Raw genomic sequence first — 57671 nt, forward strand, 5'->3', positions numbered from 1 at the left:
AGGCTTAGCTTCCGCATTTGAATTAGATGCTCCATTTATGGATAAGGTAGAGGCCATGGATGCTGTTTTTGATGACAATCAACGTTTTGAAGAACTGCGCGAATATAGTTTTGACCTGTTGATGATCAACTTCTTTGCAGAGGATGTCCAGAAATTGGAAGAGGACTATCTCGATTCAGAGGAATGGGAAGCGATCGAGGAGGAAACTCTTGATCGTGGCTCAGAACTGTTGAATATTCTATTATACCTGAAAGAATGTGAAGATGACGAAGTTGAGCCTTCGTTGGATGATTTCTTGAAAGAGTTCCTTTTGGTGGAAGAAGATGAATTCCAGGATGAATACAGGATTTACGAAAAGGTCATTGCCAATCAGATCTTGATCGACAGCGACTATAATGAAATCGCAAAAGTGGCCAAAGGGCTTTCTGAGGATGATGAATTGGTTGATCTTTTCTATCCTTTGATTTCTTTCTTCAATGAACAGAAACCAAATGCAGGACAGTTGGAGGAATATGCGCAGGCAGCTCCGAACAAGGCATTAGACCAAGCTCTTCTGCAATTAATCATAAACTACAACTCATAAATTATGGATTCAATCAACGCTACAAATAATGTAAGGAAACAAGCCGTGATCAATGGCGTCATCTTAGGAGTGATATCCTTTGTTCTTTCCATTATTTCCCTTTATTTTTCGAAATCAGCTACATCGATCGTTACTTCTTCGGTCATCAATATTTTCGTTAGTTATGCGGTTTTCCTTGCGATTGCAGTATTCTTTATCCTGAAATTGAGAAAAGCTAACGGTGGGTATTGGGATTTTTCTACGGCCCTGAAGAATATCTTTATTATGTTGGCCATTACGGCTGCCATAGGTCTTATCGGAATCAATATATTCAATATGGTTTATCCAAGCTTACAGGTTGAAGCTATTGAAAACACGCAGAACCTGACCATTGAGATGATGGAAGCCAATAATATGCCTGATGAGCAGATTGATGCTACCTTGGAGATGTTGGATCAGCAGAAGGAAGCCTTAGGTTCCTTGTCGATCGGTCAGATCCTGAAGGGATTGGCGGTTTCCTTATTGCTTTACTTTGTATTGGCCTTGATCTTTGCGGCAATCTTCAAAAAAGAGAAGCCCATGTTCAAACCTGCAAGCAGTTCGGATGAAGCACATCCTTGGCAAAACACAGATAACAACGATAATAACGCTTAACAAACGCTAACGTTTATATGATAAAGGTATCATCCAAAAATGATACCTTTGTTCTTTATTCATTATGGACATTTCAGTAGTAATACCTTTATACAACGAGGAAGAATCACTTCCTGAATTGACGGCTTGGATTAAGCGCGTTATGGATGCCAATAATTTCACTTACGAAATCGTTATGGTCGACGATGGCAGTAAGGATAGTTCTTGGAAGGTGATCAAGAACCTGAAGAAGGAGAATGAGAATGTTATCGGTATACGTTTCAGGAGGAACTATGGGAAATCGGCGGCCCTTAACGTTGGTTTTGCGGCGGCGGAAGGCGATGTGGTCATTACGATGGACGCAGACCTTCAAGATAGTCCTGATGAGATTCCAGAGCTTTATGACCGGATCATGAACCAAGATGCTGACCTGGTTTCAGGTTGGAAGAAAAAGCGTTATGATCCATTGACAAAGACCATTCCTACCAAATTGTTCAACTCTGCTACGCGCAGCATGTCAGGTATTGACAACCTGCATGACTTCAACTGTGGCCTGAAAGCCTATAAGAAGGATGTGGTAAAGAGCATAGAGGTTTACGGTGAGATGCACCGCTATATTCCTGTACTGGCCAAATGGGCTGGTTTTAGCAATATACAGGAGCAGGTCGTTCAGCACTATCCCCGAAAATATGGTACGACCAAATTTGGTCCGGGACGCTTTGTAAAGGGGTTCCTGGATTTGATGTCCATATTCTTTGTAGGAAAGTTCGCCAAGAGGCCCATGCACTTCTTTGGCCCCTTAGGCGTTATCAGTTTCTTGCTGGGATTCTTCATTACCATCTGGTTGATCTGCGAAAAGCTGATGAGCATAGCCAATGGTACTGTTTATAGAAATGTGACCGACCAGCCATTGTTCTTTTTGGCATTGGTAGCCATCATCATTGGATCACAGTTATTCCTGACAGGATTTGTTGCCGAGCTGGTGTCGCGCAATGGTTCCGATAGGAATAAATATCATGTAGACGAAGTCATTTAATATGTTTTTTTCCATCATCGTTCCTCTCTATAACAGACCGGTTGAGATCAAGGAAATGCTCAGTTCTTTGTTGGACCAAACCTACAAGGAATTTGAAGTGATCATTGTGGAGGATGGATCCAAAAATAAAGCAGAACATATTGTAGATAAGTTCAAAAACAGACTGGATATACAGTATTTCTTTAAGGAAAATGAAGGTCAGGGATTTGCTCGGAACTATGGTTTTGAAAGGGCAAAAGGAGATTTCTTCATTGTTTTTGATTCTGATATCATAGTTCCAGAAGACTATCTGATCAAGGTAATCGAAGGGATTGAAAAAGATAAACTGGATGCATTTGGAGGTCCAGATGCCGCACATTCCTCTTTTACGGCCATACAGAAAGCGATCAGCTATTCGATGACCAGTCCGTTTACCACAGGCGGTATCCGTGGCAATAAAAAGCATGTCGGACAGTTTCATCCCAGAAGTTTCAACCTAGGCATCAGCCGTGCCGTTTGGGAGAAAACTGGGGGATTTAAGCTTTCCCGTCGTTCAGAGGATATCGAATTCAGTATCCGGATGATCAATGCCGGCTTTAAGGTTGGTTTGATTCCAGATGCTTTTGTATACCATAAACGAAGGACGAGCTTTGCTCAGTTCTATAAGCAGACCTATAATTTTGGAAAGGGAAGGATCGATATATACTGTCTTTACCCGAAGGAATTAAAGCCTGTTCATGCCCTGCCTGCCGTATTTGTGTTGGGCTTGGCTTTCTTGCTCATGATCGATGTCATCAACCTGTTGACCATGGACGAGATCTATTTTTTACATATCCTGGGCCTGATAGGCAATTCTTTTCTAGCGATCTATACCATATTGCTGTTCCTACATGCCTTGGTCAGTACCAAGAGCCTGAAGGTTGCCTTCTTGTCGGTGATTGCAGCTTATACGCAATTGATAGCGTATGGGTCTGGATTCCTGAGCCAATATGCCCAAAAATTTATTACGAATAAAAAGGCTTCAAAGAATTGATAAATTCCTGATGCTTTATTAAATTGTGATGAGGAGATACTATGATTTCATTAACTCAAGGAAGTTTAGATAAATTAGAAAACCTGTTCAGTGACCTTGGCTATAAACTGCGCTATGAGAAGGGATCGTTCCGGACCGGTGCATGTGTTCTGCAGAACGCCAGGGTGGTCGTGGTAAACAAGTTCTCGACCGTGGACATGAAAGTGGTTTCCCTATTGCAAATCTTGGAAACCATGGAAGTGGATGAGAGCTTGATCCAAGAAAAATTAAAGACTTTTTATCAGCAAATAAAAAAGACAAAAATTACGGTTTGAGAGTAACATTTTTAGGTACAGGAACCTCGCAGGGAGTTCCGGTTATTGCATGTCCATGTGAAGTCTGCCATTCGGAGGATAAGCGAGATAATCGCCTACGTTCTTCGATATTGCTGGAATACAATGGCTATTCGGTCATTGTGGATACAGGACCTGACTTTAGGTACCAGATGTTACGCCAGGAAGTCAAGCGCCTGGATGCGGTATTAATGACGCATTCCCATAAAGACCATATTGCAGGTTTGGATGATGTCCGTGCATATAATTACCAACAGCAGCAATCCATTCCGATCTATTCCAATAAGGCGACCCACGATGCATTAAGGAAGGAGTTCTACTATGCCTTCAGTGATTATAAATACCCGGGAGTGCCTCAGCTGGAGCTGGAGGAAATCTTTGCCGGACAGGCTTTTGAGCTATACGGAAAATCAATCCTGCCGGTGGAGGTGATGCACTATAAGATGCCGGTTCTAGGATTTAGGGTCGATAATTTTGCCTATATCACCGATGCCAAGACTATATCTGAAGAATCCTTTAAATTATTGGAAGGAGTGGAGATTTTGGTGATCAATGCATTACAGCGAGAACCTCATATTTCACATTTGACTTTGGAGGAAGCTATCGAAGTTTCCAATCGGATAAACCCCAAAAAAACCTACCTTACCCATATTTCACATCGTTTTGGAAAGCACATGGAGATAGAAACCATGTTACCAGACGGAATTTATGTGTCTTACGATCAGTTAGTTATTGATTTATTGTAAAAAAACATGTCTGTTTAAAACAATTTGTTTGAATGACTTGTTTATCCTAATGAAAATTGAATCATTGAATAAACTATTTTACAAAACACAAATTTTAACTACTATGGGAAATATTTTGTATTTAATCGCGGTTATTCTCGTCATTATTTGGGCAATTAGCTTCTTTGGAGGTTATGCTACTGGCGGTATTATTCACATTTTATTGGTTATTGCCATTATTGTGATCTTATTGAGAATAATCAGAGGTAACGCTTAAATTTTATTAAATAACAGTTGAGCAATGGCTATGTCTTCTTCAAAGGTAATCTTCAGGTTCTGTTGATCGCCGGGGAGTAGGTATAAGTTATTGCTCAACTTTTCTACAACAGATGCGTCATCTGTAAAAAAGCTTTCCTCAGGCTGTTCATAGGCTTCGATCAGGAGTTTGCCCATAAACAGTTGTGGCGTCTGTACCAACCAGACGGTCTGCCTATCCACGGCATGGCTTTGTTCCTGGCCACCCATCCTAACAGAATTTGTACTCTGTACAGCAGGGATTACCGCAGGTCTTTCCAGGTTACAGGTCGTATATAACTCATCGATTAATTTGCCGCTCAACAATGGTCTAGCGCCATCGTGAACTCCAATTTTAGATTCTGGTCCCAATTGGGTACTTCCCTTAATAAATTCAATACCGTTCTTTACGCTCTGGAACCTCGTGTTTCCACCTTGAGTCACCTGATGCGGGATGGTGAAATCATATTCTCTGCAGAGTTCATCCCAAAGATCAAACATCTGTTCGGAAAGAACGAGGATAATTTCGGGCTTGGTCTGTGAAGCGGCGAATTTCTCCAGGGTATGCATGAGGATGGGTTTTCCATCCAATAGAAGAAATTGCTTTGGGAGATTTCCTCCAAGCCTAGAGCCTGTTCCGGCAGCAACGATGATGACAAAATGGGTAGACATAGCTTCGATATAGCGTTTAATAGAACAAAGTAAATAAAAAGGAATAAAAAACGCAGGTCGTTGACCTGCGTTTTTCTTATTTAAGGAGTAAATTATTAAATAATCAACATTGCGTCTCCATAGCTATAGAAACGGTATTTCTCTTTTACGGCCACTTCGTATGCATTCATTACATTTTCATATCCTGCAAAAGCTGCAATCATAACCAAAAGGGTAGATTGTGGAGTATGGAAATTTGTGATCATCGAGTTGGCGATGCTGAAATCATAAGGAGGATAGATGAACTTGGAAGTCCAATCATTTGCTGCTTTCAAATGTTTGTCGGCAGAAACTGAAGATTCGATAGCACGCATGGATGTTGTACCTACTGCACAGATCTTACGTTTGTTATCGATACCTTTATTAACGATACGAGCAGCTTCTTCAGATATGATATACTGTTCGGAATCCATTTTATGTTTAGTTAAATCTTCTACTTCAACTGTACGGAAAGTACCAAGACCTACGTGAAGGGTTACTTCAGCGAAATCCACCCCTTTAAGTTCAAGGCGTTTCATTAATTCGCGGGAGAAGTGCAACCCAGCGGTTGGCGCTGCAACGGCACCTTCATTTTTAGCGTAGATAGTTTGGTAGCGGAATTTATCTTCAGGGGTAGCTTTTCTTTTGATGTATTTAGGAAGAGGAGTTTCACCTAAGATCTCGATGTTCTTACGGAACTCTTCGTCCGTACCATCAAAAAGGAAACGGATAGTACGGCCACGGGAAGTGGTATTGTCTACTACTTCGGCAACCAAAAGATCGTCATCTCCGAAATACAATTTGTTACCAACACGGATTTTACGAGCAGGATCAACCAAAACGTCCCAAAGGCGTAATTCTTTGTTCAGTTCCCTCAACAAGAATACTTCGATAGTCGCTCCAGTCTTTTCTTTATTACCATACATACGAGCAGGGAAAACCTTTGTGTTGTTCAAGATCATGACATCTTTATCATCAAAATAATCCAGAACATCTTTGAAGATCTTGTGTTCGATTTTTCCACTATCGCGGTGTAAAACCATTAAACGAGATTCATCTCTTTGTTCTGAAGGCTCAGATGCTAGCAATGACTCTGGAAGATTAAAGTTGAATTGAGATAATTTCATGTTATTCTACTGATGTATTATGCCCTCTAGCCTTACTGGGGCTAGATTTTAAAAAGGCTTACAAAATTACGAAATTAAAAGCTAATTATACCCTTTTTCTTGTATTACAACAATTTAATGATAATATCAGGTAAAACCATGTAGCTATGACTGTACATTTTAGTACATGTTCAATCGAATTTATTTAATAACATTGATTTCTATAAAATATATTGTAATTTAAAACTGACATTTACACTGTCTATTACCTATTTAGATTAATTTTTTATGACAGATACAACAAAGAAGGGCGATTTTGCAAATGATTTAATACCTAACCCTGACGCACTAGATGATGGAATCCATCACGTTAATAATCCAGTTCTCGACCTTCCTAATATAGAAAAGCTTTATTTAACTGCTGTTAAAGGCTATACGCAAGACCGAAACGCGTTTTATTTTTCGGATGGACGCTCGAAAGTGGAAGTGAAAGTTTTTTCAGAGGATATCATCCGCGTGCGATTGGCACCTGAAGGTTCTTTTTTGGTAGATTTCTCTTATGCCATCAGTTTCAAGGAAGATAACTACGTGAGTTATGAACTTTTGGAAGATGCCGAGTATTACAAAGTAAAAACGAACTCAACCATATGCTTGATCCGTAAATCGGATTTTACCATTTCCTTTGCTGATACGAACGAGAAGGTCTTAAACAAAGACCATTCTCCAATGCACTGGGAAGAGAATGTAGATTTTGGTGGTTATTATGTCTATTGTTCTAAAGAAGCTGCTGCTGATGAAGCTTTCTTTGGACTGGGCGATAAAGCTACCAACCTGAACCTGAGAGGGAGAAGGGTGAAGAACTGGAATTCGGATACCTATTCCTACGCCTTCAATCAGGATCCACTCTATAAGACGATTCCATTCTACATGGGGGTAACTGAAGGTCAGGCCTATGGTATTTTCTTCGACAATACCTTCAAGACTTATTTTGACTTCGCTGCTGAACACCAGGACCAAACCAGTTTTTGGTCTGAAGGTGGAGAACTGCTATACTATTATATCCAAGGTCCAAAAATGATGGACGTGGTAAAACGCTATCATAAACTCACTGGTACCCATTATATGCCTCCAATGTGGGGATTGGGCTACCATCAGTGTAGGTGGAGCTATTACCCAGAGAATAAGGTTCGCGAAGTTGCCTACGAGTTCAGAAAGCGTGAAATTCCTTGTGACGCTATCTATTTGGATATCGACTATATGGATGGATACCGGTGTTTTACTTGGAACAAGCGATATTTTCCAGATCCCAAAAAGATGATTTCGGACCTCAATGCCAATGGCTTTAAAACGGTGGTGATGATCGATCCGGGCATCAAGGTGGATGACAGTTATTGGGTTTTCAAGCAAGGCCAAGAGAACAACTATTTCTGCCGCCGGGGGGATGATTATTTCATGGAAGGGTTTGTATGGCCAGGAAGGTGTCAATTCCCTGATTTCACAAATCCGGAGGTACGGACATGGTGGGGCACACTATACAAAGGTTTGGTCGATGATGGCGTTGCAGGTTTCTGGAACGACATGAATGAGCCCGCTGTATTTGGTAGAGGGACTTTCCCGAATGATGTAAGGCACCAATTTGAAGGACATCGTGGTTCGCACCGTAAAGCGCATAACGTTTATGGAATGCAGATGGTCCGGGCGACTTACGACGGCCTGAAGAAATTATATAAAAACAAACGTCCGTTTACCATTACCCGTGCGGCCTATGCCGGTACACAACGGTACTCATCGGTATGGACGGGTGACAATATCGCTACTTGGGAGCATTTGCGCATCGGAACCTTACAGTTACAGCGCCTTTCGGTTTCTGGACTATCTTTCTGTGGAACCGATATCGGTGGATTTACAGGTGAGCCTGATGGTGAACTGTACACACGTTGGATGCAGTTTGGGGTGTTCTCTCCATTTATGCGCGTCCATTCGGCAGGTGATACTCGGGATCGTGAGCCTTGGAGCTTCGGACCGGAATGGGAAGCGATCTGTAAGAAGTTTATTGAATTGAGATACAAGTTGTTGCCATATATCTATTCAACTTTTTGGTTGCAACATAAATATGGTGAACCTATCTTAAGACCGGTTGCCTTGATGGAACAGGAAAAGGCCAAAAATATGGTCCGTGAGGAGGAGTTTGGTTTTGGAAATCAATTGTTGGTTTCGCCTGTCCTTCATCCTGGTCAACAGAACAAAATAGTTTATTTACCTGAAGGAACCTGGTATTATTATTTCGATAACAGTTTTTATGAAGGTGGTCAGGAATATACCATTGATACGCCATTGGATGAGATGCCATTCTTTGTCCGCGGTGGATCGATTATCCCTGAATATCCTGTGATGCAGTTTACAGGAGAGCGCCGGGTGGAGTCTTTGCGCTTGAACCTGTACTATTCTGAAGGTGAACATGCTTCCTACCTATATTCCGATCATGGCGAAACCTTTGCCTATGAACAAGGGGTCTATGTGGAGAAGAATTTTATTGCAAGTTGTGATGCCAAGCAGGTCAGCGTGATTCAAGGTGAGGAAGGGTTGTACACTCCATATTACAGCGATTTCCATCTTTACCTGATCGGTTTGCCATTTGAGCCTAAACAGATCACGGTAGACGGGATCAAAACCACTTTGCAGAAAGATGAGCAAGGAAACAGTTTTATTAAATTAGAGCGAGATTTTAAAAAAGTAAATATTCAATAACTAGCTAAAACCTACTTAATTATGCCTCAACCAGTTGAAGTACACTCCTTATTGTCCGAATTTGATGTTTTTTTATTCAAGGCAGGACGGCATTATAAGCTTTATGAGAAATTTGGTTCTCATGAACTTCTAATTAATGGGGTAAAGGGAGTATATTTTGCGGTATGGGCACCCAACGCCCAAACAGTATCGGTAGTCGGAAACTTTAATGGATGGAATCCACATTCGCATCAATTACAGGTTCGATGGGACAGTTCCGGCATTTGGGAAGGTTTTATACCTGGATTGGAGAATGGAGAGGTCTATAAATACCATATCCATTCCAATACTGGGGAGCATCTGGAGAAGTCTGATCCATTTGCCCTGCATACCGAGATTCCACCCAAGACAGCATCCATTGTTGCTACGACCTATTTTGATTGGAATGATTCGGAATGGATGTTCAGTCGGAGGGAGCATAATGCACTGGATAGGCCCATGTCGGTCTATGAAATGCATTTAGGTTCTTGGCTTCGTGATCCTAAAGATCCAGAACGTTTCTTAAGCTATTTAGAAATTGCAGAACAGCTGATACCTTATATACAGGAAACGGGATTTACCCATGTGGAATTTATGCCTATCATGGAACATCCATATTATCCTTCCTGGGGATATCAGATTACCGGTTATTATGCGGCGAGCTCCAGGTTTGGAGGTCCGCAGGACTTGATGAAGTTGATCGAGCTATTGCATGAAAGCCATATTGGCGTGATCCTGGACTGGGTGCCTTCGCATTTTCCGGGAGATGCCCATGGGCTCTATAATTTTGATGGAACCCACCTCTATGAACATGCAGATCCAAGAAAGGGTTTCCACCCCGATTGGCAATCCTATATATTCAATTATGGAAGGAATGAGGTTAAATCGTTCTTGATCAGTAATGCCTTTTTCTGGCTGGATCGGTACCATATCGATGGACTGCGGGTGGATGCCGTTGCCTCCATGCTCTATCTGGATTATTCAAGGAAAGCTGGTGAATGGGAACCTAATGAGTTGGGCGGAAATGAGAACCTTGAGGCGGTGGCCTTCTTGAAGGAATTCAATGAGGCAGTTTCCAAATATTACCCCAATGTGCAGACCATTGCCGAAGAGTCTACCTCTTGGACCGGAGTGAGCCGTGCCACCTTTAATGGTGGACTGGGATTTGGAATGAAATGGATGATGGGCTGGATGCACGATACATTAGCCTATTTCAAGGAAGATCCTATCAATAGGTCCTACCATCATGATAAGCTGACCTTTGCTACCGTATATGGATTTACGGAAAACTTTATGCTGCCTTTATCGCATGATGAAGTGGTATATGGCAAGCGTTCCTTGGTCTATAAAATGCCTGGCGATGAATGGCAAAAGTTTGCCAACCTCAGGGCATTATACCTATACATGTTTACTTTCATAGGAACGAAATTGCTCTTCATGGGTGGGGAATTTGGTCAGACTGCAGAGTGGAATGTCAACCAATCCTTGGATTGGCACCTGCTGCAGTATAAGCCGCATTCAAGCCTGAAGAGTTTTGTTGCGAAGTTAAATGAGATCTATAGAAATTACCCAGCGCTTTATGAAAAAGCCTTCAGTCCTGAAGGTTTTTTCTGGATAGAATTAGGGGACAGGGATCAAAGCGTATTTGCGTATTGTAGACGTGGGCATGATATGGTGAACGACTTAGTGGTGGTCCTCAATCTTACTCCTGTTGTCCGGAGGAAATTTAAGTTAGGTGTACCGCATCCGGGAAAATGGGAGCTGATCCTGAACTCAGACGATCAGGCCTATAATGGCAGTGGCGTATCGGTTAAGAAAGAATTGGTTACAGAAAATGAACCTTGGATGGGGCAGGAGCAAGCTATTGTCGTAGACCTGCCACCATTGAGCGGTTTAGTAATTAAAAGAAAATTCGGAAAATGAAAGTCATACATTTAAGTGTAGAATGTTTTCCTGTCGCCAAAGTCGGCGGATTGGCTGATGTGGTCGGTGCCTTGCCTAAATACCAAAGGGAATTAGGTATTGATGCATCGGTCATCATGCCGTATTTCAACAGGAAGTTTGTACAAGATCATGAATTTGATGTGGTTGCCCGTGGAGAATTCCAACAGGGTTCCAGTGTATTGACCTATGAAATATTAAAAGAGAAAAAAGATGAATTGGGGTTTCCGTTGTTCTTGGTGAAGATCCCCAATCTTTTGGATCGTGAAGAGATTTATTGTTATCAAGATGAGGCAGACCAATGGATTGCCTTTCAACATGCGGTTCTCCATTACCTGAAATACAATGATATGCATCCGGATGTGCTGCACTGCCATGATCATCATGTTGGATTGGTTCCGTTCTTGACCAAGTGGAGCAATGAATTCAATGTCTTCAAGGGTGTGAAAACGGTAGTGACGGTCCATAACGGTCAGTATCAAGGTTGGATGTCCTGGAGCAAAGGGATTATCCTACCATCATTTGATACCTGGAAATGGGGTTTGTTGGATTGGGATGGTCTGATCAATCCGTTGGCCACCGCCATAAAATGCTGTGATGCCTATACCACCGTTTCTGAAGGTTATCTAAAGGAACTGTTCGTGGATGCGAATGGATTGCAGGATCTGTTTTCAGATGAACGCTCCAAGGCCGTGGGAATTGTCAATGGTATTGACACCTCCTTTTGGGATCCTGAGATCGATGCCTTAATCGATCATCAATATTCCATGGTAACCGTGAACCAGGGGAAGGCTGAGAACAAAATGACCTTTTGCAAGGAATTTGGTCTAGATCCAAGCAAGCCTCTGTTAAGCTATATCGGTCGATTTGCCACGGAAAAAGGAGCAGATATTTTGCCTGAATTAATTGAGAATCTTTTGAAGAAAAACTCAGGGAAATTAAGTATATTTATACTAGGCTCTGGAGATGCGGGCATCCAACAATCTATAGAGGCTATCGCTCCTAACTATAAAAATGATCTAGCAGTATTCTTTGGGTATAATGAGCAATTGGCTCACCGGGTTTATGCGGCCTCAGACCTGCTGATTATGCCTTCGCGTGTGGAGCCCTGTGGATTGAACCAACTGTATGCATTAAAATATGGGACCATTCCTGTCGTTCGCAAGATAGGGGGTCTAAGAGATACCGTAAAGGATGTAGAAGAGGGAGGCTATGGCTTTCTTTTCAATGATGTAGAGGCTGATGAAGCTGCTGAGACTGTGAAAAGAGCAATCAAATATTTGAGTTATGCTGATAACTTGACGAAAACAAGGGATGCTGCGATGGTATTGGATTATTCTTGGAACAAATCGGCAAAGAAATATATAGAGTTATATAACCAATTACTTAAATGATATGTCGCATAAAGTTGTTTCTATAGTACTAGGTGGGGGTCGAGGAACCCGCTTATTTCCGTTGACAGACCAACGTTCGAAACCAGCAGTTCCAATTGCAGGAAAGTATAGATTGGTTGATATCCCAATTTCCAATTGTCTTAATTCTGGCTACAATAAGATATATGTACTGACGCAATACAACTCGGCTTCATTAAACAAGCATATCAAGAACTCCTACAACTTCAGTATTTTCAGTAAGGGTTTTGTGGATATATTGGCTGCAGAGCAGACCAATGAGGGGGATCGCTGGTTTGAAGGTACCGCCGATGCGGTTAGAAGGACCCAGAAGAACTTGGTGAATGTGGACTATGATTACGTGCTGATCCTTTCGGGTGATCAACTCTATCAAATGGATTATTCGGCCATGGTAGACTTCCATGTTAAAAACGGAGGGGAAATCACCATTGGAACCATTCCAGTAACGGCCAAGGAAGCTTCGGGTTTTGGAATCCTTAAATCGGATGAAAACAATAAGGTCATCTCCTTTATTGAAAAACCGACAAAGGACCTTTTGGAAGATTGGACCTCGGAGGTACCTGAAGAATTGGAAAAACAAGGTAGAAACTATTTGGCTTCCATGGGTATCTATGTGTTCTCGAAAGGTGTGATGTCAAGGATGTTGGCAGAAAATAACGGAATGGATTTTGGAAAAGAGATTATTCCAGATGCAATCGAAAGTTCAAATGTATTGAGCTATCCTTTTGACAGCTATTGGACGGATATCGGTACGATTCCTTCATTCTTTGAAGCGAACATTGGATTGACAGATGATATCCCGGAATTCAACCTTTTTGGCGAAACGGTATATACCCGGGCGCGTATGTTGCCACCATCAAAAGTGTCAGGTACTACCCTGAACAATGCGATCATAGCTGATGGATGTATTATCTTGGCTGAAAAGATCCAACGCTCTGTGATTGGGATCCGTTCTAGGATAGGGGAAGGCACCGTGGTCAAGATGACCTATATGATGGGTTCGGATTATTATGAAGAATTAAATGAGGTTGTACAATTAACTTCATCCCAAACTCCGCCACCAATTGGAGTAGGTGAGCGCTGTTATATCGAAAATGCCATCTTGGACAAGAACTGTAGGATTGGAAATGATGTAAGGATTAAAGGTGGGAAGCAATTAAAGGATGGGGATTTTCCTGAGTACACAATTTGTGAAGGTATTATCGTCATCAAGAAAAATGCTGTGATTGAACATGGCAGAACCATCGGGTTCTAGAACAATAAGATTTTATAAGGAAAGGCTATCCCACTCGGATAGCCTTTCCTTTTTATGTTTTTATTATTGGCCTTTTAATACCAATTCATAGATAAAGTAGATGATCGCCAAAACAATGATTGCAATAATGATTGTTCTCTTGAGATTGTTAGCTGCTGGCTGATCATCTTTCTCTTTAACGACCGTTTCTGGAACCTTTGTAGGGTCTACTTCTTCGGCATTATTGATTTTGTTTCCTTGTTCATCTTCTTTTTCTTGCATCTTTATTCTCCATTAGTTTACAATTCTTAAACAAATAAAGATGAAAATAGTTTGAGAGGGCTTGTTAGTCAACAGATTCGCGGATTAAGCCATAATCTAGGGCCATTTTTATGGCTGAGCTCAAGTTGCTCGTCTTGAATTTTTCGATCAGGTTTTTCCGATGGCTCTCCACGGTGTGGTGGCTAATAAAGAGCTTTTCAGCAATTTGGGTCGTCGTCAGACCCTGTGCCGCTTCAGCCAGGATTTCCTTTTCCCGGCGTGTCAATTTTGGGACACTCTTCAGTTCCGTGCTGTTTTTCTTATCAATGATCAGTTTGGTCTGTTTGCATAGAAATTTCTTTCCAAATAGGATTTCCTGAATGCCAAGCTTGATCTCGTCAATGGAAGCATTCTTTTGGATATAGCCATGCGCACCTTCCTGGAAAGCGCTGTTGATCACAGCAAATTCATTGTGGACACTGAGCATGATGATCTTAAGATCCTTATGTTTCTTGATCAATGGACTGATCAATTCCAATCCATTTGCATCAGAAAGGTTGATGTCCAAAAGCAAGACATCAATCGGGGTTTCTTCCAAAGCCTTTATCAAGACCTGCGCATTAGGATAACAACCAATGATATTTAAATCTGGCTCTTGGGCAAGGATGTTCTTCAAGCCTTCGGATAGTAAAGGATGGTCGTCGGTGATGGCGATATTTATCATGTTTGTTTGTTTTTTGGGATATTGATTTCAAAGCTACTACCTTGACCGATATCAGATTGTACATTCAGATTACCCTTCAAGAACTCTACTCTTGATCGTATGTTCTGCAAGCCTGCAGATTTGTTGCTGTGGTTGTTGCTGTCAAATCCTTTTCCGTCATCCTCAACCGTGATATGGTATTCGGAGTCTTCCTCAACCAGCTGGATAAGGATTTGGCTAGGTTCGGCATGTTTAATGGCATTGTTGACCAGTTCTTGGATAATTCTATAGATGACCAGTTGCTGGTCTAGATTCATGTTGTTGCTAAAATGCAGGAATTGGACGTCGATCTCCAGGTTGTCATTGCACATGCGCGAGGCATAGTCATTCAGGGCCTCCTGTAAACCAAACTTCTGCAATAGGTCTGGTGTCAGGTTGTGGGCTACTCGACGGAGTTCATCAACGGCCATATCCAATTGGGTGATTCCCTTTTGCATCTTCTCCTGGATCTCAAATGATGTTTGGTCATTCAGATGGGATAATTGCAGTTTGGTTCCTGAAAGGAGTCCACCTAAGCCGTCATGTAGATCGCGTGCAATCCTTGCCCTTTCTTGTTCTTGCCCATCCAGGAGGGCAGTAAGCATGGATATTTTCGCATTTTGCCTTTCTTGTTCGATGGCAAGGTTGTGAAAGTTCTCCCTTTGTTTCATATGCTTCAAGCGCTGCGTATAGGCATAGAATAGGACCGCCAATAAGGTTAGGGCCCCGATCATCAAGGCAATGTAGTACGTATTGATCTTATCCTTTAAGCTGATTTCCTGTTGATAGTTGCTGATTTCTTGAGCTCTGTTCTTGGCTTCCAGTTTAGACATCTGAATTTCCTGAAACTGCTTCTCAGCAGTCAGTTTGGAGACCTCCAATTCTTTGGACTGATTGTCTTGGATAAGGCGCATGTTTTCCAGTTCCTGCTTCTGCTGAATTCCCAAAGCCGCCATCAATTGGATCTGCTGTTCCTTCTTTTCAGCTTCTACTTGTAAGAGGGCCAGTTCTTGATCCTGCTTCCCCTTTTCGTACTGCGCTTCAAGACGCTTGCCTATACTTAGCTTCTCCTGGTCATAGACATTAGTAAATAACTTTATGTATTCTTTATAATAATTGATTGCCTCCTGATAATTTCCCTCTTGCTCACTGATATGTGAAAGGGTGTTATAGATGCTCATCAAGATCTGTTGATCCTGTACCTGGGATTTGTTGATCTCTATCAGTGAAGACAACAAATGTTCTTTTGCTTTTTTGGAGTTCCCGTTAAGAAGTTCCAGTTCTGACAAAATCCCATAAGCAGAGGCAACTAAATTGTACTGTTTGGATTCCAGTCCTTTTGTTTTTGCCAGTTCAGCATATTGAGTTGCTTTATCCCTATATTCCTTAGGATAGAACTTAAAATAGAGATGCGAAAGGTTGTTGGCTACAAAAGCTAAGTTTGAAGGGATAGGTATCTCATTCTGTTTTTCCAGATAGGTATTCAAGGCTTTTAGGTAGTATTCTTCCGCTGAGTTCCTAAATTCTACATGTTGCTGGTCTTCTAGATATTTCTGTTCATACATATAGCCCAATGACATGTAGGTATCAAAGATGGTCAGTGGATCTTTCTGCTTCAGTGCAATATTCAGTGCTAGTTTGCTGTATTTTTCCTGCAGGTCAAACTCATTCCAGTTTGCGTAAATAGACGTCAGCTCTTTATAGACATTTGCTTTTCTGTTGAAAAGCGTATTGGATTGCTTGGCCTGGTCGTAATAACTCAACGCGATCATAAACTGCTTGACCGCTTCTGCCTCCTGTTGCTGCCTAGCCAGTATCCAACCATAGCCGTAATACACATATCCTTTGGTTTCGATGTCCTTGCTGCGGTCTACCAATGACTTCGCCTTCAAGATGCTTTGCCTTGAACTTGTCGTTTCTTCCATAATCAATTGATTGATGGCAAGGATGGTATAGAGATAGGCAGAATATCGGCTGTCATTTAACTTGCTGGCAACGGCGATATCTTTTTTAAGTAGTTTGAAGGCTTCATCTTCCTTTTGATTGAAAAAGAGCGCTTGCGCCAGCTTTCCGGTACTGAAGAATTTTTCAGGGTCATCGGCGTGGTATTGATTATATTCTTTTTGCAGTTTGTCCAGGATATCCTGAGCATTTGCCGAATGGGGAAGGAGGGCAAGAATGTTGAATAGAAAAACATAAAATATAGATAATAAGACTTTTCCTATGTTAGTGTTCATTCCTGCTTTCTGTTTGTGTATTGACAAAAGTACATAAACAGAGCATAATAAAGGACTCTGTTTATGCTTTCGTTCGATTAGTTGATGTTTACTTTTTCACCTTTGATATTGATATAATATACATCACCGTCATCCGAATCCATAACTGATGCAATTCCATCTTCGAAAGAGGAAACACTGCTAAACTTCATAGGGATGACTAACTTTCCTTGATTATTGATATATCCGAATTTTTCACCCTTTTGAACAATATGCAATGGGTCTTTTTCAGAAAGAGAGATCATATCATAGCCTTCTGCAAGTTTTTTGTTCTGTTTGATGTTGTACATTACGTAATGATCATTTTCAACCGAAACAAAAACTTCAGCATTGAATTCCAGGATGAGAGGATAAGAAATCGGAACGATAACCTTTCCTGTTTTGTCCAAAATTCCAGTTTTATCACCAACGGTAGCCGATAAGTATCCGTGGCTCATATGGCTCACCATATCATATTGAGCCTTGATAATAGGCTGGTCATTGGCACCTAGGATCCCAAACTTGTCGTTTTCGGAATAGATGTATTGTTGGTATTCTGCGTCATACACTAGAAAATCGTACTTGAAAGGGATCTTGATGTTACCATCTTTATCCATTGAACCATATTTGCTGTCCAAATTGATTACCGTGGTTATTCCTCCACTGAATTGATCAAAATAGGTATATTCAGCTTCCGTGATTGGATTTCCATTTTCATCCATTAAACCTAATAGCTCGGTGTTTTCATCTTGGTATAAGTAACGATCTTCATCAACTTGCGGGACTTCTGAAAGACTATCTGCCGCATCTAGATGCTCACCCTCTTCCTCGTCAACAACCAATGCAGCATAGAAAGTGGGAATCTCAAATTCGGTATTGCTCAGACTTTCTTCGGTAATATTAATTGCAGTAAATCCAGTTTCGCCAATGGTAAGTTCCATTACCGCTCCAGGTAGATCTTTAAGGAACATGAATTGATCCCAATATAGGTTTGGAAATTTATCGGAGTACCAGACTTCCATCTTGGTATAGTTATCACCCGAAAGGTCAAAATCTCCATTCACAATGGCCAACTTACAAGGAATACCTACTATGGTCTTTGTTTTGCCAGGGACGAATTCAAATTCTACATCTAATTCCATATATAACCTTCCAGCTTCACCATCATTACCTTCATTGTAAATATAATACTGTTCGGATTCTGGAAACAACAAGAAAGAGCGATCTGTCTTTTTGTTGATAATCTGCAACCGACTAGGTTGTTCGTTGACCGATGTCTTAATAAAAGTATCATTGAACCAAGCCCTCAATGAATAATTATCTGAAGTGCTTACTTGATCCTTTTGTTCTCCAGTTAAAATAGGGCGATAGTCGATTCTGTGAAGCTTTTGTTCCTGTGCTAGCAAAGTTAGATTCCAAAAGCTGATAAGTAAAAATGAGAAAAATAGTTTTTTCATTAAATATGATGTTATTCCACAAAAATGAGCAGAATAGGCCAGAAAAACCATCCCTGATAACAGCTAATTTTGTTGGGATTCTGAATTAATAGGTCGTTTTTTTATACAGTATTACTGTTGTTCAAGAGCATAATTTTAGGAGTTGCTCATGATCAATGGCTTTTGGGATATATTTCAAAACCAGTCCTTTAAAAATATGTGGCATCCTACCTTATTGACTGACAAGAATCTTTTAAGGGGATCCAACTTGTTAAGGTTATTAAACAAAAAAACATGCTTAAAATAATGTTTGTTAAGCAGTGGGAATATTCTATGTTACAACATTTTATTTATTTTTTCTTGAAAGCGGCTTTCTATTAAGAAATGGTTATAAAATTAACTAATGCTTGATTATTAAGCTTTAATTATATTGATTTTTTAGATGAAGTAGCGAAACCTTTTTGTTATTTTTGAATTAACTAATTGCACTTAGTAATAAATCTTTAACATCTTAACCTACTAATAACAAATACTTAATAATAAACCAATATTGTAAAACCTTTCTTTGCTCGCAAAGAAATTGTACTTAAACCATGAAAAAGAACTACACCTACCTACCCATTCTTGTGGGCTTATCGCTTCTTTCTTGGTCTGCTGCACATGCTACCTATAAGCATGTCCCAATAGAGCGGACTTATGAAATCAGTCAGAACATTATTCGAGGTAAAGTAGTCGCAGAAACAGGTGAGGCTGTTGTCGGCGCATCAGTAAGTAATGTCACGATTGGGTCTAGTACCCAAACTGACGAAAATGGAAATTTTGAACTCTCTGGTTCAGTGGGGAACGAACTGAGAATTTCCATGGTCGGTTATTCTGCTAAAACTGTTACTGTTACTGGACCTCAAGTAAATGTTACTATTGTTGCTACCGATCAAAACCTAGATGAGGTCGTGGTCGTGGGCTATGGAAAGCAGAAGAAAGTGAATTTAACAGGGGCTGTCGCACAGATCGATTCCAAAGTATTGCAAGATCGTCCTGTAGCAAATGCAACCCAAGCTCTTCAAGGGGCTGTGCCTAACTTGAACATTAATTTTACCAACGGACGCCCAGGAGGTGAAGGAAAGGTAAATATCCGTGGTTTTGCGTCTATTAACTCCGCCAATGCTGCTCCTCTTGTCTTAATTGACGGCGTTCCGGGGAATATCAATACCATCAACCCTAAAGACATTGAATCGATATCGGTATTGAAGGATGCTTCCGCAGCTGCCATCTATGGTGCTCGAGGTGCATTCGGGGTCATGCTTGTCACAACCAAAAAGGGACAGGCCGGAAAGATGACCATTGGCTATAGCAATAATTTTGGAACTTCTGACCTTACAGTCAATACAGATTTCATCACCAATGGCTATGATGCTGCCGTATTGAATGACGAAGCGTTTTTACGTGCTACTGGAAACCGATATACAGGTTATACCGATGAGGATTATGCCGAATTACTAAAGCGAAAAAATGACCCATCTCTACCTTCAGTCGTAATCCAAAATAGAAATGGAAAGGACCAATACGTGTATTATGCCAATACGGATTGGTGGAATACATTCTATAGGGACAAGATGAACTCAATGGAACATGCCCTGACTTTTTCTGGTGGATCTGAAAAAATGGACTATTATATCTCCGGAAGAATGTACCAGAAAGGCGGTCTTATGAAAGTTCAACAAGATAAGTTTGAAGGATACAACCTAAGAGCTAGATTGAATGGGCAAGTAACGGATTGGTTAAAGGTGAGCAATAATAGCCAAATTAACTATCAAAACTATACTTTCCCAGGATGGAACAGTAGTGTAGATGCCAACAATAACTTTATCTCCACAACTGTGCATGCTTTACCTTCCTATGTTCCTCAAAACCCAGATGGTACGGCTACATACAGAACCGAATTAAACAATTATAATATCGGTGATGGTATCATGGCAGATTTGCTTTACGGTAAATCAAAAGGAGGGGAGAAGGAATATGAATTTATCAACCTTTTTGAGGCTGTCGCTCAAATTATGCCGGGCTTGACAGTTACTGGAAACTACACATTTACCTACAATCCGATTGATAAATTTAATCGTCGGGTTCAGGCTCCATGGTCTGTATATCCTGGCGTGATCAATTATTTGGGAAATGATCAGCTGGTTCAAAACTTAGAGAATTACAAGAAACATTCCCTTAATATTTTTGCCAATTTCAATAAAAAGTTTGGTGATCATAATCTAGGAGCCACAGCAGGTTACAACCAAGAACTGAGTACCTGGCGAAATGTGGGTGGAACCCAAACCAACCTATTATCGGAAGACCTTAATGACTTTAACCTCGGAACGGGCGTGCCATTATTACGTGGCGGTGAAGAATCTTGGGCATTACAAGGGTTTTTCGGAAGGATAAATTATGATTATAAAGGAAGATATCTTTTGGAAGTAAATGGTCGTTATGATGGGACTTCCAAATTCCCTTCTGGCCAACAGTTTGGTTTCTTTCCATCCTTTTCGGCAGGATGGCGTATTATGGAAGAACCTTTCCTAGAGTCTGTGAAGCCTTATATCAACGAAGCTAAATTAAGAGTATCCTACGGTTCTCTAGGTAATGCTCAGGAGGCCTCGCCTTATGGTTATATCCCGTTATTAGGCGCTGGAAACTCAGCCTACATCACCAATGGTGGAAGAACCCAATTCTTAAGTTCACCGTCTCCAATCTCTGGGGATTTAACCTGGGAAAGAACCAGTACCTTAAACTTTGGTGCTGACTTTGAATTTGCTCAAAGTAGATTGACAGCATCCTTTGATTACTTTATCCGCGAAACTTTGGACATGTTAATCCCTGGAAAAACACTGCCAGCAGTATTCGGTGCTAGTTCTCCGAAAACGAATGCAGGCGATTTAAGAAACGTAGGATGGGAGCTGTCATTAGCGTGGAGAGATCAATTTGAAGTTGCCGATAAACCATTTGGTTACAGTTTCGGTCTAGGCCTGTCGGATTCCAAAGCGAAGATTACCAGATTTGACAATAGGGAAATGTTGTTGAACAACTATTATGTTGGTCAGACATTAGGAGAGATTTGGGGCTATAAGATCGATGGTTTGTTCCAAACCAACGAAGAGGCTGCAAATTGGGATGTAAACCAAGATCGTATTGATGCTCGTCGTCTTTCAGCTCCTGGAGATTGGTCTAAGCTGCAAGCTGGAGATCCAAGATTTGTGGATATCAATGGGGATAAAGAAGTAAACCAAGGGAAAAATACCCTTAGTGATCCTGGAGACCAGGTTATCATCGGTAATAGCAGAGCGAGATATAATTTCGGCTTAAACTTAGGTGCCAACTGGCAAGGTTTTGATGTTTCGGCATTCTTCCAAGGTATCGGAAAACAGAACTGGTGGCCTGGTTCCAATGCGGATAAGTTCTGGGGGCCTTATTCCAGACCTTACTATTCATTCGTTCCTAAAGATTTTGTAGAAGATGTATGGACTCCTGAAAATCCAGATGCTTATTTCCCTCTACTGCGTGGTTATATCGCTTTGGATGGTAACAGCTCCCTGAATGTCAAATCAGACCGTTATCTGCAAGATTTAGCTTATATCCGTTTGAAAAACTTAACCATTGGTTATACCCTTCCAAACGCAATCATGAGCAAGTTGAAACTGAGCAATGCAAGGATCTATCTATCTGGAGAAAACCTGTGGACAGCGACTAAATTAAGGTCAAAATATATTGACCCAGAACAAGCAGCTCAAGAATCAAACGGTAGAGCTTACCCTTATTCTAGAACATTTTCTTTTGGACTTGACTTTACTTTCTAAACCCATGAAAAACTCATTTATATTATATATTCTACTTGCTGTTCTAGTTACAGGATGTAGTAAGGATTATTTAGATAGACAGCCGGAGGCTAATATCTCTCCCGATGTCTCTTTCAAAAGTGTCAAAGATCTTGAATTGTTCAGCAATTCATTTTATGACGGTGCCCTTCCATCTGCTGAAGGAATTTATAACGAAGCAATTGATAATATCGTCAAAACCACGCTGCAAGATGAATTAACGGGAAAAAGAATTGTCCCTGTAAGTGGCGGTGGCTGGTCTTGGACGCAACTAAGGAACATTAATTTCTTCCTTGAAAACTGCTATAATCATCTTTCGGTACAGGATGCTGCGCCTTATGCAGGTGTAGCCAAATTCTTCAGGGCGTATTTCTATTATGATAAGGTTAGACGTTTCGGAGATGTGCCTTGGTACGGAAAGGTCCTTGATGTCAATGATGAAGAGGAATTATCGAAAAAACGTGATTCTAGATCGCTCATTGTTGATTCCATCATGGCAGATTTGGATTTCGCCATCAAGAATATGTCAGACGCAAAGTCCGATGAAAAAGCAACAAAATGGACCGCCTTGGCACTTAAATCAAGAGTGGCCTTGTTTGAAGGTACTTTCAGGAAATATCATACAGAATTGAACCTGCCAAATGCAAATAAATACCTTGAAATGGCAGTAGCAGCTTCTAAAGAATTAATGGATGCTGGTCAGTATAGTCTTTATACAGGCGCTGGAGTTGATTCTTATGGCAAACTTTTTAGCTCTGTCAATAGCGTATCCCAAGAAGTTATTTTGGCTCGTAAGTTTTCTGATGCCCTACAGATTTGGCACAATGTAAATTATTATACCATTACAGCTTCATACGGTAAGCCTGGCCTGGAGAAAAACTTGGTCAATTCCTATTTAATGAAAGACGGAACACGCTTCACGGACAAACCTAACTATGATAAAATGACCTTCTTGGAAGAGGTAAAAGATAGGGATCCAAGGTTACATCAAACCATAAGGACCCCTGGGTATACCAGAATAGGAGGGGCAGCACCAATTGCACCTAATTTTGGAAATTCCGTAACGGGCTATCAGTTAATCAAATTCGTTGGTGATGTGAAATATGATAACTATAATCGTTCTGAAAATGATATGCCTATTTTCCGCTATGCTGAAGTTCTGTTGAACTATGCTGAAGCAAAAGCTGAATTGGGAACTTTGACCCAGGCGGATCTTGATCTATCCATTAACTTAATCCGTGCAAGAGCAGAAATGCCAAACTTGGTATTAGCGACGGCAAACAGCAATGCAGATCCGTATCTGGCAAAAGATTACCCAGCAGTAGCTGGAGCCATGAAAGGTACCATTTTAGAAATCCGTAGGGAAAGAAGGATTGAATTGGTTATGGAGTCTTACCGTTGGGATGATATTTTGAGATGGAAAAGCGGTCAATTGATCACTCGTCAATTTAAAGGAATGTATTTCCCTAACATTGGTAAGTTTGACCTCGATGGTGATGGTAAAGAAGACGTTTGGATTTACGAAGGAACAAAACCAACAGCTCCTGGCGTGCAATTGTTAAAATTAGGATCAGAGATCTTATTGGAAAACGGAAAAAGCGGAAACGTGATTATCAATGCCCATATCAAAAAAGTATTTGATGAAGCTAAAGATTATTTCTATCCGCTTCCGATCCAGGAATTGGAACTCAATAAGAATTTAACTCAAAATCCAGGCTGGAAATAATGTTAATATTAAATAAATGAATAAAGCCGCATCTTTTTGATGCGGCTTTTTCTTATGCAATATCTTCTGCTTTAGGGTTGTTTAGCTTGGAATGCTTATAACCGTAAAAGAAATAAACCACTAATCCTATAGCCAACCAGATCAAAAAGATTACCCAGTTGCTCGTACCTAGCTCGGTCATCAAATAGAGATTGATAAGGATCCCAATCACAGGTAGCAAGGAGAAATTGTATTTAAAAGCCATAATAGCAAGTACAACCCACACAGCCCAAAAGATCAAAATCAACGATTTATGCTCCAGGATATACAAGAAATCCAAGTGTTGCCATTCATGGATGGCTTCTTGGTTAAATTTCCAGATCAAAACCCAAGCAATCACAAAACCTAATCCGATCAGATATTTACCGTTGATATAAGGAACTCTAAATTTAGACTGCTTGGATAAGCCGGAATAATCCATGTAGAGTACACCCGCACAGACTAAAATAAAGGCAAAGAAGGTACCTACGGAGGTTAGATCCACAAAGAAATCCATCTTGAAGAACATGGAAGGTATAGCAACCACAAAACCTGTCACGATCGTCGCAAAGGAAGGTGTTTTATATTTTGGATGAATGGTAGCAAACTTCTTCCAGAGCAAGCCGTCCCGACTCATGGTCATCCAGATCCTTGGTTGAGCCAATTGATAGACCAAAAGTGCGCTGGTAATCGCAATAACTGAGGTAACTGAGATTATCCCAGCTAAATAATCAACACCTATGTATTTAAAAACAAATGCTAAGGGATCTTTTACGTTCAGTTCAGTGTAATTTACCATCCCTGTCAACACCAAAGTTATCCCTACATAAAGAACAGTACAGATCAGTAAGGTGATGATCATCGCCTTTGGAAGGTCCCGCTGGGGGTTCTTGCATTCTTCTGCAGTGGTCGAGATAGAATCAAATCCAATAAAAGCAAAGAATACGGCTGCAACTGATCCTAATACCCCTTGAAGACCATTTGGAGCAAAGGGTACCCAGTTTTCAGGATTGACGAAAAAGGCACCACCAAAAATGATAGCCAAGATCACACCGATCTTTACCATCACCATGATGTTGCTAGCCCTTCTAGACTCTTTAATCCCTCGGTATACCAACCAAGTGATCAAGCTGATGATAACCCCAGAAGGAAGATCAAAAATAATAGGTACCTCGCCAATCCGAGGGGCAGATTCATAGGCCCTCAGGCCCAACTTATCTGCAACCGTCAAAGCTTCCGGTCCTAACTCAACTAACTTCTGATGAGCTTCCAAGGCATATTGGGGCGCCATAGAAAGCCATGCAGGGATATGAATCCCAAATCCTTCCAGCATGGTAACGAAATATTGCGACCATGATATGGAAACCACAATATTGGAAACAGCATATTCTAAAACCAATGCCCAACCAATAATCCAAGCGAATAGTTCCCCAAATGCGACATAAGCATAGGTATAGGCACTACCCGAAACCGGAATGGTACTGGCAAATTGTGCATAGGAAAGAGCCGTAAATACGCAGGCAAAAGCAACAAACACAAAAAGTAGAGAAATGGCAGGGCCACCCTCAAAACTAGCCAATCCGATGGTACTGAAAATTCCGGCACCTACGATGGCAGCAATTCCTAAGGAAACTAAGTCTCGAACTCCAAGGACCTTGTTCATACTTTCGGACTGACCCTTTTCCTTGATGATCAGTTCTAGACTCTTCCTTTTGAAAAGCTTATTTCTCATTAGCGATTAATTATTTGGTGAAGTCAACAAAAGTAGATATAAAAATGAAACCCTAGAATGATATTTATAAGAAAATCATACTAGGGTTTCTGAAAATTTATTGAATAAAATATTTCATTTATGTTGTGGCCGAGTAATTATCTAGCATTTCCTGCGTAGGTACAAAGAAAAGTGTACCTGTTTCCGCAGTGCTGAAATCCAATATCCGATCATAATTGCCTATAGGGTCTCCCAAGAACATATTCTCCAACATCTTTTTGGTTGTCGAGAATTTACTGGCGTAGGAAATAAAATAAGTGCCGAATTCACCTTTTGAAGGATTTGAAAACGGAAGGTTGTCCCGCACAATCTTTAGGTCTTTCCCATTCTCATCTGTAATACTGGTCAATGCACTATGGGCATTCTTTGGTTTTACCTCATCCGTCATCTCCACATCCGATAATTTGTACCGACCAAATACCTTCTCTTGCTCGGTAGTTGGCAGTTCTTCCCATGCCTTCAGATTGTGGATGTATTTCTGCACAAACTGATAACTTCCACCTTGATATTGAGGGTCTTCTTCACCAACCAATGCAAATTGAGCTCGTTCATCACCAATTGGATTTTCTGTTCCATCGACAAAGCCAAGGATGGAACGGCCGTCCCAAAACCTAAAGCCATGTACTTCAACCAAATTATCGGCAACTGGATTGATGATATCGTAGATATCCTTCGCCATTTCATAACAGATGCCAGCATTTTCAGCGCGAAGGTGAAAATGTAAATCTCCCTCCGTGGATACAGCAGTATGTTTTCCTCCAACTATCTTTTCAAAAGTTTCCAGTTCCTTAGGAAGGGGAGTAGGCATACCTAATTTATTCCAAGCCTCATAACCGATCCCCATAATACAACTGGTCCTGCCATTTGGCGTACGAACCACAAATGAATGGTTCAGATTAGAAACCAGTCCACAAAGCCTTTCAAAAACAGCTTTATAGTCTGTTCCATCCTTGAATTTCCAAACTGAAAAATTGGTGTTGTTATTGGGGTAATCCGTAATGTTTTGAGATATTGATGCCATAGGTGAATTTAATAGTAGTGTTAACCTAATTTAAGCATTCTTAATAACAGATAAAAGTTAGCCCGTAAATTAATTTATTGAAAGAAAAAAGTACTGCGTATTAGGGCAGTACTTAATGCATTGTGATGAAAAAAGCAGAGAAATAAATCCCTGCTTTCTCAATTAGTAATTTATAACCTTATCTAATTCTTTTTCATCGATGGTTACTTCATTTAGATAACGCTCTAAGCTATCATCCAATTCTTTCATCCAAGGGGTATGGTGAGGTTCAGCGCTTGTACCATCCATGACCGACTTGTAAACCTGATCCCTATAGTTCAGGATATTGACTTCCTTGTCGTTTAACCAGCTTTTAAACATCTCCGCCACACGGTCTAAATCGAATGCAGGATAATCCGTGTAACTGATCAAGTTCTTGATGTAATCTGTCTGGAAATCTACATGCTCAGGACCAGTTACGGTTTTAGCCTCGTAATCCATCCACTGTTTAATATCGGCATCTCTTTCCTCTTTAGATGGGAAATCAACTCTTCCCAACATATAGTCCCTCGCAAACCAAGCCTGAGTATCAAACATATTGAATGTATAGTATTGGTCTTGCATTCCTAAGAATATAAGTCGCTCATTTTCATTGAATACTACGCCTTTATATAAATTGTCTGGATACAGACAGTTCTTCGTCTTTAAACGTAATTCATCCGGTAGGAAAGGGAACTTGTGCTGATATCCTGTACAAAGGATCACAGCGTCATAATCTTCTGTCGTACCATCCTTAAAATAAGCAGTGTTGCCATCAAAGTGAGTTACCAACGGTTTTTCCTTGATTCCTTCTGGCCATTTCGTGCCAATTGGATTGGTCCTATAGGAAATGGTCACCGAGTCACTGCCATGTTTGAAACATTGAACCGCAATATCCTCAGCTGAATAACTACTTCCGATCAACAATAGCTTTTGTCCAATGAATTGATCCGCACCACGGAAGTCATGCGCATGCATCACTGCACCTGGGAAGTTGTCAATACCTTTGAAATAAGGCATGTTAGGCGTTGAGAAATGCCCCGTACCTACTACAAGATAATCGAAGTACTCCTCGAATGTCTCATTCTTTTGTAGGTCATCAAATACGACCCTAAATTGTTTTTTATCTTCGATATAGTCGACCCAGCGAGCTACCGTATTGAATTTGATATAATCTCTTGCGTTACTTTTCTTAATTCGGCCTTGAATGTAGTCAAACAGTACTTCACGCGGAGGATAGGACGAAATAGGTTGTCCAAAATGCTCCGTAAAAGTATAGTCTGCAAATTCCAGACATTCTTTTGGCCCGTTGGACCATAAGTATTTATACATGCTTCCATGTAATGGTTCGCCAAATTTCCCTACACCCGTTCGCCAGGTATAGTTCCACATGCCGCCCCAATTATCTTGTTTTTCATAACATTTAATTTCTGGGATGGGATTACCTTTTTTCTGTTCTGATTCAAATGCTCTTAACATAGCTAAACCACTAGGGCCAGCTCCAATAATTCCAACTTTAAAATCTGTCATATTTTATTCTTTTTATAAATTTTTTAAATTTTTCAATGAGCCATTATCTGTAGATAGATGCAATAAGGCTGTAATGATTCCCATTTTGGGATATAGAAGGCGCGTTGATTTCTTTGGCTGATAATTACCAAATATTCTTGACGCTAAAATTAAAGGAAGTAATAATTAGGTGATGCTGAATGATCATTATACACAAATGTGTTTTTTTCCTTCACTGTTGCAAAGATACGAATAATATTCATTAATTAAAAATATTAACGAAATAATATTCGGATTAACCAATGGTTTTATCGGAAAACCAATGATTAATATTTAGTTCTGTTAGGAATAGTTTAGCAGTTTTGATGGCCTAAAAATTAAGTCCAATTGCCTGCATCCCTGTTGTTTTGGTATATGATTTGCTTTTATCGGGTAAGATTTTCCAAATTATTTTTAGCCGCTTTTTCAATTAAATTAAGGGATTGCGTGATTTTGAGCAAAATCTGTTTATTTTAGGAGTAAATTAAAAAAATCATATATGGCATCAGGAATATTCGCGGTTTTGGATGATATCGCCGCTCTTATGGACGACGTAGCAGTTGCAAGTAAAATCGCAACGCGGAAAACCGCAGGTATTTTAGGAGATGATTTGGCCGTGAATGCCGAAAAAGCAACCGGATTTTTAGCTTCTAGAGAAATTCCAGTGCTCTGGGCAATTACGAAAGGGTCCTTTGTCAATAAGCTGATTATCGTGCCTGTCGCCTTGTTGCTCAATGCTTTCCTGCCCGTAGTGATTAAATATATTTTATTGATTGGTGGTGCTTATTTAGCTTACGAAGGAGCTGAAAAAGTTATTCATTATCTTTTTCACCGAAAAAAAGAAGGGCAGGAGGTCATACAGGAGCAAGCCCTGGAAGGTGAAGCTGCAGAGTCTGCAAAGGTAAAATCCGCAGTCACCACAGATTTTATCTTATCTGTTGAAATTGTAATCATTGCATTAGGTACCGTCCTTGAAGAAAGCCTGGCCATTCAGATCCTTACGGTTTCCGTGGTTGCCATCCTGGCAACAGTAGGGGTCTATGGTATTGTGGCCTTGATCGTGAGAATGGATGATGCCGGACATAGCCTGATCAAAAAATCTAACGATAAGGGAATAGCTGCTAAATTAGGGCATCTCCTGGTAAAACTTTTGCCGATTGTAATCAAAGCATTAGGGGTTATCGGAACCTTAGCCCTATTATTGGTTGCAGGGGGTATTTTTGTGCATAATATCGATTATTTCCACCATTTCCTTCCACAGGTTCCGTCAATCGTGAAAGAATTTGGAATGGGTCTTGTAGTAGGTTTTATCGTACTGGGAGTTGTTCTCCTTGTCAAGAAGATCTTTGGGATAGGAAAGGATAAACATTAATTTATTTGTCGGTCGGTTTAATTTTTAGCAATTTGCGCCCCAATAGGTCCTGGCCTAAACCGAATTAAATTTCTACATGAATTAGTATAGATTATTTATGAAAAAGATATTAAACATTATTTGTTTCGTTGCTGTTTTAGGAGCATTTACAGCTTGCTCCAAAGAGGATGAAGAAGTAAAAACTCCTAAAGATACTGCAGAGCTGATTGGTAAATGGGTTAAGGTTGATGGAATTCGTAATTCAGATACTATTATCACTGAAGGTCCTCATTTGGACACCTTAAAAATGCTTGAATTCACAGCGGATAATAAGTTGACGGTGAGTCGTGGACAGTTCTGTGTTTTCACGGATGCGAAAGATAAGAACCAAAATGGTGATTTTGAATATTATTCAGTAAACAATAGTATTTACCCTGGTATAAATGACCGGATTAAATATAACCAAGGCTGTACTTTTGGATTGCCTGTATCTCTTCAAGGCAATGTTTTACGCATTGGGTTTCCTACAGATGAAGCGTCTTATGAAGAATATATGAAAGTTACACCTGCAGAAACTCCTGAGGTTCCTGAAACCCCTGAGGTTCCCACTGAACCAACACCTGCTGGATAAAAAAAGACATTTGAGGAAAGCCCAAAAATTATTTTGGGCTTTTTTTTATTCTATCTTCAATAAAACAAAAACCCCTGACCAGGTGGTCAGGGATTTTTTTATATGGCCATCCGCCATGTTATTGTTAAACATTTCTTTTTGCTTAGAGATGTAGTTTCATCCCTTCGTGACTTGCCCTAAAACCGAGCTTCTCATAAAATTTCAAGGCTTCGGGTCTTACTTTATCTACGGTGAGTTGAAGGACATGAGCACTTTTTTCTTTTGCTCTTCGGATCGCATATCGGATCATCTTTTCGCCATAACCTTTAGACCGCTCTGCCTTATCAATCCTAACCCCTTCGATCTGGGCCCTAATCCCTCCACGATAGGTCAGGTATTGGATAAATGTCAATTGCAAACAGCCAATAATTTTGCCATCCTCGGTTTCCATTACCAAAAGCTCTTGGTTTTTGTCTTCATTGATCTTATTGAAGGCCGTAATGTACTCCGCAGGAAGTGGATGCCGATAAGCCTCGCGCATGTTCCCTAACATATCGTCCGAAAGTAATTCTATGATTCTTTCTAAGTCCATAATATGGGCTTTTCTAAACTTCATGGTAGATTTTCCTATGTTTGCATAGTAAATGTACGAAAAATCTAGAATAAAAATAAAAGGATAAATAGAAAGAATATTATTTTGACATATCTTAATAAGGATCTCGGAACAGAGCAAAGTTCATCATGAAAATGTTATGATCTGTGTTGGCGTTCGGTTCGTTAACCTTCGAATAAGGATGACAGGGTCTTAGGGAGAAAAACCGCACAGATTCTTTACTAATTGTTCAGAATTGGAAACCCACATTTCATCACAAGCAAATTGTCTGATTTTCAATTTTCAGCACTTTATTACATAAATCTTCCACCTTATTACATTTTCACCTGCTACTATTGTAATTTTTTCTAAAATTATGTAACTTGTTGATAGATAGTTTGTTGATGGATATTTATTTATCCATTACTCCCCATTTATCAACAATTTAATTAACATTTTTCGAAAAACACTTAGTATAGGAGGTATATCATGGAAAGTCTAAAATTTGAAATTGGAAAGGTTTCTCTGCATCAATTAAACAGTGTCAAGGACGCATTAAATGAAATAACAAATATCAACGATTGGCAGATTGCCCCTTATGTGGATGGATATTTGCTTTCTGTAAAGGGCATCAATATCGTAAGTTATTCCATTTTAAAATCCATTACTGCACTGGGGATAAATGCAGAACAACTTTATGAAGAATAGGATCTTCATTATGAGTTTGAGTCAAGGGATTCCCTTGACTTTTTTCGTTTTATTGGATTGGTTTATAGGTGTTAGATTGCTTGATCGTGTTTCTTAGTTATATGCTTTGCCTAGTTATTGGTATAAACATTTAGTTTTTTCCTTAAGATCCTCCGGATGGTATGTATCCTGGTCTTTATTGTTCCTTCCTTAATATCCATGGTCTCCGCGATTTCATAGTATTTAAAGCCTTCTAGGTACATACTTATTATCTCATAATTTTCTGCTGATAAAGACTTGATTGACTTTTCGATATCACCTAAAATAAACCTAGATTCAGCATTGTTTTTCGAACTTCGATTTTCCCCAGTATAGGTGAGTTCTTTTTCTGCAGTTCTGTATAAATTTAAGCGTCTATATTTATTCAAATAGATGTTTTTCATGATTACGTATAACCAAGCAACTATTTTAGGGTGATTGATGAATTTTTCTATTGATTTCAAGGAGCGGATAAAAGTTTCTTGAACCAGCTCCTCCTTTTCGTTTTGATCTGTAGTGAAGTTATTTGCCAACCGATTTAAAATTGGTGAATTCTGCACAATCACATCATTAATTAGATTTTTCATGATTGAATGTTATATGTTATATAACATTATAACGTATTGTTTATGAGCATGTTTTACGCTGTTGAGTGCATTATGATAAAACAGGTATTAAAATTTATTTCAGGTATTAATCTCTTGCTTTTATAGGATTGAAAGGTTTCGAACTGTTAATTTCCATTCAAGACGAACTATTGAAAGGATTTGGATTCATTTGTTACACTTAAATTTGTGGCGAAATTGCGACAAATACCTGAAATCAGTTAAAAAGTACTGAATTGTTTTTAATTCATCCTGACCCCAAGTTGATAGCGATTAATTTTAGTTAATTTTAATAGCTTAATTAAAAAGTTAACTAAGTATTACCGATGAAAAATAAAATTGATTTAGAAAGATGTAGTTCTAAATAAATTGATGTAAACAAGTAAACTAATTAAAGTACAAAAAGTTAAGGTTAATTAGTCATGCTAACTTCAAGAGAAGATTCATTTCACAATTCAGTTAACAATAAAAGATATACACTCTTACAAGAAGATTGTAAAAGTGACTTTTTGTGCTTTGATGTCTTTTTTAAGGAAGGACCCTTTGCTATACTTGTTTTAGACAAAAACTTTCATGTTATACGCGTTAATGGGCGATTTGATTACATATTTGGGCTAAAAGGAAAGGAGTTAATATCTAGAGATATTTTTGAGTTTTTGAACTCAGAAGATGCATATAGATTAAAGGGGATTTTTGAAAATAGAGATGAGTCCAGAAAACCATTGTTGGTCAATCTGAGGTTCAAGAAAAACAGAAGTTCCTTCCTAAAAATTGAAACCTTTATTAAAAAATATATCAATCAGTTCCAGGATCCGCATTATTGCATGCTCCTTTTTGATAAAAAATTTTATCCCCACCATCATTGGGTGGAACTGAAAAAAGAAGTGTTTCAGGCCATTGTTGATACCCAAGAACAGGAAAGATTTAGGATAGGAACCCAATTACATGATAGTGTCGCCCAAACCCTATATGCCATAAAATTAAACCTTCAGCACCTGGAGAAGGATAATGTCGGTAATAAGAATGAAATGCAGAACATTAAACTGATGTTGAACGATGCTATTGCGCAAATACGGAATATCTCAATCGACTTGGTACCTGCCGTCCTCCATGATTTTGGACTCAAGGCTGCAATCCAGTTTATGGTTAACCGAATTGATATGTCGGATTTCAAAATTACCACTGTCATTACCAAGAAAGTTGAGGAGGTAGAGCAAGAAGTTAAGTTAGTGATCTATAGAATCGTCCAAGAACTATTGAATAATTGCCTGAAACATTCTAATGCAAATAAAGTCGCTGTAAAAGTAGGAATGAATGAAAACAAAATTCAAATTATGGTAAAGGACAATGGTGTGGGCTTTTCTGAGGAATTAGCAAATAGCATGAAAAAAGGAATTGGATTGAGAAGTATTAAAAATAGAATTGATTTATATCAAGGTGAAATAGAAATTTTGGAATTAAAAAAAGGAACCGCAGTGGACATAACTTTAAACGTATTTTAAAAATGGGCGATATTAAGATACTTTTAGCTGAAGATCATTTAGTGGTTAGAAATGGTATTAAGCTGCTTTTGAATTCCCAAACAAATTTTAATGTAGTGGCAGATGTCAGTAACGGCATGGACGCCCTGCAAACATTAAGTTCAGATGTGGAGGTCGATGTTGTCATTACGGATCTCGGGATGAACAATCTTGACGGTTTACAGCTTATCCAAGAAGTTACCGCAAAACACCCCCATATTAAGGTCATAGTATTGACTATGCTGGACTGTGAACAGCATATGTTCAAGGCTTTTGAATATGGTGCAAAGGGCTATTTGGTTAAAAATGTGGGTTCGGACGAACTTATTTTTTGTATCAATCACGTGGCTCAGGGCGGGAAGTACCTATGCGAAGAGCTAGCCATGGGATTTATCAATTCAGGTATTGAGAAAAACAGGAGCAAAGACCTCGAATTTGATCCGGTAGCACTAGATTTGACATCCAGGGAATTGGAAGTGTTGGAACTCTTAGGTGAAGGCCTAACAAACCTAGAAATCTCAAAAAAATTGTTCTTGTCTAAACGTACCGTTGAAGGACATAGGCAAAACTTAATTGATAAAACAAAATCTAAGAATACACCCGCACTGATTAAGTATGCCGTTTTGAACGGCTTGATTCAATAATTTCTAAACTTTATCAAGGTTCGATTTGTTCTTCCATTGAAGATATGTCGAACCTTGATCAATATAATAAAAAACGTGATTTCTCCCAGACAGCAGAACCTCAGGCTAAAAAGGAAAAAATCAAATCTACTGGCCAGCATTTTGTCGTACAGAGACACCATGCCAGTAGGCTACATTATGATTTCAGACTAGAAATCGATGGCGCGCTAAAGAGTTGGGCCGTGCCAAAAGGACCATCCCTAAATCCGAAGGACAAACGATTAGCTGTGCAGGTCGAAGACCATCCATTAAGCTATGGCTCTTTTGAAGGCCATATACCTAAAGGAAATTATGGTGCCGGTACAGTTAGTATCTTTGATGAAGGAACTTTTATCCCCTTGGAAGCGAAGTCCGACAAGGATTTCCTAAAGCAATGGAAAAATGGAAACATCAAGTTTACCTTGAAAGGGAAAATCCTGAAAGGTGATTTTGCTCTTGTCAGAATGAATGGAGCTGATTCCGACAATTGGCTTTTGATCAAACATAAGGATGAATACTCTTCGGATAATCCCTTTGACGCGGAAAAGTTGGTCAGTGATTCCATTAAGGCCGAAGGGAAAGACTTTAAGAAAAAATCAACAAAAGCTAATTCTGAAACCGTAAAAAAAAAGTCCCAAAACATCGAGGATAAACAGCTGAAACCCATGCTCGCTAAATTAAGCCAATCCATTCCTGATTCCCAAGATTGGCTCTTTGAGAAGAAATTTGACGGTTTTCGTTCGCTCTATTATGCTTTGGACAGTACTAAAAAATTAATCTCAAGAAATGGAAATCTCCTGAACAAGAAATTCCCCAGTATTCTCAAGGATCTCGAAAACCTAAGCAGAGCATGCGTCCTTGATGGTGAGATCGTGATTGAAAATAAACAGGGAATATCCCAATTTCAATACCTTCAGTCTGGAGAACCTATACAAAATAACTTTCAACTCTATTATTATGTATTTGATATCCTGTATCTGGATGATGTAGACCTGAAATCCTATGCTTTAACAGAAAGGAAAGAAATACTAAGGCTTTTGTTTTCCAAACATAAATTCCAACATATTAAACTGGTTGAGGAAATAATTCCAAAGCATCAAGACCTCTTAGCCTATGCTAGGGAGCAAAAATGGGAAGGAATTATTGCTAAGCTTAAGGATAGCCCCTATGATATGGGCCTGAGGAGTGGGAAATGGCTTAAGGTAAAAATCCGAAATACCCAAGAAGCCATTATCTGTGGATTCACTAAACCTGAAGGTTCTCGGTCTTATTTTGGCGCATTAGTTTTAGGGATTAAATCTGGAGGACAATTCAAATATATTGGCAATTGTGGTACGGGGTTTAATGAGGAACTGTTAAAATCGCTTTCTGCTTTATTTAAACCCTTACAGACACAGACCAAACCCTTTCCAAAGTCTGAAAAAATAGCCAAAGAGAAAGATGTCACCTGGTTAAGGCCTCAATTGGTTTGCGATGTTTATTTTTCGGAATGGACCATGGACGAACATCTGCGACATCCGGTGTTCAAAGGTATCCGAGAAGATAAGTCCGCAGAAGAAACTACCAAGGAAGAACCTGCAAACGAAGAGTCAAGAAAGGAAAATAAGATCATGGATAAAGAACTAAAATTTGGTAAAAAAACGCTCAAATTGACCAATCTAGATAAACTCTATTGGCCGACAGAAAAAATCAGCAAAGGTGATCTGTTAGATTACTATGAAAAGATGGGTGACTTTATATTACCATACCTAAAGGATAAACCTATTTCCATGAATAGGTTCCCTAATGGAATCGATAAACAGAGCTTCTTTCAAAAAGATGTTGACCCTGATAAAATTCCAGCTTGGCTCAAGACAACCGAAGTGTTTTCTGAAAGTACATCCAAGACCATTGACTATCTTGTATGCAATGATCTACCTAGCTTACTCTATATCGTAAACCTCGGTTCTATCGAAATAAATCCATGGCTTTCTACCTATAAAAAACCTGAAAAGCCGCAATATGCTGTTCTAGATTTAGATCCTAATGGCGCAGATTGGGAAGATATCATCGATGTCGCCTTAAGCAGCAAGGAAATTTTGGACAAAGGCAATATTCCCGCCTTTATAAAGACCTCAGGTTCCAGTGGCTTACATATCTTTATGAATGTTGCAGGTAAATATGACTATCAAGTCGTCAGGGATTTTGTCCAATTTATTGCTGAATTAGTCCATCAAATGCATCCTGAAACGACCAGCTTGGTTCGGGATCCTAAAAAAAGAAAAGGCTTAATCTATCTGGATTATCTGCAGAATAAAGAAGGACAGACCATAGTAGCTCCTTATTCCGTCCGTCCCAAGCCTAATGCTACTGTTAGTACGCCCGTCCTTTGGGAAGAAGTGAATTATGACCTTTCCATTCAGGATTTCCATATTTTTAATGTCTATGGTCGGGCCAGCAGCATTGAGGACCCTTGGAAAGACCTCAATAGTAGTAAAGTCGATATTAAAAAAGCCCTGTCTAAATTTTAAGCCAGACTGGCCTTTAATTTTTCCAATAGGTCGGTAGCTTTGGTATTTTCCACATTGATCTTTCGGATGGTAGCGCGCTTTCCTTTGCTTTTTTGATTGATGATTTTCATTAATTCCTTGGAATATTCATTTTTGAAAGCGGAGATATCAAACTCCTTACTATTCATTTTGATGAGCTGAAGTGCCATATCCATCTCCTGTTTAGAGATTTTACTGGAAGGTGTTTTTAATTCTTCCGTATCCCTAATTTCTTCCTCAAAACGCAGTTTGTTGAGTAGGAGGATGTTTTTGTATGGTTTAATGATTGCTAAATTTTCTACACTTCGCATAACAAAGGTCCCTAAACCTGCCATCTTGCTTTTTTCCAAAGCCTGTAATAATAATTGATAAGCTTTTTCACCTGATTTTTGAGGTTCCAGGTAGTAGGGGGTGTCAAAATAAATGCTGTCGATTTCTTGGAGCTTGACGAAGGTTTGCAAATTGATCATCTTGTTTTTCTCGGGCATAGCTTCCTCAAAGTCGGCATCTTCCAAGATCACATATTTATCTTTCAATAAATACCCCTTTACGATATTGTCCCAACTTACTTCCTTATCCGTATCCTCATTCACCCTTTTGTATTTGATATTTGCGTGATCTTTGCGGTCTAACATATCTAAATCAAGACTGCTGCTTTGCGTGGCTGAAAAAATCTTGATAGGGATATTTACTAATCCAAACCCAATGGCTCCTGTCCAAATAGCTTTCATACGATGTTTTTATTTTAATAAACAATTATTAACAAATATAGTTCAGTGCTTCTGACTGAACGATTTTAAGCTTCGATTGTTCTCGATGAATAAAAAGAACTATTGATTGTTTTATGATGATGATAAATGAAGAAAAATTAAATAGGATTGGAGAGTACTTCCGATCAAACAAATTAAAATTATCCTTGGCAGAAAGTATGCCTGCCGGCTTTTTTACCAGTATATGGAGTTTGCAGACCGAAGCTGGGGATTATCTTGAAGGATCAGTGGTCTGTTTCAGTGAAAAAGTAAAAATCCATGTCTTAAAAGTCCCCAAAAACCTTCTTGAAACCTATTCTGCAGAATCCATGGAAGTTACTGAAGCCATGCTAAAGGGCATCATGGAAACCATACCTGCCGATATACACATTGCCATTACGGGCAAAGCATATGATGTCAAACAGACACACAAAAATCAGTGTGAGACTGGTGACGTCTTTCTATCTATCTCCAATAAGGGTAAAATAATATCCAAAAAATATCATTTTTCAGAAGGCAATGCAGCCGATGTATTTATTTGTGCATTCAATGCCTGTTTAGATTTATTGGAATTAGAGTTTGACCTAACGGCTAAATAGTAACCCTTCCACCGGTTGCTGGGATGGTAGCTCCTGAAATATAGGATGCCGCATCTGAAGCAAGGAACACATATATGGGAGCAATCTCTGCGGGTTGTCCAGGTCTTCCCATAGGCGTATTGCTTCCAAATTTTTCATGGTCGGGAATCGTACTGGGAATCAAAGGTGTCCAAATAGGACCTGGAGCAACTGCATTTACCCGAATGCCTGTGTTTTCTTCAAGGAATTTCTGCGCCAAACTAGAAGTGAAATTTTGTATGGCTGCCTTACTGGCCGCATAAGGCAACAAGGTTGGGTTAGGGTCATAAGCATTCACCGAGGTCGTATTGATAATACTTCCGCCAGCAGGAATGTACTTTTTTGCATATTTTACCAAATAAAACATCGCACTTAAATTTACTTCAAATGTTTTGTTCCATTCTTCCGCAGTGATATCTTCAATATCCTTATAGGTCATCTGATAGGCCGCATTGTTAATAAGGACATCTATTTTTTTGAATTCCGTGATACATTGCTCAACGAGTTTTTTACAGTTGAGTTCTTCACTTAGATCCGCCTTAAATAAAATGACCTTCGACCCAGCTTGCTTAACCCATTCGGCAGTATCATAGGCATCTTCGTTCTCTATTTCATCCTTATACGCAATCACTATATCAGCGCCTTCTCTGGCCATGGCGATGGCGATTGCCTTGCCAATACCCGAGTCACCACCAGTAATGATCACAACTTTCCCTTCCATTAATCCATGCCCAACATAGCTGTTCTCGCCATGGTCGGGTATAGGATCCATTAATTTCGTTTCCCCAGGAGGGGACTGAGGCTGTTTCTTAAATGGAGGGGCAGGATATTTTGTCTCTGGATTATTCGTTTCTTGTCCTTTCTTCTTCATAGCTTCTTCTGATTTTTTGTTGTTATGTTCCGTGAATAGAACAATTCTAGCTGATAATCGTTCTGCTAAAAAACAATTCATCATGATGCAAGAAAATAGCTTATACAAGATTTTATTTGATGGAGCAAGTTCCGAATTATTGGTCGAGATTGTATTAAGGACATTGATCATGTTCCTGCTGATTTTGATCATCCTCCGTATTTCAGGAAGAAGAGGGGTGAGGCAATTGACATTATTTGAAGTGGCTATTATCTTGGGCTTAGGCTCTGCAGCAGGTGACCCTATGTTCCAGGATGACCTCCCGATATTACACGCTATCCTGGTCTTCCTAACTGTAATTTTGCTTTACAAAGGGATTACCTGGTTGACAGCAAAGTTCAGTTTCGTGAACAAAATCATGGAAGGTGATCCCTTTGTCGTGGTAAGGGACGGCGAATTTGCCGTTAATGAAGAAAATATAAGCAGCTTCTCAAAAATGGAGTTCTTCGCAGAGCTGAGGAATGAATCCATCGAACATCTAGGTCAAGTCCGAACAGCCGTTTTAGAAACAGATGGCAGCATGAGTGTTATCCGCTTTAGTAAAGAAAATATTAAGTTTGGTCTTCCCCTTTTTCCAGACGATTATATTGAGATTGAACCGCTCAAGCCCGAAGAAGGACCATTTGCCTGTATGTACTGTGGCAAGGTGATGGCTGTAGTAGGACAAAATTTAACCTGCCCAGTATGCCAAAAAAAACGCTGGACAAAAGCGATCAATACCGTGACCCCTTAATCAATTATCGGGAAATAGAGTTTGACCTCGGTTCCTTGATTGATTTCACTGCTTACTTCTATTTTTCCCTGCAGCTTTTCCATCATGCGCTTTACGATGAACAAACCTATTCCGTTACCCTGGAAATTACCTGCATTCGAGGCTCTATGCATATTGGAAAATATTTCGCCCATATCAACTGTTGGTATTCCAATTCCATTATCCCTGATATAATAATAAATCCCATTTTCATCCCTTTCGCTATCAATACTCAGCATAGGTTGATCTTTTTGAGAGGAATATTTGATGGCATTATTTATAAGGTTAGAAAAAACCTGATTTAAGGAGTTTGGCTCAGCATTAATGGGATGTAATTCTCCTAAGTCTATTTTCAGGTCGGTTACCTGGTGAATAAATTTGGCCTCATGGATCCAATGGTTAACCTTCTCCGAAATATGGACTACCTTTTTGCCGATTTTATATGTTCTTGCCTCGCTTAAAAGAGAGGTTTTGTCGATGATCTGTGTCAAGCTGCTAAGGGCATCTTCAATCACATATAACCAGTTCTTGAAATCATTGTTTTGAACCAAATGCTTCTTACGGATGTTTTCAATAGCAATCCTTGCAATGGAAATTGGATTCTTGGCATCATGCACTAAGGTGTTGGTAATCAATTCCAATTCATTGTTATAATTTAAATGCTGAACATGGGATTCAATGGTTTTAAGTGCAACATTTTTCTCTGTTACATCGATAGAGGTATGTAAAATAGCATAGGTCCTATTGTTCTCATCCGTTAAGGCCTTATATTCAAAATCAAAAAAACGCTTGATTGGAATTCCATCCTTCATGATTTCAGCCTCTTTGTCTGTTGCGGTATAACTCTTTCCGCTATGCCATACATTTTCCAATATTGCTGAAAATCCACTTTCTTTGAAGGAAGGAAAAACTTCACTGAATAGTCTACCGCTAATATCCCGCTTGGCGCACCACATTTCTAACATAGCCTCATTGACAAAAGCAATACGTAAATCAGGACTATCGTATATAGCAGTCGCTAATGGAGAATAATTAAGGATTCCGTTTAAAAATTTGTAATCTTCAGGTAGCATAGAATTATTACGAATACGATTGCAAAACAATAAATTTATTGAATTTTAGGTTACTCGCAAGGCATCATAGAAGGCGGGATTCTGTCTAAAATTCCGGTTAACCGTAAAACGATGGATAGATTTTAAACCTATTTTTAAAATATTTCCTCAAGGAAAAACCCTCTAGCGGAGAGCAGGAGGGTTTTAGGAAAATGAAGGTTTTATAAATAAACGATTACTGTAGTAATAACATATAAATCTGCGTGTCATGAAATCTATTAAAAATCAGTGCTTTATAAACGTATGTTTTTTTGAAATTAATTTTTGTTTCGCCGTTTTGTTCGGATGCCATATACGGCATATCCCAATACTAAAACACAGATAAGGATCAAAAAAATAGTTAGTAAACTCGAATCCATTGTTTTTTCCTTTCAATTAAAATACAACTTTAATTATTTCTGAACGTCAAAACCCCTAAAAAACCGTATTTTACTCTGTAAAAACCGTATTTATTTTCTATTTATTTGTAGAAAAACAATACAGGCAAAAGAATTGAGTTTTCTTCTGCCTGTCAATATGGAAATGGGTGTTTGAGTACTTATTAATTAAAAATCTCTTAACTCTTTGATATGTTGATGCGCTTCTAATTGGGTGGCAAGTTGTTGCTGTAGTATTCCTGTCAATTCTTGATAGTCATCTAGACTATCACTTAAAATCTCCTTATAGGTTTCTTTGAATTCATCCTCGCCTTTCTCGCAACTCTCCAAGATCGCCTGAGAAATGGAAGGTGAAATGGCAGATTTGATATCCATCCAAATCCTGAAAATTTTACCAGTAAAATTGCTGTCTTCTGTCGGCTCTTGCCCAAACTGCTCTAAGCAGGTGCTTAACTCAATGATAAATTGACGTGATTGCTCAATGTACTGCTGAAATAAAACCTGTAACTCCCGTAGATTCGCATCGCCAGCAATTTCTATTGCTTTCTTATAACCCTTAATACGGTCATTGTTTATTTCAACTGCTCGATTTACTAAATTTATTTTCTTTTCGTTATTTTCCATGGCTATATATTTTAAATATTGAACCCTTTAACGGATTGTATAGTTTTAACTTTTTCATATTCAGGTATTTATACTCAAATTGAAGTGTAAATACTGCTTATGAATTGGAAGCAATAATTTTTAATAGTTTATCTTTGATGCGTTTAGTCTTAGACGCCTTTGAACTACTTTTATTTTTCCTAATCCAATTACCTAAATTTCCTTCCTCATATTGATAGATCAATTCGGGCAGGATATAATGCTTCAGCGCAATGGCTTGACTGTTCCCCAATTCTTTGGCTACCATTTTGACGCTTTCTTGAGCCTGTTTATACCGTAGTTTTGGGTCTACTGAATATTCGCTGTTTAAAAACAGTTCTAGGCATAAATAACAGGCATTCCAAGTCCTAATTGTTTTGCAGGTTATGTGCTGCTGATAAACATGATATAGATATGCATTTAAATGTCCAGAATCTAATTGCTGGATTTTCTGGTTACTATCTTCAAATTGAAATAACTGCTGTCCTGGAATGGCTTTCACTTTTTTCAATAGGCTGGCTAAGTTTTTAGCGGTTATTTTCTTTTCTTGAGGAACCCCCTTTTTACCGATGTATTTAAAATCGATCCTATTTTTATCGATGGATAGATGTCGATTTTTTAATGTAGTCAATCCAAAGGATCCGTTCTCTTTCTCATAAAATTGATTGCCAACTCGCATGGAGGTCAGGTCCATAATCTGTAAGGCCAAAGCTGAAACTTTTTGAAGGTCAATCTCCTTTCGTTTTAAATCTTTCCTGATCTGTTTTTTTAATTTATCCAGGCCTCGAGCGAAGGGCAGGAGCATGGCAAATTTATCTTCCTTTCGCAGAGCTTTCCATTTGGGATGATAGATATATTGTTTTCTGCCTTTTATATCGTAACCTGTGGCCTGTAAATGACCTGTTTTATAAGGACAGATCCAAACTTTCGTCCAATTTGGAGGTATGACCAAGGATGAGATCCTAGTAAGAGTTTTATCGTCGGAAATAGGTTTTTGTTTTTGGTCAACAAAGGAAAACCCTTTACCCTTTTTAATCCTTGAAAAGCCGGTAATATTACTGTCAACATACTTAAGGCCTTTTATCGTATTGATTGAACTATGGGTAAAGGATTTTTCCATTTTTTAATTAATGATTCCGGAGGACATTAATCATTTCTCCCTTTTTTCATTAGATTGTTTTCCAGAATTTTCTGTTGTTTCTGCTTGTGAATTACTATCTGTCTTAGTACTTTCTTTTGACGGATCGGCTTTAATGTTAGTACTTCTGGAATCCAATGAGTTTTTGTTATGGGGATGTTTATCTACTGCTGTATTTCCTTGTTTTTTCATGTTTCCTCCATGTTCAGTGTTAATTAAATAACACCTGAGAAATCAATATGTTCATGTTTTTAATACTTGTTTTCCAAGGAAAATACTTGCTAGAATTGAGTGTAATTTATTGTGTCTAAATATGATAGCCAAAAAGATAGATTGCTTTCTGCTCCTTGGTTTTTATTGACTCCATATTCTTCCAATCCATCGAAACAGGCCATGTTTTGAAAATCAAATAATGCATCTCCAGTCATATTGATGCCTAAAAACCATGAAAATGCCTGAAGGATCCTTTCTCGACAATTAATGCCAGAGTCATGATGATTCAGTTCATCATATAGCATGATCGTACTCGAGACCTCAATAGGCTGCTGACCATAATCGCTAAGAGAACCATCTTTTTTCAGCCAGTCCATGTTGCCGATACTTGCAAAATATCCCTTTTGAAAGACGACTTGATCCAAATAGCTGCTGCTATGCAATGCAACTTTCTCTAGTTCCTTGTTGTCAAAAAAACGCGATGCCCTTAATAAACTCAATGGAAGGACGGCATTGTCGTAAGAAATCACTTCCTCATACCAATTCCAATTCTCATCCTGAGCAGCATCATATTCATTCATTAAAAATTGACATGAACTTTGGAGCTGTTTTTGGATTTTCTCATCCTCAGGAAATTTTTCAAGGTAATGTATGAGGCCTAGGATCTGGTATGCAACGGCCCTGACTGATTTGCAGTCTTCCATATGGGGATAGGCACGATCAAATATTTCCTTGGAAATAGCATGGAAGTTGGCTATTTCCTCTCTGGAGAGTAGATAGCCTAGGGCCCAAATGGTTCTCCCAAAACTGTCGTCAGATCCTATCCGCTCCAAGAAAGCATGGTCAAAGGACATAAAGTTCCTAAAGGTACCATCTGATTTTTGGGCATATTGGATAAAGGATAAATAAATACTGATATACTTATTTCTGTATTGGGGATCTAAATGATTAAATGCTTTACAAAATAATAACAAAGCCCTGCAATTATCATCCAAACAATAGCCGTGATGATAATCTGGGATATTGAATTTTGCATGCTGAATAATTCCAGTAGGTTTTGTCAAAATTTCAATGTAGGAAAAATCCAATCTTGGTACCCTCTCGAAAAAATCCTTTATAGTTTTCGTCATACTTGTTCTTTCCACATGATTTTTCTCCATCATGAAGAAATTAAGTTCTTTGATTTTCCAGGATCTAGGAACTTCATTGTTTTATCTTGGTTTATTATACTCTGTATTTTTGCTTTCGGATTAAGGATGGAAGAAATTAAGCTCAAATGTAGTTTTCCCACATTTATCCAAGACATGGATTTACCAAAACTTTCAGCTCGCTTTTGGTAACTTGCCATCAACGATGGCTTTTCAATCAATTCATTGATGCAATTTGCCAATCCAGAAACATCATTGAAATCAAATAGCATCCCTCTATCTTCAGCCAAAAGATCCTTGGCATACCAATATGGCGTTGAAATCACGGCCGCTCCTGCACCAAGTGCAAAGGATAGGGTACCACTGCTCATTTGGCTTTCATTTGGATATGGCGTTACATAGATATCACAGGCTTTCAGATATTGTTGTAATGTTTCATCATTTACAAAGTGATTCACAAAAAACACCTTACCTGAAAGGTTGAGATTACCAGCCTGTTGCATCAAACTGTTTTTATAAGTATCTCCTTCCTCCTTTAAGACATTTGGATGGGTGGCACCGAGGATGATGTAAACAAAATTGTCCGAACGGATTTTTGAGGTGGCTTCAATGGCGATTTCATACCCCTTGCTTCTTCCCAGTAGGCCGAACGATAGCATGACCTTTTTATCTTCCAGACCTAAAATTGATTTTGCTTCTTCCTTGCTTAGCTTAAAGTTCGGGACACCATGCGGAATTAATGTAAGTCTATCGGGGTTGACATGATAAACTTTTTCCATCATTTCAATTCCCCGCTGGGTCATGACCGTAATCTTATCACTAAGGATGCTTAATTTTTGGATGACTCTAAACTCTTGCGGATTGGGCTTTTGAAGGATCGTATGCAGATTGCTGATTATTGGAAAGTTGATCCGTAGAACGAAATCCAAAATGTATTCTCCCGCTTCACCTCCGAAAATTCCAAATTCATGCTGTAAGATGCAACAATCGTAGCGTTGGTTGTTTGCCCAATCTGCTGATTCTAAATAATCTATTTTCTCATTTCTTCTAATGGTCTTTTTTACCTCCGGAGGAAATGTATGTTCAGAACCGTCGGTAATAGCAATGACATCAACTTCATTGGAATTATCCATCATGGAGTTGAATAAATCATGCGTAAAAGTTGCAATTCCACATTTCCTAGGCGGGTAAGTGCCAATAATCAAAATTTTCATAGATATCCTTTTGCAAATTGTTTATAATAAAATCATTACTATATGTTGAACATTCCAGAACAGGAAATTGTTCAGGCCAAGCCTTCAGAAAAATTAAATATGACAAAGATTAAACAAGACCAGTTTTTAATCGTTATAAATAAGTTGTTGACTTTTAATCAAATCTATAATGGGAATAACAATAAACCGAAAGAATATACTATTTAAACCAAAGTTGGATAGGGTATTGGCGCGCCGATTTAACCTTTCCCCCGAAAGGTCAAAAAGGATTATTGAAAGGGTAATGAAATTAAGCGATGAAAAAAAGAATGCATTGATTACCCAGATTTTAAGAAACTATGCACGTAGGCACCGCAGTGTTCTGAATGTGTTGGAGCGAAACTTTAAACTCAAAGCCCAGGAACTCAAAGACCTCCAGATTGATGCCAAGAAACTAACGGAAGTTGAAAAATTACTGATCGGGTCATATTTTACCATGGAATATTCCATTGAAGCTGCTGCCTATTTCAACCCCTCCATCGTTTTTTCACCGGATCAATCCCAAACCCATGAAGGAGAGAAAAGAGTGATATTGAGCTTTAGGGCAGTTGGCGAAGGGCATTTATCTTCCATCGTTTTCCGCTCGGGTATCATCGACAAAAATCTAAACATCGAATTGGATGAGGTTGGTATTTTATTGGATAAACCTAAGCATGTCAAGAATTACCGATATAAAAAAGATGATTTTATTGAGAAACTGATGCAAATGCATACCGTTCAGGATGATATTCAAGAAATCATTGAAAAGAAATTGACGGATACATTTACCTATGATGAATTGATGCGATTTGTCAAGGAAATCGAAGAAGATAATGAGATGACCCATGACAATCAGATTCTGATGCATCAGATTATGTGGTTGGCTTCATCACATTATGAGATATCATATTCCTTGGATACATCGATTTCTGAACGGGTAATCTTTCCGATAAGTGATACCGAAAAAAATGGGATTGAAGATGCGCGGTTTGTAGCTTTCAAAAGCGAGAAAGGCAATACAACCTATTATGCGACCTATACCGCCTATGATGGCCATACCATCCTCCCCAAACTGCTTTCAACCAAAGACTTCATCAACTTCAAGGTTCAACCCATCAACGGGAAAATTGCCAATAAAGGCGCTGCACTTTTTCCTCGTAAAATCAATGGGAAATATGTCATGCTCTGCCGGATAGATGGCGAGAACAGTTATGTATCCTTCTCAGATTCCATTACCAATTGGCATGGTGAAATCCATTTGGTCGCAGAACCTGAATTTCCTTGGGAGTTTATCCAAGTGGGAAATTGTGGTTCACCTCTCGAAACGGAAAAAGGTTGGCTGGTCATTACCCACTCTGTAGGTCCCATGCGGGAATATGTGATCGGTGCAATGCTTCTCGACCTACATGACCCTAGCAAAGTCCTGGGAAAATTAACAGAACCGCTGTTATTTGCCAATGAAGAGGAAAGAAATGGATATGTGCCGAATGTGCTCTATTCCTGTGGTCAGATCATTCATAATAATCAATTGATTTTGCCTTATGCATATTCTGATCATGAGTCTACCTATGCAACGATATGCTTAGATGAATTGCTGAACACCTTATTGGAGGAGGGGAATCCCTAGATTTACTTTTGGAGGATGCCTTCGATCAGGGATTTCCATTGCGGATAGGAGGCACCTAATTTGGCTCCTAAGGCAACAAATAAATTCCTTAATCGGTCCAACAGCGAGTCGAGATCTAAGTTCATGATTTCATTTCTGCCGAAATAGAATGCTTCCACGGTCTTACCGTCCCGTTTAACCTGAAAACTCGAGGTTGCCATGTTTTTGAAGAAATGCTTGGTTTCGTGGTCGTCTTCATGATGCGGCATAGCACTCGGCCTTAAGGTTAGAGTAATCAGGTCGTGGGAGCTGTCTGATGATTCATTGATCTGTTCTATCTGTACATAATCATAACCAGAGGCAGTCCATAATCCAGGTCCTGGAATGTCAATCTTCACAAAATCCCCTTCTTGGGGCCTTCCCTCCGAATGCTTTCCAAAGGCATCCAAATGCTCAAAGGTCGAAACTGGAACCTTTGCGACTTGATCCCAATTGTTGATCTCCAATAGCCTGTTCTTCGCCTCTAAGTAAAAATTCTTTGCCTGGATTTCATTCTCAAATTCTATGGAATCGGAGATATCCATGTCTTTGCCTTCATGCTGGGCCGGAATAAAATGTTTCATCGCCTTGATTTTTCTTTATTAACAAGTTATATGGATAATAGTTGGCTCTTTAGGCTACCTTAATTCTGAACGATGTGAAAAATCTGTACGGTTCTCCTTCAAGAGGTCTTGTCATCCTTAACCGAAGGTTAAGGAACTGTAAACTATTGTAGTTAAGGTTTGTATGGCTCCGAGAACCTTTGTGCCTCAGGTTGACACCGGAAAAGGAAAGATTTTTTGCGATTAACAGCTCCGTAGGGACAATGTAATTATGTTGTTTTTTGTGCCATGTTGAGGAACGAAACATCTCGGAAAAATGCAAGCATTCAAATAAATTATATCAAATACTGAACCCCCAGCAGGGGTGGAATCTTTGTAGATTAATGATGGCTAATAACGGCTAACCCACAGCGTGGGTGAAATATTTTTCTAAAAATCCCCGTATCAATCAAATCAATAAAAATAGTTCCCTCATCTTACGATTTCGGGATGACAACGATCCTAAAAAAACACCAAAAAATAGATTCTTCGTTTCACTCTGAATCCCTCTAAAGCGCATTTTGATTCTGAACGATCAGTGAAGAATCTGTACGTTTTTCCTCTCTACGACCCTGTCATGCTGCACCGAAGGTGCAGGAACTGTTTGCCAGTGCCATTATGTTTTGTATAATTCCGAGAACCTTCGTGCCTCCAGCGGACACGGGAAAAGGAAAGCTTTTTTTCAATTAACTGCACTTCTCATCAACTTCCTGTAAAATTTGTGAAAACTGAAAATTCTCGAAATCGAGAACATGATTCGAAATTGCTTTTGCTCTTGTTCGAGGCATATTCGGAAAATTCGAAATATGTCTCGAATGAAACTAAAGTGAGGTCCATATCCAACTGCTTAAGTTAAAATTACTTATTGCAAAAATTTAACGAAGATTTTGGATAGGTTATCCTGGAAGGTTTTAGGCTGTCAACTAAAATACAATAAAATGAACAGGGGCCCGAAAGAGATTTTCGGTGCCCTGCTCTTATTTGCTGAAAAATGAAACAGTACTAATGGCTATGCCCAACTGTACCTACCATTTTGGCATTGATAAAGAAAGCATTCTTTATTACGATCCTGCTGTTGGCAGGTATTTCAATAATTGGGGTAATACCGGTATAGCCCATACTGGAAACGCCTCTAACAACTTCTATTTTTTCAAAATTAATAGGTTTGGAGGTTTCAGGATGATCATGATTTTCTCCCTCCTTATGTACATGTGGTTCCTCGGGGTGTTCATGTTCGCCTGCATGGTCATGTTCCTCGCCTGCAGCATGTACATGGTTTTCATGTTCTGCTTCCGGTTTTTTATCGGTTTCGATAAAAATGAAGGTTTTTCCCTCTGATTCTACTATAGCCTCGTCAGGCACTGCCGCTGTGGTGACATCTTCCACACTTATGGAACCCGAGGTATTCATGCCGTCAATCAGACCAGATTTGTCTCCAATGACCATACTATGGATGGCGATGGTCTTGCTTTCATTTTCAAATGAAGCCCCAATTTGCGATATCCTTGCGGTATAGTTCTTACTCGGGTTGTTGGTCGTGGTAAAACTGATTTCCTGTCCAACCTTTAACTTAGGCAAGTCCCTTTCAAAGACCTGAAGGTCTAGATGGATCATGCTATTGTCCACTACTTCAACTATAGGAGAAGAGACATCTACATAGCTGCCCAGTTTAGCAAAAATATTGGATACCACTCCATTGATCGGGCTAGTGATGGTTAATGCCGATCTCAGATTAGAGGTTGAGATGGCATTGGGGTTAATACCCAATAGTTGGAGCTGTTTGGCAGAAGAGGCTTTTTTCGTCCTTAAGATATTCAGGTTACTCACTGCATTTTGAAGGTTTCTTTTTACTCCTGCATTACCGGCATTTAGCTCTTGCTGACGTTGAAGCTCCTGTTCCGCCGCTTGGATTTCATTGTTGGCATTGAGATAATCTTCTTGTAGTTGGATGAATTGCGGATTGATAATGGTTGCTATCGTTTGACCCTTCCTGACATGGTCTCCTAATTGAACATTCAGGGATTGAATTACACCTCCGTATAACGGTGTCACATTGGAACGGTTGTTATTGGGTACATTTAAAACCCCGTTGGCATTGATCCTGGCCGTCAGGTTTTTCTGTTCGATCTGTCCAAATTGAATGCCCACCTCCTTGATCTGATCCTCTGTTAGGGAAGTGATGGTCGTTTTTTCGCTGGCAGCATGTTCATGCCCATGACCTTCTTCGGTCTCCGCAGCTTTTTCTGATTTAGTGGAACTGCTATTACAGGAAGCTAAGAGGCATGCAAAGCCTAAGCAGAGTAATAGTTGTTTTGTTTTATTGATGGATTGCATAAGCCTATTGATTGATAATTGAATAAATTGAAATGACAGATTCATTGACACTTTGAATGCTTTTTAAATAATTCAAGTAGATATCTGTCGTGGTCTGAAGGGCAAAAAGATATTCTACATAGGAAATATCTCCTGCTGAATAACCTAATTTTGCGGCATTGATGATCTCCCTTGCATTTGGCAGGGCATTGTCCTTGAAGTAATTGAACTGAGCTAGGTTCTGTTCATATTGATTCATCATGTTGCTATATTCGTTCTGGAGTTTTTGCTTTTCCCATTCTGCGGCCATTTCTGCGGCCTGTTTTTCAAAGTCTAAGGACCTAATCTTGGCCTTTGTGGTTCCGTAGGTTAAAGGGATGGCAATGCCCAGATCAAAAGAATTGAACCTTTGGCCACGGCCATAATATTTTTCAACCCCATTTCTATCATGCATTCCCATTAAAGAGGCATTGGTATATCCGATATTAAAGTCAGGCAATGCTGAGGACTTCTCCACCTGTTTACTTGATTCCGCTATCCGTGCCTGTTGATAGAGAGCCTGGATCTGTGGATGATCAGCAATTTTTGAGGTATCCATGATTTCCGAAAGACGGATGGGCTCAAATAGTTCAGCTGTTTCAATCTCAAAATCCTCCGTAACCTGCATCAGATTCTTAAGGCTGTTATAGGCGTTTTTCATCAAGGTTTCATTTTGTTTATATAACAAATTGATTTCCCCTTGTTTAGCCTGAGCGGTATTGATATCCACCTTTTTGGTGTCACCAGCATTATAGCGGACTTCTGCAATCCGAATAAAATCCCTATAGATACTATCCAATGATTTAAGTTCTCTTTCATTGTTCTCTAGGTAAGCTATCTGTAAAAAGTAGGTACGGACCTGTTGTTTTAGTTGGTTAATCCCTACAGATTTTTCTACCTGTTTGGCTTTCATCTGCTCGGTTATCAAAGCTTTCCTATTTTTAAATAACGTAGGGAAGGGGATGGTCTGGGAGATGGAAATGGCATCGTTCTGTTCAAAGCCATCGTTTTGGCCATATTGAAAATTCAGGTCTGTTTTAGGGAGTTCTCCACTTGTTCTGAGGAGGCTCTCTGCTGCTCGGATTTCAAGGTCGTTAGCCTTTAATCCTTTATTGTTGTCGACAGCAATCTGAATAGCTTGATCCATATTGATCTTTTGCTGGGCATGAGCAGTCGATAGACCTAAAAAGCCTAGGATAAATATGCTAATCGTCGTTTTCATATCCGTAGGTTTTACCTTGATTTTAGAATTGAAAATAATATATAACAAAGGAAGGACAAAGAGTGTCAGGATCGTTGCAGTCACCAAACCACCGATAACCACTGTGGCAAGTGGTTTCTGAACTTCTGCACCGGCACTGGTACTTATGGCCATTGGCAAAAATCCCAAAGAGGCCACAGTAGCCGTCATCAATACTGGTCGTAACCTGATCTCAGTCCCTACCTTTACACGTTGTATAATATCGGTCATCCCTTCTTTTTCAAGCTGATTGAACTTTCCTATCAATACAATACCATTCAGTACGGCGACACCGAAAAGGGCGATAAAACCAACTCCAGCACTGATACTAAATGGCATATCCCGGATTAGCAGGGCAAACACCCCACCGATGGCACTCATAGGAATGGCAGTAAATATTAATGTGGCCTGCTTGAAGGAATGGAAGGTGAAGTATAGCAACAGGAAGATCAAGAAAAGGGAAATAGGTACTGCGATCATTAGTCTGGAACTGGCCTGTTGAAGGTTTTCAAATTGGCCCCCATAAGTAAAATAATAACCAGAAGGCAGCTTCACCTGAGTGCCTAACTTGTCTTGAATTTCTTCAACGACAGATTGAACATCCCTTCCGGCAACATTGAAACCTATAACAATCCTCCTTTTGCCTTCTTCACGACTGATCTGGGCAGGTCCGACGGTAAAATCAATCTTTGCGACTTGGGAAAGTGGAATCTGTTGATGGTTTTGTGTAGGGATCAAGAGTTGGCTCACATCCTCAATATTGTTCCTGTGTTCGTCGTGTAGACGTACCACCAAGTCAAATCTCCGTTCATTTTCGTAAACCATTCCACTGCTTTTTCCCGCGAATGCGGTACTGACCACATCATTGACATCTTCAACGGTCAGGCCATAGTTGGCCATTCTCACACGGTCATATTGTATATTGATTTGAGGAAGTCCGGTCACTTGTTCCACCTGAGGTGCCGTAGTTCCTGGAACGGTTTGGATTATTGCATTTACCGTGTTAGCATAGTTAAGCAAGGTATCTAGGTTCTCACCAAAGATTTTTACGGCTACATCCTGACGGATACCCGTCATCAATTCATTGAATCGCATTTGGATGGGTTGGTTCTTTTCAAAGAAAACCCCTGGAATGACCTGTAGCTTTTCCATAATGGCATCGCCGAGTTCTTCGTAGGACCTACCTGATTGCCATTCATCTTGAGGATTTAATATCACCATGATATCGGTGGCCTCTGGAGGCATAGGGTCAGTGGGCACTTCGGCAGCACCGGTCTTGCCAACTACCATTTTTACCTCCTCAAACTCCTTGATAATCCTGGATGCCTGCATGGAGGTTTCTATACTTTGACTCAATGAGGTGCCGGGAGGGAGGATACAGTGAAAGGCATAATCGCCTTCTTGCAGCTGTGGGATAAATTCTCCACCCATTCTGTTGAAAACAAAGATGGTGAACAGGAATATAGCAACAGCAATGGAAACAATGATATATTTTACGCGTATCGCTTTGTCCAATAAAGGCGCATAAAGCTGATGTAATTTTTCAATGAATTTATCGCTGAAGGTTTTTTTGTCATGACCTTTCCGAGGAAGGAAAAGGGCACACATCATGGGGATGTAGGTAAGTGAAAGGATTAAGGCGCCGAATATGGCAAAGCCAACCGTTTTCGCCATCGGTGAAAACATTTTCCCTTCTACGCCCACTAATGTTAAGATGGGAATATATACAATAAGGATAATGATCTCTCCAAAAGCGGCTTGGGTCCTGATCTTGGAGGCCGAATCGAAAACCTCTTGGTCCATTTCCTTTTGGCTAAGCTTGTGAGTGGATTTCCTCAATCCTAAATGGTGTAAAGTTGCCTCCACCACAATGACTGCTCCGTCTACGATCAATCCGAAGTCAATAGCTCCTAGACTCATTAAGTTTGCACTGACACCAAACACATTCATCATACCCAAGGCGAATAACAAGGAAAGAGGAATGGCCGAGGCGACTATTAATCCCGCCCGGAGATTACCTAAAAACAGGACCAAGACAAATATAACAATCAAGGCACCTTCAATCAGATTTTGCTCTACGGTTCCAATGGCTCTGCCGATAAGGTCAGTTCGATCGAGATATGGTTCTATTACTATATCTTCTGGCAATGAATTCTGGATAGTAGGTAGCTTTTCCTTGATGCGGTTGACCACGTCATTACTATTTTCGCCTTTCAGCATCATTACGACGCCGCCCACTGCATCTACCTCTCCATTATAGGTCAATGCTCCGTATCGAACCGCAGATCCTAATCTTACATCCGCTACATCCTTTATGAAAATAGGGACTATGCCATCTGACTTTACGGCGATATTGCCCACATCTTCCAAAGAGCTTACTAGTCCAATCCCTCTGATGAAATAGGCATTAGGTTTTTTATCAATATAAGCGCCACCAGTATTTTGGTTGTTCTTCTCTAGGGCAGTAAATATATCAGGGATGCTGACCCCCATGGCGCGCAATTGATCGGGATGAACGGCTACTTCATACTGTTTCAATTGGCCGCCAAAGCTGTTTACTTCGGCAACCCCTGGAGTACCGTAAAGCTGACGGGCTACGATCCAATCCTGCATCTCCCGCAAATCCATGGAGCTGTACTTATTCTCACTTCCCTTTTTCGGGTGGATGATATACTGGTAGACTTCACCTAATCCGGTAGAGACTGGAGCCATTTCGGGATTACCTATGTTTTTGGGGATATCCTCGGTGGCTTCAATAAGCCTTTGATTAATCAGTTGCCGTGCAAAATAGATGTCAACATCCTCTTTAAAGACAACGGTAATGACAGATAGGCCAAACCTTGAAATGGACCTGATTTCTTCAATATCTGGAATATTGGCGATACTTTGCTCAATAGGGAATGTAACAAGGCGTTCAACCTCCTGACCTGCGAGGGTTGGGGTACTGGTGAATATCTGAACCTGATTGTTAGTGATGTCAGGAACGGCATCAATGGGTAATTTGGTAGCTGACCATATTCCCCAAACTATCAAGACCAAGGTCATTATCCCTATAATGATCTTATTCTTGATACTAAATTTTATGATTTGATCTAGCACATGAATGGCATTAAATTCAACACTTTATGGTTTTTAGATGTAAGCTTAAATAGCCCCATCTATTAGGTTTTTTCCAGAACCATGAATTCTGAAATAATAAAAGATTGAATATTAGACCCGAGGGGGTTGCCAAATGTTTTCCTGGTCATTGCTGACGAGTGGATATTCTTTTTCCGGTAAATCTGTGTTGGAGTAGGATTCAATTGGTATGTCCAGCTTGAACATATGAAAATTCGCAACCGTTAGGGAAATTCCACAGCATGAACAGGTGCAAAATGGTGTACAACTGTCTTTGGAGCAGTCATGTTGTTCCTGATGTGTTGATTTTTCGGTTGAGCTATGAAGATGGGCATGAGATTCCGTCATACGATCACTGCATGGAATCAAGGTCAGGACCAAGACATAAACCATTAATATGATGGAAGCAAATCTCATTATTACAAATATATAGAATCTAATGATTGGGAAATTAGTGATAATCAATAAATAAGGCTTAATGTAACAAGAAAGTTGCGATGCTTGAGTATCGAAACCCAAGCAATCTCGTTTTTTAATTAATCATCTGCCTTTTATGGCTATCTATTAATAAAAACATCAGCATGGGAAACATTCCCCAGAAAATCTTAATTGGGACACATCATTTGGATCATATTGGGGGATCCGAAGCGTATACCTACGATCTGATCAAAGCCCTAAAAAATATAGAAGGGATAGAAGTGGAGTATTTCACTTTCGATAAAGGAGCGGTCTCTCAAAAAATTGAAGAGGAACTTCAGGTTTCCTTTATGTCCAAGAAAAAGTATGACTTGGTGATTGCTAACCATAATACCACCGTGAAAGAGCTTTATGGTCAATCTCCTATTCTTCAAGTCTGTCATGGTATCATTCCTGATCTGGAACAGCCATCACCATTGGCAGATTATCATGTTGGAATATCAGAAGAGGTATCAGATCATTTAATTGATTTAGGGTATCCAAATTCGGTCATCCTTAATGGCATCGATGTGCATAAGAAAAAATCTACGGTGGCTCCCAATGATGAATTGGAAAGTGTACTTTCCTTATGTCAAAGTGAGAAAGCCAATAAACTATTGCAAAAGGTTTGTGATGATAAAGGTTTGGAATTCAAGTCTTTTAATAAGCATGTTAACCCTACTCTCAATATAGAAAAACAGATCAATAAGGCAGACTTGGTGGTGGGTGTGGGAAGGTCCATCTATGATGCCATGGCTTGTGGAAGGCCCTGTTTAATCTATGATAATCGGGGATATAATGGTAATAAAGCCGATGGATACCTTCGTCCTAGAAATTTCTGGAAATATGTAAAGAATAATTGCTCCGGCCGCTATTTAAATAGAAAATATACCGAAAAGGACCTGATTAGGGAACTGGAGAAATATAATCCGCAGCATGGTCAAGAATTGCGAAACATTGCTGTTGAGAACCTTAATTCCCAGAGTATGGCTGTGGAGTTACTGAATATGCAGCAGAATTTTACTTGGAAAAATAAGTTCAAGAAATGGAAAAGGTTTTCAGACCATGCGAAATTAGTGAAGCATGCCCTGCTTTACAAGAGATTATATAATGCAACCGGTATCGAGTATTTTAACAAGTCCTTGATGTAGGCTAGGGTTATTTCAATCTTTATTTTTTCATTAAAAGTATGCTCTAATAACCTGGATAATTCATAATTTACAGAGCCTAAATTAATTGAAATTATGCAGAAATTCGTCGATCGTTCAGAGCAAGCAGCAGATAAGATTTTTGATAGCCGAACCGTACAAAAAGATTATCACAGCATCGTAGGAATAATAAAACCGGGAATGTCGGTTTTGGATGTTGGCTGTGGTACAGGAGCGATCAGTAAAGGCATCGCAGAACTGGTAGGACCGACGGGAAAAGTAATCGGTATAGACAATACCCGTGATTTTATTGAGTCTGGAAAGCGGAATTATGCAGAACAGAACAACCTAGAATTAGTACATGCCGATATTTTTGATTATTCAAATTCAGAAAAATTTGATTTGGTAGTTTCTGCCAGGACATTACAATGGTTATCCAAACCAAATGAAGCCATTCGCAAAATGATAACATTCCTGAAACCTGATGGGATACTTTCTGTTTTGGACTATATCCATGAAGATATTGAGTGGAACCCTAAAATCCCAGAAAGCATGGCCAGCTATTACAGTGCATGGTTGAAGTGGAGATCAGATAATGGCATGAACAACCGCATGGCGGAATGTTTGCCCATAATTTTCAATGAGAACGGATTAAGGAACATTGAGGTGCGGGAGTCCAATGAGACCTATCTGCAAGGTCAGGATGATTTTGTAGATAAATTGGGGATCTGGATCAAGGTAGCCAGTTCAAAGCAGCTGGTTGAAGAACAGTATGTTACGGAAGAATTAAGACAGAAGGCAATTTTGGACTATCAAAATTGGATCAAAACTGATGCCCAGGCGATGCAAATGATGCTGAAAGAGGTGCGAGGGCAAAAGATAGAGTAAGTCTATACATATATTTCAAGTCTAAAGATTCCTTTAGACTTTTTTAGTCTCAAAATTTATACAATTCCGGTATCATTTTTTTTAGTAGATTTATTAGATAAATAACTTATTCAACGTGTTTTATTTATAAACCTAACCATACATAGGTATTGATATTTTATTATAAAATATAACGACCGAGTTAAAAAAAGCTTAGTATCTATCAATCTTGTGTCAGATTGTGTATACATTCTATGCTAATTTTATGTATGGATACATAATCCTGCTTTAGGGCTATGTATAAACGCAATAAACCTATAACTAAGCGTAATATAAACCTGCAATGAGAAGAAAGATATTGG

General features: G+C 39.5%; 48 protein-coding genes (2 of these 48 only partly in view). 25 read left to right on the top strand and 23 right to left on the bottom strand.

Annotated elements, in window-relative coordinates; all coding sequences use genetic code 11:
* From RT138_RS10545 to RT138_RS10575, 7 genes are all read left to right on the top strand, one after another.
* On the top strand, positions 1–583 hold the 3' portion of the coding sequence (locus tag RT138_RS10545; protein WP_254529121.1) for a hypothetical protein. 86 nt of this gene lie to the left of the window's left edge; 583 of the gene's 669 nt are visible here — the last part of the coding sequence; the start codon falls outside the window, past its left edge; the stop codon is at positions 581–583.
* Positions 584–586: 3 nt separating this feature from the next.
* The gene (locus RT138_RS10550) at positions 587–1216 is read left to right on the top strand and encodes a DUF4199 domain-containing protein (protein WP_185211653.1); all 630 of its coding nucleotides are present in this window, start codon (positions 587–589) and stop codon (positions 1214–1216) included.
* Positions 1217–1280: 64 nt separating this feature from the next.
* Entirely contained in the window at positions 1281–2231 is a 951-nt protein-coding gene (locus RT138_RS10555; RefSeq protein ID WP_185217083.1) for a glycosyltransferase family 2 protein, read from the top strand.
* A gap of 1 nt (position 2232) precedes the next feature.
* Positions 2233–3243 (top strand): glycosyltransferase, encoded by a 1011-nt coding sequence (locus RT138_RS10560; protein WP_313190639.1) that lies wholly within the window; start codon positions 2233–2235, stop codon positions 3241–3243.
* Positions 3244–3284: 41 nt separating this feature from the next.
* Positions 3285–3557 carry a hypothetical protein gene (locus tag RT138_RS10565; protein ID WP_313190640.1) on the top strand — a complete coding sequence of 91 codons (273 nt, stop codon included), beginning with the start codon at positions 3285–3287 and terminating at the stop codon, positions 3555–3557.
* Positions 3554–4321: an MBL fold metallo-hydrolase gene (locus RT138_RS10570; protein ID WP_313190641.1), complete on the top strand. Its 768-nt coding sequence runs from the start codon at positions 3554–3556 to the stop codon at positions 4319–4321. The genes RT138_RS10565 and RT138_RS10570 overlap by 4 nt, the downstream gene beginning before the upstream one ends.
* 103 nt (positions 4322–4424) lie before the next feature.
* On the top strand, positions 4425–4577 hold the full coding sequence (locus tag RT138_RS10575) for a lmo0937 family membrane protein (protein ID WP_139185413.1): 153 nt from the start codon (positions 4425–4427) through the stop codon (positions 4575–4577).
* Here the strand turns inward: RT138_RS10575 and RT138_RS10580 are convergent.
* On the bottom strand, positions 4574–5266 hold the full coding sequence (locus tag RT138_RS10580; protein ID WP_313190642.1) for a 2-C-methyl-D-erythritol 4-phosphate cytidylyltransferase: 693 nt from the start codon (positions 5264–5266) through the stop codon (positions 4574–4576). The genes RT138_RS10575 and RT138_RS10580 overlap by 4 nt on opposite strands.
* Positions 5267–5361: 95 nt before the next feature.
* Complete coding sequence (queA, locus tag RT138_RS10585; RefSeq protein ID WP_185211659.1) at positions 5362–6411, bottom strand: tRNA preQ1(34) S-adenosylmethionine ribosyltransferase-isomerase QueA; 1050 nt, start codon at positions 6409–6411, stop codon at positions 5362–5364.
* A gap of 267 nt (positions 6412–6678) precedes the next feature.
* On the opposite strand from queA, the gene RT138_RS10590 reads away from it, so the two are divergent.
* Genes RT138_RS10590 through RT138_RS10605 form a run of 4 tightly spaced genes read left to right on the top strand, consistent with a single transcriptional unit; the run spans position 6679 to position 13764 of the window.
* Positions 6679–9138, top strand: a complete 2460-nt coding sequence (locus RT138_RS10590; protein ID WP_313190643.1) for a glycoside hydrolase family 31 protein — start codon at positions 6679–6681, stop codon at positions 9136–9138.
* A 21-nt stretch (positions 9139–9159) separates the two neighbouring features.
* Complete coding sequence (glgB, locus tag RT138_RS10595; protein WP_313190644.1) at positions 9160–11079, top strand: 1,4-alpha-glucan branching protein GlgB; 1920 nt, start codon at positions 9160–9162, stop codon at positions 11077–11079.
* Complete coding sequence (locus RT138_RS10600; RefSeq protein ID WP_313190645.1) at positions 11076–12491, top strand: glycogen/starch synthase; 1416 nt, start codon at positions 11076–11078, stop codon at positions 12489–12491. The genes glgB and RT138_RS10600 overlap by 4 nt, the downstream gene beginning before the upstream one ends.
* Before the next feature lies 1 nt (position 12492).
* Positions 12493–13764, top strand: a complete 1272-nt coding sequence (locus tag RT138_RS10605; protein WP_313190646.1) for a glucose-1-phosphate adenylyltransferase — start codon at positions 12493–12495, stop codon at positions 13762–13764.
* 63 nt (positions 13765–13827) lie between these two features.
* Here RT138_RS10605 and RT138_RS10610 read toward each other — a convergent pair whose 3' ends face one another.
* From RT138_RS10610 to RT138_RS10625, 4 genes are all read right to left on the bottom strand, one after another.
* On the bottom strand, positions 13828–14025 hold the full coding sequence (locus tag RT138_RS10610; RefSeq protein WP_313190647.1) for a hypothetical protein: 198 nt from the start codon (positions 14023–14025) through the stop codon (positions 13828–13830).
* Positions 14026–14089: 64 nt separating this feature from the next.
* Positions 14090–14728 (bottom strand): response regulator transcription factor, encoded by a 639-nt coding sequence (locus RT138_RS10615; RefSeq protein ID WP_313190648.1) that lies wholly within the window; start codon positions 14726–14728, stop codon positions 14090–14092.
* Positions 14725–16983, bottom strand: a complete 2259-nt coding sequence (locus tag RT138_RS10620; protein WP_313190649.1) for a sensor histidine kinase — start codon at positions 16981–16983, stop codon at positions 14725–14727. Before RT138_RS10620 ends, RT138_RS10615 begins: the two co-directional genes overlap by 4 nt.
* Positions 16984–17060: 77 nt before the next feature.
* A complete protein-coding gene (locus tag RT138_RS10625; RefSeq protein WP_313190650.1) occupies positions 17061–18458 on the bottom strand; it encodes a WG repeat-containing protein in 1398 nt (465 codons plus the stop codon).
* A 572-nt stretch (positions 18459–19030) separates the two neighbouring features.
* Between RT138_RS10625 and RT138_RS10630 the strand changes: the two genes are divergently transcribed.
* Positions 19031–22279 (top strand): TonB-dependent receptor, encoded by a 3249-nt coding sequence (locus RT138_RS10630; protein ID WP_313190651.1) that lies wholly within the window; start codon positions 19031–19033, stop codon positions 22277–22279.
* A gap of 4 nt (positions 22280–22283) precedes the next feature.
* A complete protein-coding gene (locus RT138_RS10635; RefSeq protein WP_313190652.1) occupies positions 22284–24023 on the top strand; it encodes a RagB/SusD family nutrient uptake outer membrane protein in 1740 nt (579 codons plus the stop codon).
* A 52-nt stretch (positions 24024–24075) separates the two neighbouring features.
* Here the strand turns inward: RT138_RS10635 and RT138_RS10640 are convergent, their stop codons facing one another.
* The 3 genes from RT138_RS10640 to RT138_RS10650 form a co-directional block, all read right to left on the bottom strand.
* Positions 24076–25773 (bottom strand): amino acid permease, encoded by a 1698-nt coding sequence (locus tag RT138_RS10640; RefSeq protein WP_313190653.1) that lies wholly within the window; start codon positions 25771–25773, stop codon positions 24076–24078.
* 118 nt (positions 25774–25891) lie between these two features.
* Positions 25892–26833, bottom strand: coding sequence for a Dyp-type peroxidase (locus RT138_RS10645; protein WP_313190654.1), 942 nt, complete (start codon positions 26831–26833; stop codon positions 25892–25894).
* Between the two features lie 162 nt (positions 26834–26995).
* Positions 26996–28381 carry an NAD(P)/FAD-dependent oxidoreductase gene (locus RT138_RS10650; RefSeq protein ID WP_313190655.1) on the bottom strand — a complete coding sequence of 462 codons (1386 nt, stop codon included), beginning with the start codon at positions 28379–28381 and terminating at the stop codon, positions 26996–26998.
* Between the two features lie 517 nt (positions 28382–28898).
* On the opposite strand from RT138_RS10650, the gene RT138_RS10655 reads away from it, so the two are divergent.
* Positions 28899–29771: a DUF808 domain-containing protein gene (locus tag RT138_RS10655; RefSeq protein WP_313190656.1), complete on the top strand. Its 873-nt coding sequence runs from the start codon at positions 28899–28901 to the stop codon at positions 29769–29771.
* A gap of 97 nt (positions 29772–29868) precedes the next feature.
* Positions 29869–30381 (top strand): hypothetical protein, encoded by a 513-nt coding sequence (locus RT138_RS10660; RefSeq protein WP_313190657.1) that lies wholly within the window; start codon positions 29869–29871, stop codon positions 30379–30381.
* A 142-nt stretch (positions 30382–30523) separates the two neighbouring features.
* Here the strand turns inward: RT138_RS10660 and RT138_RS10665 are convergent, their stop codons facing one another.
* Complete coding sequence (locus RT138_RS10665; protein ID WP_409529452.1) at positions 30524–30976, bottom strand: GNAT family N-acetyltransferase; 453 nt, start codon at positions 30974–30976, stop codon at positions 30524–30526.
* A 465-nt stretch (positions 30977–31441) separates the two neighbouring features.
* Between RT138_RS10665 and RT138_RS10670 the strand changes: the two genes are divergently transcribed.
* Entirely contained in the window at positions 31442–31660 is a 219-nt protein-coding gene (locus tag RT138_RS10670) for a hypothetical protein (protein WP_185211676.1), read from the top strand.
* 110 nt (positions 31661–31770) lie between these two features.
* Here the strand turns inward: RT138_RS10670 and RT138_RS10675 are convergent, their stop codons facing one another.
* Positions 31771–32265 (bottom strand): RNA polymerase sigma factor, encoded by a 495-nt coding sequence (locus RT138_RS10675; protein ID WP_313190659.1) that lies wholly within the window; start codon positions 32263–32265, stop codon positions 31771–31773.
* A gap of 440 nt (positions 32266–32705) precedes the next feature.
* Between RT138_RS10675 and RT138_RS10680 the strand changes: the two genes are divergently transcribed.
* From RT138_RS10680 to ligD, 3 genes are read left to right on the top strand one after another with little or no spacing between them, the layout of a single operon-like run.
* Positions 32706–33785, top strand: a complete 1080-nt coding sequence (locus RT138_RS10680) for an ATP-binding protein (RefSeq protein WP_313190660.1) — start codon at positions 32706–32708, stop codon at positions 33783–33785.
* A gap of 2 nt (positions 33786–33787) precedes the next feature.
* Entirely contained in the window at positions 33788–34447 is a 660-nt protein-coding gene (locus RT138_RS10685; protein WP_313190661.1) for a response regulator transcription factor, read from the top strand.
* Positions 34448–34491: 44 nt separating this feature from the next.
* A complete protein-coding gene (ligD, locus tag RT138_RS10690; protein ID WP_313190662.1) occupies positions 34492–36975 on the top strand; it encodes a DNA ligase D in 2484 nt (827 codons plus the stop codon).
* On the opposite strand, the gene RT138_RS10695 is transcribed toward ligD, so the two are convergent.
* A complete protein-coding gene (locus tag RT138_RS10695; protein WP_313190663.1) occupies positions 36972–37724 on the bottom strand; it encodes a Ku protein in 753 nt (250 codons plus the stop codon). The genes ligD and RT138_RS10695 overlap by 4 nt on opposite strands.
* Positions 37725–37837: 113 nt before the next feature.
* Between RT138_RS10695 and RT138_RS10700 the strand changes: the two genes are divergently transcribed.
* Positions 37838–38341, top strand: coding sequence for a nicotinamide-nucleotide amidohydrolase family protein (locus RT138_RS10700; protein ID WP_313190664.1), 504 nt, complete (start codon positions 37838–37840; stop codon positions 38339–38341).
* Here the strand turns inward: RT138_RS10700 and RT138_RS10705 are convergent.
* A complete protein-coding gene (locus RT138_RS10705; protein ID WP_313190665.1) occupies positions 38334–39230 on the bottom strand; it encodes an SDR family oxidoreductase in 897 nt (298 codons plus the stop codon). The two genes, RT138_RS10700 and RT138_RS10705, sit on opposite strands and share 8 nt — an antisense overlap.
* A gap of 82 nt (positions 39231–39312) precedes the next feature.
* Between RT138_RS10705 and RT138_RS10710 the strand changes: the two genes are divergently transcribed.
* Positions 39313–40002: a YetF domain-containing protein gene (locus RT138_RS10710; protein ID WP_313190666.1), complete on the top strand. Its 690-nt coding sequence runs from the start codon at positions 39313–39315 to the stop codon at positions 40000–40002.
* On the opposite strand, the gene RT138_RS10715 is transcribed toward RT138_RS10710, so the two are convergent.
* The 6 genes from RT138_RS10715 to RT138_RS10740 all read right to left on the bottom strand — a co-directional run bounded on the left by RT138_RS10715 (position 39999) and on the right by RT138_RS10740 (position 45864).
* The gene (locus RT138_RS10715; RefSeq protein ID WP_313190667.1) at positions 39999–41093 is read right to left on the bottom strand and encodes an ATP-binding protein; all 1095 of its coding nucleotides are present in this window, start codon (positions 41091–41093) and stop codon (positions 39999–40001) included. The two genes, RT138_RS10710 and RT138_RS10715, sit on opposite strands and share 4 nt — an antisense overlap.
* A 584-nt stretch (positions 41094–41677) precedes the next feature.
* A complete protein-coding gene (locus tag RT138_RS10720) occupies positions 41678–42133 on the bottom strand; it encodes a PA2169 family four-helix-bundle protein (protein WP_313190668.1) in 456 nt (151 codons plus the stop codon).
* 97 nt (positions 42134–42230) lie between these two features.
* Positions 42231–43271 carry a DNA topoisomerase IB gene (locus RT138_RS10725; protein WP_313190669.1) on the bottom strand — a complete coding sequence of 347 codons (1041 nt, stop codon included), beginning with the start codon at positions 43269–43271 and terminating at the stop codon, positions 42231–42233.
* Between the two features lie 30 nt (positions 43272–43301).
* The gene (locus tag RT138_RS10730) at positions 43302–43481 is read right to left on the bottom strand and encodes a hypothetical protein (protein ID WP_313190670.1); all 180 of its coding nucleotides are present in this window, start codon (positions 43479–43481) and stop codon (positions 43302–43304) included.
* An 89-nt stretch (positions 43482–43570) separates the two neighbouring features.
* A complete protein-coding gene (locus RT138_RS10735; RefSeq protein WP_313190671.1) occupies positions 43571–44665 on the bottom strand; it encodes a hypothetical protein in 1095 nt (364 codons plus the stop codon).
* Positions 44662–45864 (bottom strand): glycosyltransferase family 4 protein, encoded by a 1203-nt coding sequence (locus tag RT138_RS10740; protein WP_313190672.1) that lies wholly within the window; start codon positions 45862–45864, stop codon positions 44662–44664. Before RT138_RS10740 ends, RT138_RS10735 begins: the two co-directional genes overlap by 4 nt.
* 169 nt (positions 45865–46033) lie before the next feature.
* On the opposite strand from RT138_RS10740, the gene RT138_RS10745 reads away from it, so the two are divergent.
* Complete coding sequence (locus RT138_RS10745; RefSeq protein WP_313190673.1) at positions 46034–47509, top strand: glycoside hydrolase family 130 protein; 1476 nt, start codon at positions 46034–46036, stop codon at positions 47507–47509.
* Between the two features lie 2 nt (positions 47510–47511).
* Here RT138_RS10745 and RT138_RS10750 read toward each other — a convergent pair whose 3' ends face one another.
* From RT138_RS10750 to RT138_RS10765, 4 genes are all read right to left on the bottom strand, one after another.
* A complete protein-coding gene (locus RT138_RS10750; protein WP_313190674.1) occupies positions 47512–48111 on the bottom strand; it encodes a hypothetical protein in 600 nt (199 codons plus the stop codon).
* 1020 nt (positions 48112–49131) lie between these two features.
* Positions 49132–50463: an efflux RND transporter periplasmic adaptor subunit gene (locus RT138_RS10755; RefSeq protein WP_313190675.1), complete on the bottom strand. Its 1332-nt coding sequence runs from the start codon at positions 50461–50463 to the stop codon at positions 49132–49134.
* Positions 50464–50467: 4 nt separating this feature from the next.
* Positions 50468–54820, bottom strand: a complete 4353-nt coding sequence (locus tag RT138_RS10760) for a CusA/CzcA family heavy metal efflux RND transporter (RefSeq protein WP_313190676.1) — start codon at positions 54818–54820, stop codon at positions 50468–50470.
* Positions 54821–54931: 111 nt separating this feature from the next.
* Positions 54932–55255 (bottom strand): DUF6660 family protein, encoded by a 324-nt coding sequence (locus RT138_RS10765; protein WP_313190677.1) that lies wholly within the window; start codon positions 55253–55255, stop codon positions 54932–54934.
* Between the two features lie 164 nt (positions 55256–55419).
* Between RT138_RS10765 and RT138_RS10770 the strand changes: the two genes are divergently transcribed.
* The 3 genes from RT138_RS10770 to RT138_RS10780 form a co-directional block, all read left to right on the top strand.
* Complete coding sequence (locus RT138_RS10770) at positions 55420–56445, top strand: hypothetical protein (RefSeq protein WP_313190678.1); 1026 nt, start codon at positions 55420–55422, stop codon at positions 56443–56445.
* A gap of 93 nt (positions 56446–56538) precedes the next feature.
* Positions 56539–57330, top strand: coding sequence for a class I SAM-dependent methyltransferase (locus RT138_RS10775; protein WP_313190679.1), 792 nt, complete (start codon positions 56539–56541; stop codon positions 57328–57330).
* 322 nt (positions 57331–57652) lie between these two features.
* A protein-coding gene (locus RT138_RS10780) for a DUF1553 domain-containing protein (protein WP_313190680.1) crosses the window boundary here: on the top strand, positions 57653–57671 show its 5' portion. 2738 nt of this gene lie beyond the right edge of the window; only the first 19 of its 2757 coding nucleotides appear in the window; it begins with the start codon at positions 57653–57655; the stop codon falls past the right edge of the window.

This window comes from Sphingobacterium sp. (assembly GCF_032065005.1).
In the GTDB taxonomy this organism is placed as follows: Bacteria; Bacteroidota; Bacteroidia; order Sphingobacteriales; family Sphingobacteriaceae; genus Sphingobacterium.

Excerpts from the sequence above, each read along its gene's own strand:
- RT138_RS10715 (WP_313190667.1), bottom strand. The coding sequence starts at position 41,093 with ATGCTACCTGAAGATTACAAATTTTTAAACGGAATCCTTAATTATTCT.
- RT138_RS10735 (WP_313190671.1), bottom strand. The coding sequence starts at position 44,665 with ATGATGGAGAAAAATCATGTGGAAAGAACAAGTATGACGAAAACTATA.
- RT138_RS10670 (WP_185211676.1), top strand. The coding sequence starts at position 31,442 with ATGGAAAGTCTAAAATTTGAAATTGGAAAGGTTTCTCTGCATCAATTA.
- glgB (WP_313190644.1), top strand. The coding sequence starts at position 9,160 with ATGCCTCAACCAGTTGAAGTACACTCCTTATTGTCCGAATTTGATGTT.
- RT138_RS10560 (WP_313190639.1), top strand. The coding sequence starts at position 2,233 with ATGTTTTTTTCCATCATCGTTCCTCTCTATAACAGACCGGTTGAGATC.
- RT138_RS10610 (WP_313190647.1), bottom strand. The coding sequence starts at position 14,025 with ATGCAAGAAAAAGAAGATGAACAAGGAAACAAAATCAATAATGCCGAA.
- RT138_RS10615 (WP_313190648.1), bottom strand. The coding sequence starts at position 14,728 with ATGATAAATATCGCCATCACCGACGACCATCCTTTACTATCCGAAGGC.
- RT138_RS10575 (WP_139185413.1), top strand. The coding sequence starts at position 4,425 with ATGGGAAATATTTTGTATTTAATCGCGGTTATTCTCGTCATTATTTGG.
- RT138_RS10740 (WP_313190672.1), bottom strand. The coding sequence starts at position 45,864 with ATGAAAATTTTGATTATTGGCACTTACCCGCCTAGGAAATGTGGAATT.
- RT138_RS10755 (WP_313190675.1), bottom strand. The coding sequence starts at position 50,463 with ATGCAATCCATCAATAAAACAAAACAACTATTACTCTGCTTAGGCTTT.
- RT138_RS10625 (WP_313190650.1), bottom strand. The coding sequence starts at position 18,458 with ATGAAAAAACTATTTTTCTCATTTTTACTTATCAGCTTTTGGAATCTA.
- RT138_RS10660 (WP_313190657.1), top strand. The coding sequence starts at position 29,869 with ATGAAAAAGATATTAAACATTATTTGTTTCGTTGCTGTTTTAGGAGCA.
- RT138_RS10705 (WP_313190665.1), bottom strand. The coding sequence starts at position 39,230 with ATGAAGAAGAAAGGACAAGAAACGAATAATCCAGAGACAAAATATCCT.
- RT138_RS10635 (WP_313190652.1), top strand. The coding sequence starts at position 22,284 with ATGAAAAACTCATTTATATTATATATTCTACTTGCTGTTCTAGTTACA.
- RT138_RS10750 (WP_313190674.1), bottom strand. The coding sequence starts at position 48,111 with ATGAAACATTTTATTCCGGCCCAGCATGAAGGCAAAGACATGGATATC.
- RT138_RS10710 (WP_313190666.1), top strand. The coding sequence starts at position 39,313 with ATGATGCAAGAAAATAGCTTATACAAGATTTTATTTGATGGAGCAAGT.
- RT138_RS10555 (WP_185217083.1), top strand. The coding sequence starts at position 1,281 with ATGGACATTTCAGTAGTAATACCTTTATACAACGAGGAAGAATCACTT.
- RT138_RS10605 (WP_313190646.1), top strand. The coding sequence starts at position 12,493 with ATGTCGCATAAAGTTGTTTCTATAGTACTAGGTGGGGGTCGAGGAACC.
- ligD (WP_313190662.1), top strand. The coding sequence starts at position 34,492 with ATGTCGAACCTTGATCAATATAATAAAAAACGTGATTTCTCCCAGACA.
- RT138_RS10665 (WP_409529452.1), bottom strand. The coding sequence starts at position 30,976 with ATGAAGTTTAGAAAAGCCCATATTATGGACTTAGAAAGAATCATAGAA.
- RT138_RS10590 (WP_313190643.1), top strand. The coding sequence starts at position 6,679 with ATGACAGATACAACAAAGAAGGGCGATTTTGCAAATGATTTAATACCT.
- RT138_RS10580 (WP_313190642.1), bottom strand. The coding sequence starts at position 5,266 with ATGTCTACCCATTTTGTCATCATCGTTGCTGCCGGAACAGGCTCTAGG.
- RT138_RS10685 (WP_313190661.1), top strand. The coding sequence starts at position 33,788 with ATGGGCGATATTAAGATACTTTTAGCTGAAGATCATTTAGTGGTTAGA.
- RT138_RS10695 (WP_313190663.1), bottom strand. The coding sequence starts at position 37,724 with ATGAAAGCTATTTGGACAGGAGCCATTGGGTTTGGATTAGTAAATATC.
- RT138_RS10765 (WP_313190677.1), bottom strand. The coding sequence starts at position 55,255 with ATGAGATTTGCTTCCATCATATTAATGGTTTATGTCTTGGTCCTGACC.
- RT138_RS10675 (WP_313190659.1), bottom strand. The coding sequence starts at position 32,265 with ATGAAAAATCTAATTAATGATGTGATTGTGCAGAATTCACCAATTTTA.
- RT138_RS10775 (WP_313190679.1), top strand. The coding sequence starts at position 56,539 with ATGCAGAAATTCGTCGATCGTTCAGAGCAAGCAGCAGATAAGATTTTT.
- RT138_RS10730 (WP_313190670.1), bottom strand. The coding sequence starts at position 43,481 with ATGAAAAAACAAGGAAATACAGCAGTAGATAAACATCCCCATAACAAA.
- RT138_RS10720 (WP_313190668.1), bottom strand. The coding sequence starts at position 42,133 with ATGGAAAATAACGAAAAGAAAATAAATTTAGTAAATCGAGCAGTTGAA.
- RT138_RS10645 (WP_313190654.1), bottom strand. The coding sequence starts at position 26,833 with ATGGCATCAATATCTCAAAACATTACGGATTACCCCAATAACAACACC.
- queA (WP_185211659.1), bottom strand. The coding sequence starts at position 6,411 with ATGAAATTATCTCAATTCAACTTTAATCTTCCAGAGTCATTGCTAGCA.
- RT138_RS10700 (WP_313190664.1), top strand. The coding sequence starts at position 37,838 with ATGATGATGATAAATGAAGAAAAATTAAATAGGATTGGAGAGTACTTC.
- RT138_RS10745 (WP_313190673.1), top strand. The coding sequence starts at position 46,034 with ATGGGAATAACAATAAACCGAAAGAATATACTATTTAAACCAAAGTTG.
- RT138_RS10655 (WP_313190656.1), top strand. The coding sequence starts at position 28,899 with ATGGCATCAGGAATATTCGCGGTTTTGGATGATATCGCCGCTCTTATG.
- RT138_RS10680 (WP_313190660.1), top strand. The coding sequence starts at position 32,706 with ATGCTAACTTCAAGAGAAGATTCATTTCACAATTCAGTTAACAATAAA.
- RT138_RS10640 (WP_313190653.1), bottom strand. The coding sequence starts at position 25,773 with ATGAGAAATAAGCTTTTCAAAAGGAAGAGTCTAGAACTGATCATCAAG.
- RT138_RS10650 (WP_313190655.1), bottom strand. The coding sequence starts at position 28,381 with ATGACAGATTTTAAAGTTGGAATTATTGGAGCTGGCCCTAGTGGTTTA.
- RT138_RS10565 (WP_313190640.1), top strand. The coding sequence starts at position 3,285 with ATGATTTCATTAACTCAAGGAAGTTTAGATAAATTAGAAAACCTGTTC.
- RT138_RS10550 (WP_185211653.1), top strand. The coding sequence starts at position 587 with ATGGATTCAATCAACGCTACAAATAATGTAAGGAAACAAGCCGTGATC.
- RT138_RS10630 (WP_313190651.1), top strand. The coding sequence starts at position 19,031 with ATGAAAAAGAACTACACCTACCTACCCATTCTTGTGGGCTTATCGCTT.
- RT138_RS10620 (WP_313190649.1), bottom strand. The coding sequence starts at position 16,983 with ATGAACACTAACATAGGAAAAGTCTTATTATCTATATTTTATGTTTTT.
- RT138_RS10725 (WP_313190669.1), bottom strand. The coding sequence starts at position 43,271 with ATGGAAAAATCCTTTACCCATAGTTCAATCAATACGATAAAAGGCCTT.
- RT138_RS10600 (WP_313190645.1), top strand. The coding sequence starts at position 11,076 with ATGAAAGTCATACATTTAAGTGTAGAATGTTTTCCTGTCGCCAAAGTC.
- RT138_RS10770 (WP_313190678.1), top strand. The coding sequence starts at position 55,420 with ATGGGAAACATTCCCCAGAAAATCTTAATTGGGACACATCATTTGGAT.